The organism is Photobacterium sp. SKA34 (assembly GCF_000153325.1).
Classification (GTDB): Bacteria; Pseudomonadota; Gammaproteobacteria; order Enterobacterales; family Vibrionaceae; genus Photobacterium.
In genome coordinates this window covers 82406-140076 of record NZ_CH724145.1, presented here as the reverse complement: position 1 = coordinate 140076, position 57671 = coordinate 82406, and the positions used below count along the sequence as shown (strand labels likewise).

The window sequence follows — 57671 nt, the reverse complement described above, 5'->3', positions numbered from 1 at the left end:
ACCATGCAGTTGATGGTTTTAAATTTGAGCCAGCGCGTAAGAACGTTACGTGGATTGTTTGTGACATGATTGAAAAGCCAGCGCGAGTTGCTCACTTAATGGGTGAGTGGTTAATTAAAGCGTGGGCAAAAGAAGCGATCTTTAACTTAAAATTACCGATGAAAGGTCGTTATGATGAAGTGCTTCAAGATATTGAAAATCTGAAAGTTTTCCTTATTCAGAATGGTGTAAAGTTTAAGCTTCAAGCGAAGCATTTATACCATGATCGCGAAGAAATTACGGTTCACATTCAGCGTCTAGATACACGCTCTCCACACTAAGTGAAAGAGATAACCGAGATAGGTTAATTAAAAAATGCCACTGTATTGCAGTGGCATTTTTGTATCGAGAATCTCTTAGGCTTTTGGCGTGATGTAACGAATATCTTGCAGGTTAAAACCTAGCTCTAAATCGGTTTTTAAACTTGAAACGGCTTTGCTAGCTAATGCTACCTCATGATGACCTGTGATTTTCTTTTGCCATTTAGCAGGCAGATCATCTGCAGCCAAAATAGTTTCTAACGTTGGGTATTGGCTGAGTAACTCTACAGCGGCTTTAGGGCCGATACCTGCAATACCAGGAATCTTACTCGAACTTATCCCAGCAAGCCCCCAATAATCCGTTAGCTTATCTGGTGCTACGCCATATTCCTTTTCAATAAAAGCACTATCGAGCCAGCGCTCTTGGAAGTAATCACGAATGCGCAGTGTCGGTTGTAACAACTGGCAGTAACCTTTATCCGTTGAAATGATGGTTACTTGCTCACCACGAGAGGCGACTTTAAGCGCAAGGGTAGCGACGAGATCATCGGCTTCATCACCGTCAGAGAGCAGTGAGTCAATGCCTATCTCCATAAAGGCATCTTGAATAATATCCATCCCCGTCATGAGCTCATCAGGCATGGGTTTTCTTCCTTCTTTGTAGTGAGGAAGAAGCTCTGCTCGCCAGCCTCGATCATCACCATTATGATCGAATACAGCTACAATATGGGTTGGTTGGCTGATCTTAATGATTTTTTTCAGTGCTCGACAACAGGTATCTGCTGTCGCTTTTACATCAGGTTCACCAGGACGAGCCGCATGAACACGACGAATGAGATTAAGAGCGTCAATAACAACAAGGTGGATAGCCATAAACAAGTTCTTTGTAAATAAAAAGGAGCACTAAAGCCCCTTATTGTACGCAATTATAATCACCGATGTTGTGATTATTTTGTTGCTTTATCTGCTGTTATAATTTCATAGCAGGGTTCATATTTGCTGCCAGGTAACTTCATTCGTTGCTGTTTAACAAAATCTTGTAACAGCTTATCCATATGATCCATTAAATATTTATCACCATCGATTTTGAAGCGGCCATGGCGTTCAATTTCATGAATACCTTCTTCTTTGACATTACCTGCGACAATTCCAGAGAAAGCACGACGAAGGTTGGCTGCAAGTTTATCTTCGGGCTGATCCATATGCAGATCCAAATTTGCCATTGCTTCATGAGTGGGTGCAAAGGGCATCTGAAATTCTTCAGGGATCTTAAGTGACCAATTAAAGCAGTAGGCATCACCGATTTCTCGACGATGCTCTTTAACCTTGGCCATGGCTGTTTTCATGACTTGTGCGACTTGTTCAGGATCGTCAATGATGATCTGATAATGCTTGGTCGCTTCTTCACCTAAAGTGTGCTGAATAAAATTATCAAGCGTACGGAAGTAATCTTCACTTTCTTTCGGTCCTGTTAAGACTACCGGCATCGGTTGTTCGGCATTTTCAGGCTGCATCAGCACCCCTAGGATATAGAGCAATTCTTCCGCAGTACCTGCACCGCCTGGGAAAATAATAATACCGTGTCCAACGCGAACAAAAGCTTCTAAACGTTTTTCAATATCAGGCAGAATGACTAATTCATTAACGATTGGATTTGGTGGCTCTGCGGCAATAATTGAAGGTTCAGTTAACCCTATAAAACGGCTACTGCCATAGCGTTGCTTCGCATGACCGATAGCTGCCCCTTTCATTGGCCCTTCCATTGCGCCAGGTCCACACCCCGTACAGACATTGAGTTCACGAAGACCTAGTTCATTGCCCACTTCACGGGTGTATTGGTATTCAGTAGGGTTGATAGAGTGGCCGCCCCAACAAACAACAATATTTGGATCTTCGCCTGCATGAAGAGTGCGAGCATTACGTAGTAAGCTAAATACAAAATCAGTGATGTGTGGTGCGCTACTAAGATCTATGTCGTTACGGCGAGCAACATGCATATCGACATAAATAATATCGCGCAATACTGAGAACATATGCTCTTGAATACCCGTAATGATCTTACCATCTACAAATGCATGCTCAGGTGGGTTGACCAATTCTAACTTGATACCACGTTCGCGACGTTTAAGGTTGATATCAAAATCTTTATTTTTTTCTAAAAGTTCTTTTGAGTTATCGGTATGGCTACCGGAATTAAGTACAGCCAGTGAACAGTTACGATATAGGCGGTATAAATCACTGGAAGCGGTTGCTTTTAAGCTATCAACTTCTATTTGGGAAAGCAGGGACATAGCCCCAACAGGACTGATATGTGTGATCATAGTAACCTCCCTGGAAACAATGAAAGCTCAGTTTGGTTCTTGCGATATGCGAAAATCAAGCAGAGTATGTTGATGATTTGAGGTTATTCCCCCATCAGGTATTTACTATAGAAGGTGTAGGAGGAAGCATTAAAATAGTGTTTATTTTTATTACCATACACAGTGAATAGGCGTTTGACTAGATGTTAATAATAAAAATCAGGCGTCTATTTTCACTATCATATTAAGTTATAAGAAAGGTATTTAAGAAAAAGTGCTTGCTTGGCGTTTTAAAAGATCCAAATTAAGCGATTGGTTCCAGCACTTTTTGCGCTTGCTAATGCTTTTACTGTTCGCTCGATGACTACATGATGGTCATCACTCCCTTCAAATAAGGTTGCGCCGATAGAGACCGAAATAGACAGGTTTTGATCTTTAAATCGGAAGGGGAGTTGGCTGATAGCCTCTCGAATATTAGCAAGCTTTGTATTGCGATTTTGTTCATCACAATCTGGCATGATAAGCATAAATTCATCACTGCTAAAACGTGCTAAATAATCAGTATCAGATAAACATTGTTGAATGTTTTTAGCGATAATTTTTAATGCTTTATCACCCGCAAGGTGACCGAATTTATTGTTTATCTCACCGAAACTATCAACATCAATAAGCGCAACAGGTAGTGCGTATTCATAACGTTTCCAGTTGTGATACTCATGTTCAATACGATCCATAAAGGCATTACGGTTATAGGCTAGAGTTAATGTGTCTCGCAGCATGCTTTGTTCTTGATCATGCAGACGTTGACGATAACTATGGGTTTGTTGGATCAACTGTTGAATTTGTTTTTCGTTATGTTGCTGTTGCTCAATAAGTGCTTGTTCACGTTCTTGAAGTGCCAAATTTCTTTCTACAATATTACCTATCTCGTTCACGACAGCATCAAGCGTTGGACGTTTATTTTCTAGGTTCGTGCTATCAGATAAGCTTATTTTTAGTTGTTGGGTAGCGTGTGATAATTCGTTATCCAATTCGCTTCTGTGTTGATGTAATGTGTACGATTTGTCTGCTGTTTGATGGGTATCTTTATGCAGCTCGGCTAAGTCACTATTAATGTTATTAAGAAAACGTTGTGAAGCTTGGCGTTCATACAAAGTGGCATCTAAGATCAAACGTAAAACTTGAAACTGAATTTTTGTCAGTTGTTGAGTATCAAGTTCGTTGTTGAGTTGAGATTTGATCTCAATTAGCTGATTCCCATGTTCACCGTTAAAATCTATTTCAGTAATAAGATGTTGTAACTCGGCAATTAGCTCAAGATGATGTGTGGATTTTTCTACAACGTCTGCTGTATGGGTAATTTTGGTCGCTGAACCTAGTTTTACCGTTCGTTCATAAAGTTCTAACAAACGAAAAATACGGCGATGGTTGTCGAGTAGCACGCCAGAATCATGGTTCAGTACAGCGCGTAGATCACGTCGTAACTGGACGGGTAAACCACGATGGCGAGAAAGCGTTTCTCCCGCTTGATGAATCTTTTGATTTAAGCGTAGATTCTGTTTATGAACAATATCAGCTTGTTGATTAACTAAACGTTCAATGACAGCTAAGCGAGGGATAAGTTTACTGATATCTGTCGGTTGTTCTAACTCGTGACGAATACTTTCTAAACGCTCATCGAGTTCAGAATTTATTCCTCTACAAGCGATGACTAATCGTGTGATAAGGCGTTTTAAAATCACGATTTCACGTCGTGACTTTAAAGAGGCATCACGATAAGAAAGTTGAGCTTGATCTAAGCGTTGCTTCAAGTTACTCACTTCAGAAACAACCGAATTAATATCTATCACAGGATTACGTATTCATCATTAGCATTAATATCTATCTTCTTCATTGATCGTTGTTCTGCCTCAAACCCTTAAACTTACACGTATATCAACTATTTTCGACATCGAAAAAAAAAGCTTGAGTAACTTAACTTACATTTATGTCAGTACTGTGATCATTATTCCAGATAATCTCTGATTTGGATGAACTTCGTACTTTCACGAGCCCTTTATCGATGCCTTCAATGCAAGACCGACGAATATCGCCACAGACAAAACTGGCTGCTGGTGCTGCATCTATAGCGCATAAGTGCACCCAATGGCTACCTGGTTCACTGTCATTCATTTTCATTCCCGCATTGACTGCCATTAATAAGATATCAATGAGCTCTTGGTCATTAATCGCCGTATAAGCGCGGGGTAAGAATGGGTACTCTGCCATACCTATTTGAATATCATTATTGAGGTTGTTTTTAAGCGCATAGTTATCAACAAGTTGCTGTAATGAATCAGCTAATTGTTTAGGATCGCAACTTAACCGTGCGTTCGGCTCTATATATAAGAACATGGCATCGGAGAAGTGATAGATCCTCGCAGGCTCTAAAACTTGTTCTTGTAAATACAAGCCAAAGGCCTTTTCGGCATCTAGGCCTTGCTTATAGCCTTGCTCTAAGTAAATTCGCTTTAAGCAAGAGACTTCAAATAGCGCAAAGCGTAATCGATCACTTAGCGGTTCATTGATTATTTCGCCTAAGTGCCACTGTTCAAAGTTTGCACTACTTTGCTGAAGTGAATTTGCTAAGCGCGCATTGAGCATTCGTAAATTACGTAGACCACTACGGGGATGGGTATAATAGTCGGTACGCAGTTGCGCTAGTTGTTGCTTAAGTTGTTTATTCAGATGTTGGCGACGGAGTAATAGCAAAAGCATAAAGGCTAAAACACCAATTAAAATCATGGTGATTTTTTGCTGTTTATATAATGCTTTTTCACTTTCAAATTGCTCACGTTCCATCTCTTCTAGCTTAAGTGAGCGCTCCATCATTTTTTGTTGTTGTTTAAAGACTTCAACATTACTTCTTGCAATACTTTCTTGTTGGCCTGCATATAACTGTTCATAGCGACGCTGACTTAATAACGCGTTGTAGTAATCATTTTGCTTTTCAAAGGCTTCAGAAAGGATGGACTCACCTAAGAGTTGTAATTTGACTGCACCGATACGACTGGCTGAAATTAAACCGGCTTGAAGAGAGGTTACCGCATCATCTAGCTTGTTTTCAGCAAGCTCTAATTGGCCTTGCAATATTTGGCTTTCTGCCACAATGTTTTCATTACCCGTTTGTAGGGCTAAGTTACGTGCTTGTACGATATAAACTTCTGCTTTGGTGTAGTTGTATAAATGCAAATACACACGAGCAATATTTAGACGTAGCCGTGCTGAGAGAACATCGTGTTTAAGTTGGTTTTCTTGATCTAGTGCGTTGAAATAGTGAACCAGCGCTAAGTTATAACGCCCCTGTTGTTCATAAATAGAAGCAATTAATGTTAATGTCTTAGCTAGTTGCTGACTGCGCTTATAACGTTCGAAAAACTCACCCGCTTGGGTAGCATGATCGAGTGCTTTATCAAATACTTTTCGCTCATCAAATAACTCAGCTAAATAATAGTTAGCTTGGGCAATTTGCCCTTGATCATCCGTTTCAACCGCTAGCCAATAACCACTAAGTAGACGATCGAGTGCCATATCATAGTGGTGATGCTTTAAATAATGTTGACCCAGTTTTAATTGGTAATTAATGAGCTCGTCTTGATCATCTAACGCCACTAAATAACCTTTGGCTTTGATATACAGCTTTTCTGCTTTTTCATCAGCACCAATACTTGATTCAATGTTGGCACGTAACATTAGTGAACGATATTTAAGAACTTGTAGTTGTTTTGTTAGCTTGAGTGAGGGAGCTTTACGACTTTCAACATCAATATTATCGAGCATTTTTAATGCAGTAGTGCTATTGCGAAGGTTTTCCCAATAGAATGTAGCTAGTAATAACTGGCTTTCATATAAAGGGTAAATAAGGTTATGTTCAGTAGCGACGTTTTCAGCTTTTTTGATAACACCAATGGCTTGTTCAGAACGCTGCAAAATTGATAGCGCTTTAGCTTGAATCTGCAGTGCATTTACCGTATTTAATGGTGTTCGGATGGTATGATCACTTTCTTCATTTATATGTACTCTAGCTGGGTCTTGAGGTTTACTTAAGCGACGCTGGCTAAGGTATTTTTGGGTGATAGAAAGTGCTCGCTCAGGCTGACTAAGTAGCAAGCTGTTAGCTTCAGAAAGCATAGGGACAGTGTAGGTTTTTGCTTGCAGGCTGAAAGATATTGAGAACAAAACGATAGCAGTGCAAAACAAACGGCGAAAAAACATATCATCCCAAGACAACAAAAAACGAATAGTGTTGATTTTACTGGCTTAAGGCATCAAGTCCAGCAAAGACAGGTTTTTTGCTGGACTTAATGTTTATTTCGCTAACAGAGTCTAATTACTGGCGAGCGAGACGGAAATTATCGCTAGGTGATTTACCCATATTGGTACGATAAGGGTTAATATCTAAGCCACCACGGCGTGTATAACGTGCATATACCGTTAATAACTCGGGTTTACAGTATTTCATGATATCACTGAAAATTCGCTCAACACATTGCTCATGGAATTCATTATGATTGCGGAACGAAACGATATATCGTAGCAACTTTTCACGATTAATACGTTTGCCTTTATAAGCAATACGCACACTGCCCCAATCCGGTTGGCTGGTGATCAGGCAATTTGATTTTAATAAATGGCTATGTAGAATTTCTTCTACTTCTTCCTCATCCACACCATTTTCAAGAAGTGCAGGGTTGAAGCCATAATCCTCAATTTCGATATCTTGATCATCAATACAAGTACCAAAGAAGTTCACGATGGGTTGTTCGCTAAAATCTTCTAATGGTTGAATCGTGACGTCAACATCAGCACCTGCGCAACGTGACAGATCAATCTGCAGTGTGTCTGCAATACCTTGCCAACTTTCAAATCGTGTTTGGTTAAAGCTATTCAGGTAAAGCTTGAAAGATTTAGATTCAATCAAGTTTGGACTTGAAGCTGGTAGACGAACTTCACCAATGGCAACTTGTGGAAGACCTTTACTGTTTAGCCATGACAATTCGTACAACGTCCAAATATCATAGCCAGTGAAAGGGAGTGCATCATCACTAATATTGAGATCGGTACGGTTTAGGCTTCTCGGTACTGCTTGTAGTAGCGATGGGTCGTACTGATCTTTATACTCTGTGGTTTTACCAAGGGTTAAACCAGCTAATTCTTTAGCGTCTTTATATTTACTCATACTGTCTATGACACTCTTGGATTAGAATTGATAGTCCGTAAAAACGGTTTTCAAGTCTAAAGTTTACTGAATCTTTAATGAGGTTGCGAATGAATCATCCAGTTACCTGTGCTTTATCTGATTTTTCTTCACGTTATTTGCAAGAATGGTGTGATGTAGATCGCGGTTTTCCAGAAAGTCAGGATCTTGTTGGCTTAGATTCCCCCTGTGTTATCCATGATTCTGGCGATATGGTGACATGGAAGCCAATGCCACGAAATCCTATTGGAACGTTATCAGGGGTTGAAAAAGGGATTGAACTTGCACTACATCAAGATGTTCATGACTTTTATTGCTCACAATTTAGTGGTGATATGCGAGCGAAATTTGGTGATATTGAGTTGGATTTACTACAAGCTTTTAATGAAGATGATATTGATCGCTTACAACAAAATATTTTAGGTCATTTAGTGACACAGCGTCGCTTAAAGCTAAAGCCAACTGTCTTTATTGCAGCACTAGACGCCGAGTTTGAAGTGATCTCTATCTGTAATTTAACGGGTAATGTCTTACGAGAAACGCTAGGTAAAGATATTCGTGAAGTCTTAGCGGTTAATGTTGAAGAGTTCTTAACTCAATTAACCCCCGTAATAACAGAGGAATAAATAGTGTACGTTGTAGAGTTACAGTTTGAGTGTTTTGATAATACAACGCTATCACGTGTGGATCGTGCCATTAATGGATTAATGGATGATTTACGTTATAACGGTCAAGTGCTAGGACGTGAGTTTCCTATTACGATTGATGATGGGATTTTTCGTGTACGCGCTGTATGCCCTGAAAAAGACAGCCTGCATCCTAAATACAATAGTGAACAAGTGACGCGTTGTATTGAAAAGTTGAGTGATGCTTGTTTACTGACACCAAAAATAAAAGTGTTAGGGATTGATTTAAACTCAGAAGCGGCAGCTGAGCAGAGTAAGCCTTCATGGCAAGTACTATATACAACCTACGTGCATACATGTTCGCCGTTACGTAGTGGTGATTCATTATTGCCGATCCCACTCTATCAGACAGGTGCCCATCTTGATGGTGATTATAAAGCACTGGTTAAATGGCAAACAGAATGGCAAGCCTTTGATGAAATTCAGATGGCAAATAAGAGCCAACCTGCAATAAAAATGGCACTAGATGAAATTGGTGAGGTTGATAGTGAACTATTTTCTCGTGGTGAGAAATTACGTGCTCAGATCGAATCAGCAACCCAGATCCCTACTTATTACTACCTCTATCGTGTTGGTGGAGAAAATCTCAAGAGTGAAATAAACCGAACATGTCCCAAATGTGGTGATAATTGGCGTGTAGAGGAACCTTTACATGGTTTATTTCATTTCAAGTGCGATAAATGCCGATTAGTTTCAAACCTATCGTGGAACTATCAATAATATAAAAGGCTCCTGATATCATACAAAGGAGCCTTTTTACTATTGCTGCGCTTCTAATTTAGCTAAGCGAGTTGAAAGTGTGATGATATGTTGTTCGAGTTGAGTGATACGTTCATCAGCGGTGAGCTCTTTGGCTTGCTTTTCAATCGTTGGCATTTTGGCATTTTTTTTCCATGCTTGAAGCGCTTTGATAATAACAGGGATCGGCAGAGGAGTCGCTAATCGTGACTTTATTAAGGCAACAGAAGGTTCTTTTCCTTCTGAGGTTAAAGAACTAATTGCGTTCTCTAATTCTTGGGTAATTGTCGACATTGTTTTTAGTATCCTACATATAACAATGCATTTACTTTCTTAGTAAAGCATCAAGTTGATCAATCACTTCACACCAGTCTGCATCTTGCTCTTGGCATTCCTTTATAAATCGTCGCTGTATAGTAGAGAAAAAAGGTGCTTCAGCAATATTTTGATGTTGGGCTAACTGATGTTGGATGATGAATGATTGTATGAACTCATCTGAATTATTAAGTCCTAATTGGCTGAATAAATGAGATAAATTGTGCTGAAATTGTTCCATCATCGTTTCCTTATAATCATGACCGAGATATTAAGCAAAGTATAGTGTATTAAAACTGTCTTTTTTACTATTACTAGTGTGAGAGATCTCTTACAAGTGCGTGAGAAAATAATCTTACAAACATACTATATATCGTCATTATTTACATTATGGTATTGATCTTAAAGATTTTTTTGTAGTTATGTTTATTTTATCAAAAAATGTTTTATAAATTATTAATTGGGCATTATTGTTTTAAATAGCTAATCGCGTAATCTTATTGGTGTCGGAAGGAGCTGACAGAACGGAACAGGAATATACTACAGGATGTAGTGCTCTCAGGATGAGAGGTTGATAGGCTAGGATGGTCTATCAAACAAGGACTGTTAAGGGAACACTCTAGGATAGAGTTCGGTAAGCAGGATGTTTACTAGTCAGGATGACAAAAGGAACACTTCAGGACGAAGTAAAGGACACCTCCAGGAAGGAGAAGAGAGTCATAACAGGATGTGGTGACGGGTTAGGATAGCCAAAGGAACAACTTCAGGACGAAGCGCAAGGACAATGCTGAAGGAATCGGCAGTCAAAGGAATGAGGCAGGGAGCACTATAGTAGCGGGAATGCTGCAAGTAAGACCTAAGGGTGCGACGCAAGTCGCGCCCTCTCTTTTTGTTTAAAGGAAAATATCTTTATTCCTTTCCTTCTTTTTATACCCAAAGTTATTTTTACAGCGTGACGTATATGTCGATTTATACGTAAAAAGATTAAATATAAAAAAATATTTCAGTTTTTATATCGTTAATCTCTTATCTTCTTGTGAGAGATCTCTTACATAAGCGTGGGATATCTGTCTTTTTAGTAACATAAAATGTCTTTTTTATATTGTTAAACTACTGATTTTAAAGCTTTTTTGGCTATTAAAGTGTTTGTGTTATTTTTTAATAGAAAATAAATGTATTTTGGCATCTGTGTTTATTAAGGTGATTGGCGTAATATTATTGGCGTCGGAAGGAGCTGACAAAACGGAACAGGAATGTACTACAGGAAGTAGTGGTCTCAGGATGAGAGGTTGATAAGCTAGGATGGTTTATCAAACAAGGACTGTGAAGGGAACACTCTAGGATGGAGTTCGGTAAGCAGGATGTTTACCAGTCAGGATGACATAAGGAACACTTCAGGACGAAGTAAAGGACACCTCCAGGAAGGAGAAGAGAGTCATAACAGGATGTGGTGACGGGTTAGGATAGCCAAAGGAACAACTTCAGGACGAAGCGCAAGGACAATGCTGAAGTAATCGGCAGTCAAAGGAATGAGGCAGGGAGCACTATAGTAGCGGGAATGCTGCAAGTAAGACCTAAGGGCGCGACGCAAGTCGCGCCCGCTCTTTTTTTATGTCTTTCTGATTTTTTCATATCTCTTTTCTCTACTTCTTTTCATACGTTAATGTAACATTCAAAACCTTTCTTCCCTCTATTTTGTCTTTATTTTTATGCTATATCACTTTTTATCTCTTTATTTTGTAAGAGATCTCTTACATTACTGTGGGATTAATTCTTTTTTTTAATCGTAAAAATAGTAATTAAAAATAAATAATTATTTAATATCAGATGGTTAAATTATCAATTGGTGATTTAATAAAGAGTCTTTATTTTTCATAATCTATATATGTGTTGTTCATTATTACTAATCTAGTAGTATCTACCTTGTCGAAAGGGAACGACATTAGGATCGGAACAGCTAAGGATTAGTGTAGTGGCATAGTGAATTTGGTCACTTAGTTAGAGGTGATATCATCACTTCATACGTTAACAGGTGACACTATGACAAATCGTACAAGACGACTATTCAGCGCAGAATTCAAGCTCGAGGCTTCACAGTTAGTGATTGATCAAAATTACTCAGTGGCAGAAGCCGCCCAAGCCATGAATGTGGGTAAATCCACGATGGATAAATGGGTTCGTCAGCTTAAACAAGAACGACAAGGCAAAACGCCAAAAGCTTCGCCTATGACCCCTGAGCAAATAGAAATTCGGGAATTAAAAAAGAAGTTAGCTCGTCTTGAAGAGCATAATGAAATATTAAAAAAAGCCACGGCTCTGTTGATGTCGGACTCACTGAACAATTCTTGATGATCAAGAAACTCAAGCAGAGCTATAGCGTAAAAACATTATGCGAAGTCTTCAATGTTCATCGAAGTAGTTATAACTATTGGCTAAAGCGTCCAACAGCGATTAGGGCGGAAACAGTCAAACTTCGCAGCTTAGTTAGTGAGGCCCACGCAGCAAGCAACGCCTCTGCGGGAGCGAGGACTATTGCAGATATAGTCACAAATCAGGGTTTAAAACTGAGCCGATACCGAGCAACAAAACTCATGAGAGAGCTTGGTTTAGTCAGTTGCCAACAGCCAAAGCATCGATACAGAAAGGCTTCTCAAGAACATGTTGAGGTTCCAAATCACTTGGGCCGACAGTTTGCTGTTACCGCCCCAAATGAAGTTTGGGTTGGTGATGTTACGTATATTTGGACAGGAAATCGCTGGATGTATTTAGCGGTTGTTATTGATCTTTTTGCCCGCAAAGTGATTGGTTGGTCGATGTCTTTATCACCTGATTCCAGTCTGACAGGCAAAGCTCTTTCAATGGCTTATGAGTCGCGTGGTAAGCCGAAAGGCGTCATGTTCCACAGCGATCAAGGTAGCCACTATACAAGTCGAAAGTACCGTCAATTACTGTGGCGTTTTAAGATAAAACAGAGTTTATCTCGCCGAGGAAATTGCTGGGATAATGCACCAATGGAGCGTTTCTTTAGAAGCTTAAAGACCGAATGGGTGCCAACAGTGGGTTATCGTAGTTTTGCTGAAGCTCAACAAGAGATCATCCGCTACATTATCGGGTATTACTGTCAACTCAGGCCGCATCAATATAATGGCGGCCTAACTCCCAACGAATCAGAACGATTATATTGGGAAAACTCTAAAACCGTGGCCAATTTTAGTTGACCACTACATAGCTACCTCAGGATGAGGATAGACAGCGGAGCTGTCTAACAAGGATTGTGCAGGGAAAACTACAGGATGTAGTGAGGTAAATAGGATATTTACTGGTCTGGATGACATGGAACACTCTAGGATTGAGTAGGGATTAATCTTCATTGATGAAGTCAGGAACAGCTTTAGGATGAAGTAAAGGACACCTCCAGGACGGAAGAGAGAGTCAATATTGGAATATTGATGGGTCAAGGAACTACCGAAGAGCAACTCTAGGATAGAGTTTGGAGCTATATTGGGGACTTTAGTATATCAAGGACTGATGGCAGGGAGCACCATAGTAGCGGGAATGCTGCATGTGAAGCCATAGGGCGCAACGAAAGTTGCGCCCGTTCTTTTTTATCACTATAAAAATTAATACTCTTCACCCTCAGGAATACGATGTGGTGGAAGGTAAAAGTGGCTTGCTCGAAGCCGTTTCATTTCTAAATAACCTTGATAGGCATCATGCCCGTCGGCAGAAAACTCAAAGACAAAGATAGTACGCCATCCCCATTCTCCACGATGATCTTTGATTTTTTGCTTTCCTCTCGCAAAGCTCAGTAATTGTAGCCCCATATTTTTACAGCGTTGCTCTATAAAATATTGTGCTAACTCTGTTTGTCGTCTTTGCTGCCAAAATAAAAAACCGATGATCGCGATAAGCAGTATTCCGAATAAATTGTCCAAACTTTTATTCCTATTTTCTTATTGCCCACGAGCATGTTGCTGTAATTTCTCAATCGCGGCGACTAAAGCAGGTTCAGCTTGACCATGTAATACTTGAAGCATGGTGCCGCGTAATACAGGAAGCATGACTAAATCTGCAAATAATTGATTAAACAGTGCTTGATCGTTTGTTTCAGCAAGGCGTAATAAAAATCTTGCAGCGTTGTCTGTTGTTAATAGCCCTGACCAGCATCTACCTGCAATAGCGATTAACACTTCGCGGTGACACAATTCAGGTTGGGCTAAAATACTTTCAAGAGCTGGGGTTAATATTTTGCTATCACTGCCAGATATTGCACGGATCAACGCTGAAACTAAAAATAGATCCGGATCTTGGCTATTGATTTCAGCACTTAAATGTTCACTGATACGAGTACTTAAAGGATCAGGTAATGTACAGTGCTCTAAGCAGCCAAGTAGGGCATAAAGTGGCGTCATAGGAAGGTTTACAATTGCTTTACGAATAAAGGTAGCATTATTTTCTTGCTTCATTCGCGCACAAATATCGGCAATACCTTGTAAACCAACACCTTGCCACTGTTGCCAATCTAATTTACCGGATAAATATTGCTGAGCATGTTCGTAAAATTGGCTTGCTGGTAAATCCAATTGATGACGGATCTGGGCGTGAAAAATAGCCATCTTGTCATCAGTGGGTTTAAACGTATAAGGATTAGCAGCTAGCTTTTCTTGCTCTTCTTCAGTCGGCTCGCTATTAAGCGTTGCGCCCATCGCTTCAATCACATACTTAATGAAATCACCAACAGCCGCCTGTTTTAGTAAACCACGCTCGTCGAGTGGTAATCGAAGAAACCAGATCCACGGTGTATGTTGCGGTTGCCAAAAAGAAATGGCTATATGCGCATGTTGCTGTAATGGCCATGGATAAGGCTGGCGATTATCTTCGACTGCTTTAAATTGTGAAACATCAATTTCATTCACACGGCGGCCGAGATCAAAAATGTTGTATTGGCAGCCTGCATTATCAAGTAATTGGGTCAGGGTATGAAATTTATCCATGGTCATATCTGTGCTCCTAAGTCAGGAAGTCAGTATAACTTTTGCGGTGAGCCAAGCATACCTATTAACCAAAGGATTTATATTGGGTAGGCTAAAGGTATCAGAATCTCGATACTAAGACGCTCGAATCACTTGGGTCATCTCGTTTCAAGTGCTATTCTGCGCGGCTTACTATCAGGGGGAAAGATGGATAAATATCATCATAGTCAACGTTTACTTGAAGAATTAGAGTTGGTACTACGTCAACATTCTCATTGGCAATTAACGCCTCCTGATGAGCAGTTACTTACAAGCACCGAACCATTTGCCATTGATACATTAGATTGCCACCAATGGTTACAATGGATTTTTATTCCCAAATTCGGACAACTGATTGCTTTACAATTACCGTTGCCAACACAGTTTGAGATTAGTCCTTATATTGAAGAAGCAATGAAAGAAAAAGTAGGTGTTAACGATATTTTATCGGTCACACGTCAGCTAGATTTACTATTTAAACAACACTGAGTGAATGTAATGGAACTTGAAATTTTATATCGCGATGACTATTTGATTGCGGTTAACAAGCCTGCCGGTATGTTGGTTCACCGTTCATGGCTAGATAGTCATGAGACTGTTTTTGTGATGCAAACATTGCGAGATCAAATTGGCCAGCATGTCTTCCCATTACATCGTTTAGATCGCCCAACATCGGGTGTTTTGTTGTTTGGATTATCCAGTGAGATTGCATCACAAATGATGCCACTTTTCGCTGGGCGCGATATGCACAAAACGTATCATGCTGTTGTGCGTGGTTGGATAAAAGAAGCGGCAGTGCTCGACTATCCGTTGAAGGTTGAGCTTGATAAGATCGCTGATAAAAATGCATCAGAAGAGAAAGAAGCACAACCTGCTGTAACGGCTTACGAGCCATTAGCGACGGTTGAAACAGATATTGCAGTAGGACGTTACTCAACCAGTCGTTACTGTTTAGTTGAAATGAAACCAGAAACTGGGCGGAAGCACCAGCTACGTCGACATATGCACCATTTAAGTCATCATATTATTGGTGATGTAAATCATGGTGATGGGCGCCATAACCGCATGTTCCGTGAACATTATGATTGTCACCGTTTAATGCTGCATGCCTCGAGATTACAATTTGATCACCCGATCACAGGTGATTCTATTGATATTTGTGCAGATATTGATGAGACGTGGCATAAAGTCATGACTGCGTTTAATTGGTCCCTCAATCTATTAGTGCGAGACTAATTGAAGTTTAATTATATCTGATCATAGTGCTTGATTTTTAAGCTTATCATTGCCACATTGATGATAATTAATAGTGGCAATGGAGGGCATTATGGCTCGATTAGGTATTTTTATCGGATCTGTTTATGGTGGTGCAGAAGATCTGGCAGAAGCATTAGCAGAGAGTGCGGAGTCGATTGATACGCAGATCTATTTTGAACCTACGTTAGATGATTTTCTTGATTACAAAGATGATAATGTACTTATTATTTCATCAACAACTGGACAAGGTGAGATCCCTGAAAACTTGTTGCCGCTTTATGTTGCACTGCAAGATCAATTTCCGCTCTTACCTCAACAGCAATTTGGCGTGATAGCGTTAGGAGATTCTAGTTATGGTGAAGATCGCTTTTGCGGTGCCGGGCGTCAATTTGATGCATTATTAGCAGAGTTAGGCGCTAAACCTGTACAAGATCGCCTTGATATTGATGCGGGTATCCATTTTGAGCCTTTAGATGTCGCGAAAGGTTGGTTTGACACCTTTATTGCACAGATATAACAGAGAAAGCCTGCAGTAATTGCAGGCTTTGTTATTTTTACCCTAATACGTTATCGATTATGCGTGTTTATTGATTGTGCGTATTAGCGACGCTTCTAATACTTCTTGCTGCTCAACGCTAAGATTACAACCTTGATCATTAACCAGAATAAAGAAGTCCTCAGCGCGCTCACCAATCGTGGTGATTTTCGCTGCTTGCAAGCTAATATTGTGTTCGGCAAACACCGCTCCCACTTTGGCTAATAATCCTGGCATGTCTAACGCAACTAATTCCATCATCGTTTTCTTGCCCGTTTTGGTCGGCAGAAAGCTGACTTTAGTTTTTACATTAAAGTGTAATAGCTTACGTGGTGCTCGACGGATTTTCCGTTCAGATTTCATCACTGTTAACGCTTTGGTTAATGTGCGTCGAATGGTGGTATGACGGTTTTCATTGATCGCTTTGCCGTTAGGATCTAACACCATAAAGGTATCAAGCGTGTAACCATCTTTACTATTCATTATTTGAGCGTCATGGACACTTAAGTTCTTCTTATCTAGCTCTGAAACGACGATAGCAAAAAGCTTTATTTTATCTTTGCTATACACGAACACCTCAGTACCGCCACGGGTTGCTTTTTTACTGAGTAAGATGAGCGGTTTGTCATGATCGTGCGTGAGTAAGGCTTCAGCATGCCACGCCAGTTGTTTGTGGGTATGACGAAGAAAGTAATCAGCTTTAAAGCGTTGCCATAACACTTCAATTTCGCGAGGCTGAAAACCTTTACTACGCAACATGGCAGAAGCTAATTGTTGATTGTGACGAATACGGTCACGCACATCGGGCGTATTTTCTAAACCGCGACGTAATGCTTTTTGGGTTGAATAGTAAAGCTCGGAGAGGAGAGTACGTTTCCAACTGTTCCATAAGTCTTGATTAGTGGCACAGATATCTGCAACGGTTAGGCAGACTAAATAGTCCAGACGCTCTTCATCTCGTACTTCTTTAGCAAATTCAGTGACGACTTCGGGGTCGTAAATATCGCGACGTTGTGCGGTTACTGACATGAGAAGGTGCTTTTTAACTAGCCATGAAACAATATTTGCTTCTGGTCGTGATAGCCCATGTTGGATACAAAATTCATAGGCATCGACAGCACCTAGTTCAGAGTGATCGCCTTTTCGACCTTTGGCGATATCGTGAAAAATAGCCGCCAGAATTAATAACTCTTTCTTAACTATACGGGGATAGATCTCACAGCAAATCGGGTGACGTTGTTGATTTTCTGGATCGCTAAATTTATTCAGGTTTTTGATCACACGAATACTGTGTTCATCGACGGTATAAACGTGAAATAAATCAAATTGCATTTGGCCAACAATGTGGCTCCATTGCGGTAGATAAGCGGATAATACGCCGTGACGATGCATCAAGCGAAAGGCTTTTTGTAAGGCGTTTGGTTGTCGGACCAACTCCATGAACTTTTCACGAGCAGTTGGGATTTCAATTAAGAAGAGATTCAACCGCCGACGAGCGATACGTAATTGGCGTAATGTGGGGGCTCCAATACCTTCAATCTCAGAGTTTTTTGCGACATGAAGAAACATGTCTAAAATAGTTTCAGGGCGCGCTTGGAATAGAGCAGGCTTGGTGGCTTCAATTAAATGCCCCCGAATTTGAAAGTCCTCATCAAGTACTGTGGGCGCGGTATCTTTTTGTTGGGTAATAATCGCTTGTTCGAATAGCTGTAGCAGCATTTTATTAAGTTCGGCGACTCGACGAAGCGTGCGGTAGAACTCTTTCATCATCATTTCAACATGGCGATTACCTTCACCTTGATAACCTAAGTTGTGAGCCACTGATGCCTGATGATCAAAGGTAAGGCGATTATCATAACGACGAAGTTCGATATGTAATGCAAAGCGAATTCGCCACAGCTCATTTTGACATTCAACCAGTTCACGATATTCAGCATCAGTTAAAAAACCATGGCGACTCATTTCAAATAAGCTGGTGGCGCCAAAATGTCTGCGTGCAACCCAACTTAAGGTATGAATATCTCGCAGTCCGCCAGGGCTTGATTTTATATCAGGTTCTAAATTGTAGGTGGTATCGTGATAACGAGCGTGACGTTTTTTTTGTTCTTCTAACTTGGCTTTATAAAACGTATGACTTGGCCAGAAAGCTCCATCATTAATGGATTCAATAAGGTGATTATAGGTGCCTTTATTTCCGCATAAATAACGGGCTTCGGTTAAGTTTGTTGCAACGGTTAGGTCATCTTTGCCAACATCAACGCATTCAGCAACAGTACGGACACTTTGTCCCACTTCTAATCGTAGATCCCACAGTAGTGTAATAAACTCACTGACTTTTGCGCCAATCTCATCGCTAATAGGTTGCTCACTTAAGATTAAAATATCGACATCCGAAAGGGGATGAAGCTCACCACGCCCATAACCACCTACGGCAACAAAAGCTAAGTCTGATTGCTGTGAAAATCCGTAAAAATGCCATAAACGTTGTAGAAGTTGATCTATATAGTTACTGCGGGCTGAAACTAGATCGGCAATAGGGACATGCTGAAAAAAACATTCTTTTTGTTGTTCTGCAAAGGTGGTTAATACATTACGTAAATTATCGAGCGTGATGTCTTGATCAAGGTAGCTATCAAGTTTAAGAGAGAGGGTATCCGTCATGGCAGTCCGTGCTATTGCTAAATCTTATCTTTACTATAACGACTACCAATGAGGAACAACATGTATAGGGGGAAAAAAACCGACACAGAAGGTCGGTTTTTATAATCTTGTTAACGAAGTCGTTATGTTATGCGTTATGCATAAGGCGTTGAAGTGTTTCTTCTGGACGAAGGGTTAAAATTTCACAACCATCTTTTGTCACTAGCAGGGTATGTTCCCATTGCGCTGATTTCTTACCATCGACTGTGTAAACCGTCCAACCGTCTTGGTCATCAGATTCACAACCGAATTTACCGGCGTTGATCATTGGCTCGATAGTGAAGCACATGCCTTCTTTTAGCACGGTACGGTCGTTGTTTTTGTAGTGAACTATTTGCGGTTCTTCGTGGAACTCATTACCGATACCGTGACCACAATAATCTTTAACAATAGAGAAACGGCTATTACCAGATTTGATAAATTTCTGAATAGCGGTACCAATATCACCTACGCGTGCACCTGGTTTTACTTTTTTAATGGCTAAGTAAAGGCTTTCTTGTGCCACACGACATAGACGCTTGTCTTCAAGAGAGACTTCACCGACTTCAAACATTTTTGATGTATCGCCGTGGTAACCATCTTTAATAACGGTTACGTCGATATTAATAATATCACCATCTTTTAGTACTGCAGGCTTAATGTATTTACCATTTGCTTCTGGTACTTCTTCATCAGCTTGTGCTGGAATGCCGTGACATACTACGTGGTTAATTGAAGTACATACTGATTTTGGAAAACCATGGTAATTCAGTGGTGCTGGAATCGCTTGCTGATCTTTAGTGATGTAGTCATGACAAATACGGTCAAGCTCTTCGGTAGTCACACCAGCTTTAACGTGGGGTTCGATCATTTCTAGCACTTCAGCAGCCAAACGGCCCGCAACGCGCATTTTTTCAATTTCTTCAGCCGTTTTGATCTTAATGCTCATATAATCGTCTCTATTTGTATGTTTTGCTATAGCACTATATTACCAGTCGCTTAGGGTTAATGGAAAGATAAGATTCATTCTCATAACCAGATTTGACTAGATTTAGCGCCTAAATCTGTGGTATAAAGCGCGCCGTGATCGGTAATTTTGTTTCTTTCGATAACATATATTTTTACGTAAGTACTAATATTAGGTACGAAGGTGCGACTTGATTGAGTCACACACACTTATTTTATTATTCACACATATCGACACATCTGCCGGGGTGCTCGGTTACCTTATGAGGTAACAATAGCTTTAATAGTTATTATCGGGTCGGTTTTAAGATGGGATATGTGGACGCCTAACCCCATAGAGGATTATTCAATGGCAACTGTATCAATGCGCGACATGCTTCAGGCTGGTGTACACTTTGGTCACCAAACTCGTTACTGGAATCCAAAAATGAAGCCATTCATTTTCGGTGCTCGTAACCGTGTACATATCATCAACCTAGAAAAAACTGTACCAATGTTCAATGCAGCACTAGCTGAAATTGAAAAAATTGCAGCTCGTAAGGGTAAAGTTCTTTTCGTTGGTACTAAGCGCGCAGCTAGCGAATCAATCAAAGAAGCAGCAATCAGCTGTGACCAGTACTACGTAAACAACCGTTGGTTGGGTGGTATGTTGACTAACTGGAAAACTGTTCGTCAATCAATCAAGCGTCTTAAAGATCTTGAAGCTCAATCTACTGATGGTACTTTCGAGAAGCTAACCAAGAAAGAAGCGCTAATGCGTACTCGTGAAATGGAAAAGCTTGAGAAATCACTAGGTGGTATTAAGAACATGGGCGGCCTACCAGACGCAATGTTCGTAATCGGCGCTGACTGTGAGCACATCGCAATCAAAGAAGCTAATAACCTAGGTATCCCAGTATTTGCTGTTGTTGATACTAACTCTGATCCAGACGGCGTTGATTTCGTTATCCCAGGTAACGATGACGCAATCCGTGCGATCCAGCTTTACACTGGTGCTGTAGCTCAAACTGTTAAAGAAGCTCGTAACCAAGATATCGCTGTTCAAGCTGAAGAAGACGGTTTCGTAGCTGAAGCTTAATAAGTACTTGTTACTTACCGAGCATCTTAAGTTACCTTGTGTAAACTAAGAATGGTTACCAGGGGCCGATAGGGCCCCTGATTTTTACTCGAAGAATTAAATCTGAGGATTATGACAATGGCAACAGTTACAGCTGCCCTAGTTAAAGAACTGCGTGAGCGTACTGGCGCAGGTATGATGGATTGTAAAAAAGCGCTTGTAGAAGCTAACGCTGATATCGAGCTTGCAATCGAAAATATGCGTAAGAGCGGTGCTGCTAAAGCTGCTAAGAAAGCGGGTAACGTAGCAGCTGAAGGTACTATCATCATCAAAGAAGCTGCTGGTAAAGCTGCTCTTGTTGAAGTTAACTGCCAAACTGACTTCGTAGCTAAAGATGGTAGCTTCCTAGCATTCGCTAACGAAGTTGCTGATGCAGCACTTGCTGGTCACAAATCAGTTGAAGAACTTCAAGCACAATTCGAAGAAACACGTATCGCACTAGTTGCTAAAATTGGTGAGAACATCTCTATCCGTCGTGTAGATTTCATCGAAGGCGAGAATGTTGCTGCATACACTCACGGCGCTCGTATCGCTGTAGTTGTTGCTGGTAACGGTGACGCAGAAACTCTTAAGCACATTGCAATGCACGTTGCTGCATCTAAGCCTGAGTACGTGAACCCATCTGACGTTCCTGCTGAAGTTGTTGCTAAAGAGCGTGAAGTTCAAGTTGAAATCGCTATGAACGAAGGCAAGCCACAAGCTATCGCTGAGAAGATGGTTGAAGGCCGCATGAAGAAGTTCACTGGCGAAGTTTCTCTAACTGGTCAAGCTTTCATCATGGAACCAAAGAAAACTGTTGGTGAAGTACTAAAAGAAACTGGTGCTACAGTAACTAACTTCATTCGTCTAGAAGTTGGTGAAGGTATCGAGAAAGCTCAAGAAATGAGCTTTGCAGAAGAAGTAGCAGCTGTTCAGAAGGGTTAATCCTTCTTTATAAGAATGCCAAAGACCGTAGCCAAGGCTGCGGTCTTTTTACAACTCCATATCTCAAGTTAGCCTGGAAGGTAAAACACATGACCACAAACCCAAAACCAACTTATCAACGAATTTTGCTTAAGCTAAGTGGTGAAGCACTACAAGGCGAAGAAGGTTTCGGCATTGATGCACAAGTTCTTGACCGTATGGCTCAAGAAATCAAAGAACTCGTTGAACTGGGTGTTCAAGTAGGCCTAGTTATTGGTGGTGGTAACTTATTCCGTGGTGCTGGCCTTGCAGAAGCAGGTATGAACCGAGTTGTGGGCGACCACATGGGTATGCTAGCAACTGTAATGAATGGCTTAGCAATGCGTGATTCTTTGCATCGTGCCTATGTGAACGCTCGAGTGATGTCTGCTATTCCTCTCAATGGTGTTTGTGATAATTACAACTGGGCTGATGCAATTAGCCAGTTACGCCAGGGCCGTGTAGTGATTTTCTCTGCAGGTACTGGTAACCCATTCTTCACAACAGATTCTGCGGCATGTCTGCGCGGTATCGAAATTGAAGCTGATGTTGTGTTAAAAGCGACCAAAGTGGACGGTGTTTACACAGACGATCCAGTTAAGAACCCAGATGCAGTACTTTGTGATAAACTAAGTTACCAAGATGTGCTTGAAAAAGAACTAAAGGTAATGGACTTAGCTGCCTTTACACTTGCTCGTGACCATAATATGCCAATTCGTGTCTTTAACATGAATAAGCCAGGCGCACTTCGTCGCGTCGTGATGGGTGAGCAAGAAGGGACGCTAATCACTAACGCTTAAGTACAAGTGAGCAACTGATTAATTAAGAAAGTAGTTTTACTTTTTTACTGTGACCGAATTATCAAGGGTATTTATTGTGATTAACGAAATCAAACAAGACGCGCAAACGCGCATGGAAAAAAGTGTTGATGCACTACGAAACCAATTAGTAAAAATCCGTACAGGTCGTGCTCACCCAAGCCTACTTGATACGATTCATGTTGAGTACTATGGCGCGAACACACCGTTAAACCAAGTGGCAAACGTTGTTGCTGAAGATTCGCGTACTCTTGCTATCACTGTATTTGACCGTGAATTAGCACCAAAAGTAGAAAAAGCGATCATGATGTCTGATTTGGGTCTAAACCCAATGTCTGCAGGTACTGTGATCCGTGTTCCTCTTCCACCGCTTACAGAAGAGCGTCGTCGCGATCTTGTTAAAATTGTACGTGCAGAAGCAGAGCAAGGTCGTGTTGCTGTTCGTAACATTCGCCGTGATGCAAATGCAACGGTTAAAGGTCTATTAAAAGACAAAGAAATTTCTGAAGATGATGATCGTCGTGCGCAAGATGAAATCCAGAAATTAACAGACGATGCTATTAAGAATATCGATGCAGTTCTTGAAGTAAAAGAAAAAGAGTTAATGGAAGTTTAAAACTTTATTCGTTAAGTTTTAAATGGCTAGAGGCGCTGTGCGTGCAGCACGGCGCTTTTTTTTGAGGGATAGAGATGGCAGAGCATTCAATCGAGGCTGGGCTTTCGGCAGATTGTCTTCCTAACCACATTGCTGTGATTATGGATGGCAATGGTCGTTGGGCAAAAGCCAAAGGCAAAGCTCGGGTGTTTGGTCACAAGGCTGGCGTAGAAGCCGTGCGAAAAACAGTCTCTACTGCTAATCGTCTTGGTATAAAAGCATTAACACTATTTGCTTTTAGTAGTGAAAACTGGCGTCGTCCCGAAGCTGAGGTTTCACTATTGATGGAGCTCTTCATGACGGTATTAAGTCGTGAAGTAAAAAGGCTACATAAGAATAATATTCAATTACGTATTATTGGTGATAAGCGTCGTTTTAGTCAGCGCTTACAAGATAAAATTTCAGCGGCAGAGAAATTAACTGCTGATAATACAGGCATGGTATTGAACATTGCAGCAAATTACGGCGGGCAATGGGATATTTTAGAAGCGGCTAAAAAGCTAGCTCAGCATGCGATTGATAATGAGCTTGATCTCGCAACCGTAACGGAACAAGATTTAGAGTCAGGGCTCTCAACGTATGGGTTACCAGAGGTTGATCTCTTGATCCGTACTAGTGGTGAGTGCCGAATTAGTAACTTTATGCTTTGGCAGACAGCTTATGCTGAGTTATTTTTTACAGAAGAACACTGGCCTGATTTTGATGAATCAAGTTTTTTGAATGCAGTTGCTTGGTTCGTGACTCGTGAGCGCCGTTTTGGCTGTACTGGCGAACAAATACAAGCATTGTTAAAATAAGAGTTATTATTTTTCGCCAATGCACAGTGATGTGTGTTGGCGTTATTATTTACAGTGAATATGGCCTTTGCCTATACAATAATTATATAGAGGACGCAGTTTGCTAAAGCAACGAATTATTACCGCATTAATCCTCGCACCACTGGTTATAGCGGGGATCTTTTTCTTACCATTTCCAGCCTTTGTTGCAGCCATTGCGGCAATAACATTAGTGGGCTTTTGGGAATGGACACAGTTTGTTAATACATCATCTCGCATTAGTGCAATGATTCTACCTGTGATTGCATTAGGAGCTAGCCTAGTGTTATTACCAGTAGATACAGCGTCTCTTTCGGCGATGAGTAATGGGTTACATGGCGTGTTATTAGTCGGCGGAATATGGTGGCTAATGGCATCTATATTAGCGATTACATATCCTAAAACTGATAAATTATGGGCATCTAATTCTTTTGTTAAACAGATTTTTGGCTTGTTAACACTACTCCCGTTTTTTTGGAGTATTTTAATGTTACGTGCTGTAGATTACAGCATCGATTCGTATCATGGTGCTAAACTTGTACTACTGGTTTGTTTCTTAGTTTGGTCTGCAGATACTGGCGCATATTTTTCAGGTAAGCGTTTTGGTAAGCATAAAATGGCGCCAGCCGTTAGCCCAAATAAAACGATTGAAGGTTTAGTGGGTGGGGTGATTTTAGCTGTAATTATTACTTGGCTAGGTGCAAAACTTCTTTCTATCCCGTTTATCTCAATTTCAAGCTTGTTATCGATAGCTATTATTACTGTTGTTATCTCTGTACTTGGTGATTTAGTTGAAAGCATGTTTAAACGTGCTTCTGGCGTTAAAGATAGCGGTAACATATTGCCCGGACATGGTGGCATTTTAGATCGTATTGATAGCCTAACCGCAGCAATACCTGTTTTTGCCTTACTTTATCTCTGGTTAATGTAAGCCACCTCTTTTCTAAGGCAGCCATTACGCTGCCTTTTTTGTAAATGTAAGTGATTTTATGCGTAAGTTAACGATCCTAGGAGCTACGGGCTCAATAGGTAGCAGTACTTTAAATGTCGTTGCTAAAAACCCTGAGCGATTTGAAGTAGTAGCACTTGCTGCAGGTTCAAATGTTGAAAAAATGTTTGCGCTTTGTCAGCAATGGCGACCGAAATTTGCTGCGATGTTTGATACTCAAGCTGCAGCAGAATTGATGACGTTGTTAAAGCGGCAGGAAATTGCTACAACAGTGCTTGCTGGCGAGCAGGGTGTTTGTGAAGTAGCAGCACTTGATGATGTAGACACTGTTATGGCGGCGATTGTTGGCGCAGCAGGCTTATTACCAACTATGGCAGCAGTGAAAAAAGGCAAACGTATTTTACTTGCTAATAAAGAAGCGCTGGTAATGACAGGACAAATGTTCATTGATGCTTGTGAACAGTATGGCGCTGAATTATTACCAGTTGATAGTGAGCATAATGCAATTTTTCAATCATTGCCGACAAATATTCAGCAGCGTATGGGACGTTGTGATTTATCAGCATCGGGCGTGAGCAAAGTGTTATTGACAGGCTCCGGTGGTCCGTTTCGATACACTAATATTGTAGAGTTAGATGATGTGACACCAGCAATGGCAATTGCTCATCCTAATTGGTCAATGGGGCCAAAAATCTCTGTGGATTCAGCCACAATGATGAATAAAGGTCTAGAGTATATTGAAGCACGCTGGTTATTTAATGCCAGCCGCGAGCAAATGGATGTCATTATACACCCGCAGTCTGTTATTCACTCAATGGTGCAATATAAAGATGGTTCTGTTATTGCGCAAATGGGATTACCCGATATGCGTACGCCGATCGCTTGTGCAATGGCATACCCTGAACGTGTCGATGCAGGTGTAGCTCCGCTTGATTTTAGTCAAATTGGTGAATTTACTTTTATGAAACCAGACTTTGATCGTTATCCATGTTTAAAGCTTGCCATTGATGCGTGCTATCAAGGGCAAGCGGCAACAACGACGTTGAATGCTGCTAATGAAATGGCTGTTGCTGCATTTTTAGCGAGTGAAATTTGTTTTACAGATATTGCTAAAGTGAACCAAAAAGTGCTAGAAATAGCCGTGCTTGTTGAACCTCACAATATTGCTGAGGTAATGGAAATAGATAAACAAGCGCGTCAACTTGCTTCAGATGTCATCACCAAGGAATTTGCATGATTGAATTTATCCGCAATTTAAGTGCTTTTTTAGTTGCTCTAGGAATATTAATTGCAGTCCATGAGTTTGGTCATTTTTGGGTTGCTCGCCGTTGCGGTGTATACGTTGAACGCTTTTCTATTGGTTTCGGTAAGGCACTTTTCCGTCGTAAAGGAAAAGACGGAACAGAATATACATTGGCAATGATCCCATTGGGCGGCTATGTAAAAATGCTTGATGAGCGGGTAGAAGAAGTTCCCCTTGAAAAGCGTCATATGGCGTTTAATAACAAAAAACTTTGGCAACGAAGTGCAATTGTTGCTGCAGGTCCTTTAGCTAATTTTATTTTTGCCATTTTTGCATATTGGGTTGTGTATCTAATCGGGGTCCCTGCGCTAAAGCCATATATTGGTGAAGTGGCTCCACAATCTATCGCGGCACAAGCAGGAATTACACCTGGAATGGAACTTAAATCTATTTCAGGAATCGAAACATCAGATTGGGAATCAGCCAATATGGCAATGATTTCTCATATTGGTGATAAGAGTATGGTGATCACAGCGACAGAGCCTGACAGTAATGTCATCGTGACGCGCACTTTAGATCTATCTCATTGGTCTTATGATCCTGAGTCTGAGAAAGTACTAAAAACATTAGGTATTACGCCTTATCGACCTAAAATTACGTTAAATGTTGCGCAATTGGTTGATAATAGTGCTGCAGTAGATGCAGGATTTAAATTAAATGATAAGATTGTAGCAATTGATAAAAAGCCTGTAACTGAATGGCAGCAGTTTGTTGATGCGGTGCGTATGCACCCTGAGCAACCGCTTTCAGTTGAAGTGTTGCGAGATGATGAACCTGTGATGTTATCATTAGTTCCTCGTAGTAAGGTTGAACCAGATGGTAATCAAGTTGGCTATGTAGGATTAGCGCCTGAGATTGAACCGTGGCCTGAGTCTTATAAAGTAAACTTGCAGTTTGGTCCAATTGAAGCTGCGGTTAAAGCAACAGAAAAAACTAAACAATTAGTGACGTTGACTTTTGATATGGTCACTAAACTATTTACAGGTGATGTTGCAATTAAAAACCTCAGTGGACCGATATCCATTGCAAAAGGTGCAGGAATGACCGCCGACTTTGGTCTGGTCTATTTTCTCGGATTTTTAGCACTGATAAGTGTCAATTTAGGTATAGTTAATTTGTTACCGCTTCCTATATTGGATGGAGGACATTTAATGTTTTTCGCCATTGAAGCTGTAACCCGTCGTCCTGTATCAGAACGAATTCAGGATATTGGCTATAGAGTGGGATCAGCCGTTTTGGTTGCGTTAATGGCCGTTGCGCTATTCAATGATTTTACCCGTCTTTAATAATGCGTTTTTAGCAAGGAATAATCAGAACAGTAATGGCGATTAAAAAACTGTTGGTCGCATCGCTGCTTTTAACCAGTAGCGTTGCGCATAGTGCGGAAGATAAATTTGTAGTTGATAACATTCGTTTTGAAGGACTTCAGCGTGTCACGTTAGGTGCTGCATTGTTAAAAATGCCAGTCCGCGTTGGAGATACTGTTGATCAACAGGATATTTCAGAACTGATAAAATCACTTTACTCTTCTGGCAACTTTGAAAATATTAGAGTATATCGTGACGGCAATACGCTTCAGATCGATGTAACAGAGCGTCCTACAATTGCTGATATTACTTTTGCAGGTAACAAAGCAATCAAAGCTGAGCAGCTAAAAGAAAATTTAGATGCATCAGGTTTGCGTGTGGGTGAAGCGCTTGATCGTACAACGTTACGAAAAATTGAAAAAGGGCTAGAGGATTTCTATTACAGTGTTGGTAAATACAACGCAACGGTAGAAGCTGTTGTTACGCCTCTGCCTCGTAATCGTGCTGATATTAAATTTGTTTTCACTGAAGGTGTGTCTGCAAAAATTAAGCAGATTAACATTTTAGGTAACCATGTTTTCAGTGATGATGAATTACGCAGCAAGTTTACACTTAAGGACGACGTGCCTTGGTGGAACTTCATGGCGAATGAAAAATATCAAAAACAAGTATTACAAGGCGATTTAGAAGCGCTACGTTCTCAATATTTGAATAATGGTTATTTGAAATATCGACTCGATGATACACAAGTGTCTATTTCACCGGATAAAAAAGGCGTGTATATCACTCTTAAAATCCATGAAGGCCATCAGTATAAAGTTAAGAACGTACAGTTCCGTGGTGATGTTTCAGGTCGTGCTGCTGAGTTCGATAAGCTGGTAACATTTAAGACTGGCTCTGTTTATAACGGCGCTGCTGTTACATCGCTAGAAGAAGCGGTTAAAAGTAAACTTGGTGAAGCAGGTTACGCTTACCCGAAAGTGACAACATATCCAGAGTTTGATGATAAGACCAATGAAGTATCATTGGTTGTAAATGTTGAGCAAGGTAAACGTATGTACGTTCGTAATATCGAGTTCCGTGGTAATACTAATACTAAAGATGAAGTTTTACGCCGTGAAATGCGTCAAATGGAAGGTACTTGGTTAAATGCGAAGAAGATTGATACAGGTAAAAAACGTTTAAACCGTACCGGTTTCTTTGAAAATGTCGATGTACAAACCGTACGAGTACCTGGTTCTGATGATCAGGTTGACATTAAGTACAACGTGAAAGAGGCCAATTCTGGTAGTGTTAATTTCGGTGTTGGTTTCGGTACTGAATCAGGTATTAGTTTCCAAGCTGGTTTGACCCAAGATAATTTCTTAGGTACGGGTAATCGTTTTGGTATCAATGCTATGACGAATGATTACTCTAAAAACATTAGCCTTGAGTACAACGATCCTTATTTCACGATTAATAATGTCAGTCTTGGTGGTAAGATCTATTATAACGAGTTTAAGGCATCTGATGCCAATATCTCGGATTATACCAACCAAAGCTACGGTACTAGCTTAACGTGGGGCTTCCCATTTAATGAGTTAAACTACTTTAACTTTAGTTTGGGTTACGATCATAATAAGATCTCTGATGTGGCTGATTCCTACCAAGTTAGTCAATTTAAGCGCGCGCATGGATTTAATTTAGATCCAGATAGTACGATTGAATTGGATGATTTTAGTTGGACTATTGGTTGGACGCGTAACAACTTAAATCGAGGGTATTTTCCAACCTCAGGTAATCGCCAAGATTTATCATTTAAGATGACAATCCCTGGTTCTGATTCACAGTACTTTAAAGCGCAGTACAATGTGCGTCAGTATATTCCTTTAACGGAAAAACAAGATTTCAGCTTATTACTACGTGGTAAATTAGGTTACGGTAACGGCTACGGCACAACGGATAATGGTAGTGATCAGCTAATGCCATTCTACGAAAACTTCTATGCGGGTGGTTTTAGTACCATTCGTGGTTTCCGTTCAAATACTGTCGGTCCTAAAGCAATATATCGTTCAGGTAGTCAGGGTAACAACCCTAGTTGGGTTAATAGTGATGATGCAGATGGTGGTAACGCGATTGCGCTTGCAAGTATGGAGCTGATTGTTCCAACGCCATTTGCTTCTGATGAGCTGAAAAATCAAATACGTACTAGCTTCTTTGTTGATGCAGGTAGTGTTTGGAATACAGAGTATCACCCAGCAGGTACTACAAATAATATACCTGATTACTCTGATCCAGGTATGATCCGAGCTTCTGCCGGTGCAGCTTTACAGTGGATGTCACCAATGGGTCCACTTGTATTCTCGGTTGCGAAACCAATCAAGAAATATGAAGGGGATGATGAGGAATTCTTCACATTCACAATTGGTCAGACATTCTAATTTTGAGGAGAGAACTTTTGAAACAATGGATTAAAGCAGCAAGTCTTGGCTTGGTAATTCTATCTTCGTCTATGTACGCAAATGCAGCGGAAGCTGCTCAAAAAATTGGTTACGTATCTACTGGTCAAGCAATGTCTGAGTTAGCTCAGCGTTACAAGGTTCAAGATAAGTTAAAGAAAGAATTCAGTGGTCGTGTTGCGGCACTACGTTCTATCGAAACTAAGATGAAGGGCAAGATTGATAAATTGAAGCGTGATGGTGAACTAATGAGTTCAGATCAACGTCAAAAGCTTCAACGAGAACTTGCTCAACTTGATTCTGATTATAAACTAAAAGCACAAGCACTTGCGGAAGATCAACGTCGTCGTGGTATGGAAGAAGAGCAGAAGCTTGTTAAGAAAATCCGTACAGCGATTGATACAGTTGCAGCGAAAAATGGTTATAACATCGTGTTAGACGCACAAGCTGTTTTATTCGCGAATAAGAAAGATGATCTTTCTTCTAAAGTGATTGCTGCGGTAAAGTAATCAGTAATATGAAGCAATAATGATTGGTATATCACTATTTTTGCGATATACCAGTTTTTAGCGTACTAACAGCCACTTTTGTGGCTGTTGTTACAATAGGTATAAGGTAAATATGGCTGCAATTTCACTTGCTAAACTAGCTGAAAAATTAGGTGCAGAGCTTCAAGGCGACGACTCTGTGGAAATCCATTCTATTGCTGGAATGAGCAAGGCTGTGGAAGGTCAAATAACGTTCCTTTCTGATAGCAAATACCGTAAGCAACTTGCTGATTGCAAGGCTGATGCAGTAATGCTACGAGAAGCGGATGTCGAATTCTTCCAAGGTAATGCATTAGTTGTTAAAGATCCTTACTTAAGCTACGCATTAGTTGCACAACTATTAGATACAACGCCAGCAGCAGCAACCGAGATAGCCGCATCTGCATTTATAGATCCAACGTCTACACTTGGTAATAACGTTGCTATTGGTCATAACGCAGTGATTGAAGCTGGTGTTACTTTAGGTAATAACGTGCAAATTGGTGCGGGTTGTTTTATCGGTAAAAATGCGGTTATTGGTGATAACACTAAATTATGGGCGAATGTCACTATCTATCACAATGTTGAGTTAGGTAGCGATTGTTTAGTGCAGTCAAGCACGGTTATTGGTGCAGATGGCTTCGGTTATGCTAATGAGAAAGGTGAGTGGGTAAAAATCCCTCAACTGGGCTCTGTGCGGATTGGTAATCGTGTTGAAATTGGTTCATGTACGACGATTGACCGTGGTGCACTCGATGACACCATTATCGAAGACAATGTGATCATTGATAACCAAATGCAAATCGCCCATAACGTGCAGATCGGATATGGTACAGCGATGGCAGGTGGTACAATTGTCGCTGGCAGCACCAAAATTGGTAAATATTGTATTATTGGTGGTGCATCAGTATTAAATGGCCATATCAACATTGCTGATGGTGTAACCGTCACAGGTATGGGTATGGTAATGCGAAGTATTGAAGAAAAAGGTATGTATTCTTCAGGTATTCCATTACAAACAAACCGCGAATGGCGTAAAACTGCAACGCGTGTTCATCGTATTGATGATATGAACAAACGTTTAAAAGCTGTTGAAAGAGAACTCGCAGCGAAAGAGAAGTAAGTTTTTACGTTTAATTGATGTGCCTACCTTGTGTAGGCCGTTTTGCATTTATATTGAATATTATTTTATTCTCTCTAAGACAGGTATTTAGTTTTGACCAGCGAAAATAAGACGCTAAACATCACAGAAATTCAGGAACTGCTTCCTCATCGTTATCCTTTCTTAATGATTGACCGTGTTACTAATTATGATGAAGGCAAAACGTTAACAGCAATCAAAAATGTTTCTGTCAATGAGCCTCAATTTACTGGTCATTTCCCTAATATGCCGGTGTTTCCAGGTGTAATGATTTTAGAAGCGATGGCACAAGCAACAGGTCTACTTGCATTTAAAACCTTTGGTGCACCTGCTGAAAATGAACTGTACTACTTTGCAAGTATCGATAAAGCAAAGTTTCGTAAGCCTGTAGGCCCTGGCGATCAGCTTATTTTGAATGTTGAATTTATCAAGGAGCGTCGCGGTATTGCGCTATTTAATGGCGTAGCAACAGTTGACGGTGAAGTGGTATGTTCAGCTGAACTTAAATGTGCACGACGAGTATTCTCATGATCCATGAAACCGCACAAATACATCCGTCAGCAGTGATTGAAGACGGTGTAAAGATTGGCGCCAATGTTAAAGTTGGCCCATTCACTTATATTGCCACTGATGTTGAAATTAGTGATGGTACTGAAGTGATGTCACACGTTGTGATTAAAGGTCCAACGGTGATCGGTAAAGATAATCGTATATTCCCATTCGCCGTGATCGGTGAAGAGTGCCAAGATAAGAAATATCAAGGCGAAGCAACACGTCTTGTGATTGGTGATCGTAACGTGATCCGTGAAAGTGTACAGATTCATCGTGGTACGACCCAAGATAAAGGCGTTACTGTTGTTGGTAACGACAATTTACTGTGTGTGAATGCCCATATTGCCCACGATGTGGTTGTTGGCAATCATACTCATATTGGTAACAATTCTATTTTAGGTGGCCATGTCACTGTTGGTGATTATGCTGGCGTAATGGCGTTATCTGCTATTCATCCATTCTGTACTGTTGGTGCATATAGCTATATTGGCGGTTGTTCTGCGGTAGTACAAGATGTACCACCATATGTGTTAGCACAAGGTAACCACGCCAAGCCATTTGGACTAAATATTGTTGGTTTACAGCGTAATGGGTTTGAAAAACCAGAGTTACATGCTATTCGTCGTGCCTACAAAGAAATTTATCGCTCAGGAAAAACATTGGCTGAAGTGAAGCTTGTACTTGCTGAAATGGCGAAAGATTGGCCATCAGTAGCACGTTTCTCTGAAGTGCTTGATAACTCAGAACGCGGTATTATTCGCTAATGACGAAGCCACTTCGAATAGGAATTGTCGCCGGAGAAATCTCCGGCGATATTTTAGGTGCAGGTTTTATTAAAGCGGTTAAAGCCAAACACCCAGATGCTGAATTTGTTGGTGTTGCAGGTCCTCGTATGAAAGCAGAAGGCTGTGAAGCGCTGTTTGATATGGAAGAGCTTGCGGTGATGGGGATTGTTGAAGTATTAGGTCGCTTACCTCGCTTATTTAAGGTCAAAGCAGAGCTTGTTAAATATTTTAGCGATAACCCGCCAGACGTTTTTGTTGGTATCGATGCCCCTGATTTTAACTTACGCCTAGAAAAAGATTTAAAAGAAAGCGGCATTAAAACCGTGCATTATGTCAGTCCATCGGTGTGGGCATGGCGCCAAAAGCGTATTTTCAAAATCGAAGCTGCCACTAATCTTGTGCTTGCTTTCTTGCCATTCGAAAAAGCGTTTTACGATAAGTTTAATGTTCCTTGTGAGTTCGTCGGACACACAATGGCGGACGCTATTCCATTGCAAACCGACCAATGTGCTGCGCAAACATTATTAGGCTTAGATCCTGATAAACGATGGCTTGCGGTGTTACCCGGTAGCCGAGGTAGCGAAATGGAAATGCTCGCGCCACCGTTTATCGAAACGTGTAAAAAGCTTAAGACTAAACATCCTGATTTAGGTTTTGTAGTTGCACTGGTTAATCAAAAACGTCGAGCACAATTTGAGCAAGCGTGGCAACAAACGGCACCGGATCTCGATTTCGTACTGGTGGATGATACTGCTCGTAATGTAATGATTGCTTCAGATGCTGTATTGCTCGCATCGGGTACCGTTGCATTAGAATGCATGTTAGTGAAGCGTCCGATGGTGGTGGGCTATAAAGTGAAACCATTAACGGCGTGGCTGTTTAAGAAAATGCGTAAAACTAAGTATGTATCATTACCAAATATCCTCGCAGATGAAGAGCTGGTCACCGAGCTTTTGCAAGAAGATTGCACGCCAGAGAAGCTCTATCATGAAGTGGATAAAATGCTATATGGTGACACTTCTGAGCTGATGTTGAAATTTGAGCAGATGCATAAAACCATTCGTTGTAATGCTGATGAACAAGCAGCAAATGCCGTCCTTGCCTTGATTGATAGAGCGTAAAATGGCTGATAAAAAAGAGTTTGAACCTTTTGTTTACCCGCAAGCAACTTGTATTGCTGGGGTTGATGAAGTCGGTCGTGGGCCATTAGTTGGCGCAGTGGTGACTGCGGCTGTGATTTTAGATCCGAATAATCCCATTGAAGGCTTAACAGATTCTAAAAAGTTGACCGAGAAAAAACGCAATTTGTTGTTTGATGAAATCAAAGAAAAAGCTTTGTCTTGGTCATTAGGTCGTTGTGAAGCAGACGAAATTGATAAGTTGAATATCTTGCAAGCAACGATGGTTGCGATGCAGCGCGCAGTAGCAGGCTTAAGTCTACAGCCAGATTACGTACTTATTGATGGTAACAAAGTACCTGAATTACCGATGGCGGCACAGGCTGTGGTGAAAGGGGATTTACGCGTTGCAGAAATCAGCGCCGCGTCCATTATTGCTAAAGTGACCCGTGATCGTGAAATGGAAATATTAGGTGCTGAGTTTCCGCAGTACGGTTTTGCTAAACATAAAGGTTATCCAACCAAAGCACACTTTGAAGCATTAGAGCAATACGGTGCAATAGAGCAGCATCGTAAGAGCTTTAAACCCGTAAAGCGAGTGTTGGGGTTAGACTAAACGATTTTTCTTTATACAGACTAATGGCATAGCTATTCGCTATGCCATTTTTTTGTTTGCTCAATACCTCTCATACCTTGTTTCAGGTATAATTTTCATAATTAAGTTACGTAATAAATTAGGTTGTCATGGCAGAACCACGTTTTATCCACCTTCGTGTTCATAGTGATTATTCGATGATTGACGGTTTGGCGAAAGTAAAGCCGATCGTTAAAAAGGCATCAGAACTTGGTATGCCTGCACTCGCAATGACAGACTTTACTAACCTATGTGGTTTAGTGAAGTTTTACTTTGCTGCTCATGACGCCGGAATAAAGCCAATTATCGGTGCTGATTTCAAAGTACAGTCAGCTGAGATGGGCGATGAACTATTTGAACTCACCCTTCTTGCTGCAAATAATGAAGGTTATAAAAATCTTACTTTATTGATTTCTGAAGCCTACCAACGTGGTCATGTACAGCACCAGCCTGTTATTGATAAAGAGTGGCTCGTGAATCACCGTGAAGGGCTTATTATCCTATCCGGTGGTAAAAATGGTGACGTGGGTAAAGCTTTATTAAAAGGCAACCAAAAAATGGTTGATAGCTTAGTTGCTTTTTATCAAACCCATTTCCCTGATAGTTACTATTTGGAATTAGTACGTACAGGGCGTGTAGATGAAGAAGCATACCTTCACTTTGCGATTGAGCTGGCAGAAAAAGCCGATTTACCCGTTGTTGCCACCAATGATGTTCGTTTATTAACTGCTGATCAGTTTGACGCACATGAAATTCGCGTTGCTATTCATGATGGCTATACCCTTGTTGATCCCAACCGTCCTAAACTTTATAGCGCACAGCAGTACCTTCGTAGTGAAGAAGAAATGTGCGAGTTATTTGCTGATATCCCAGAAGCACTACAAAACTCAGTTGAAATCGCAAAGCGTTGTAACGTAACCGTTCGATTAGGTGAGTATTTCTTACCTAATTTCCCAACGGGTGATATGACAATTGAGGACTTCTTGATTACTAAATCCAGAGAAGGACTCGAAGAACGTTTAGAATTTTTATTTCCCGATCCAGAAGTGCGTGCTGCTCGTCGTCCTGAATATGATGAACGTCTAGATATCGAATTAAAAGTTGTTAACCAAATTGGATTCCCTGGTTACTTTTTGATCGTAATGGAATTCATTCAGTGGTCGAAAGATAACGATGTGCCTGTAGGCCCTGGCCGTGGTTCAGGTGCGGGTTCATTGGTTGCTTACGCGCTGAAAATCACCGATCTAGATCCTCTGGAGTTTGACTTACTTTTCGAGCGATTCTTGAATCCTGAGCGTGTTTCCATGCCCGATTTCGATATCGATTTCTGTATGGATAAGCGTGATTTGGTTATCGATCACGTGGCTGAAATGTATGGTCGTGATGCGGTATCGCAGATCATTACGTTCGGTACCATGGCAGCCAAAGCGGTTATTCGAGATGTTGGTCGTGTGCTAGGTCACCCGTATGGCTTTGTTGATCGCATTTCAAAGTTAGTGCCAGCAGAGCCTGGGATGACACTCGCGAAAGCGTTTGATGCCGAACCTCAATTAGGTCAAGCCTATGATGCGGATGAAGAAGTCCGCGACTTAATTGATATGTGTCGCATTCTTGAAGGGGTAACGCGTAACGCAGGTAAACACGCTGGTGGTGTGGTTATATCGCCAACAACCATCACCGACTTTGCTCCCTTATATTGTGATGCTGAGGGTAATAACCCCGTTACTCAATTTGATAAAAATGATGTTGAAACTGCGGGCTTGGTTAAGTTTGACTTCTTAGGTTTACGTACATTAACTATTATTGACTGGGCATTAGCGCTAATTAACCCACGTTTGGTTGAACAAGGTAAAGATCCTATCAATATCGCAGCGATTCCAATGGATGATCAAAAATCCTTTGCGATGTTGCAGCGTTCAGAATCAACTGCGGTATTTCAGCTTGAATCTCGTGGTATGAAAGATCTGATCAAACGTCTTCAACCCGACTGTTTTGAAGATATGATCGCTCTGGTGGCACTATTCCGTCCCGGCCCTTTGCAATCAGGCATGGTAGATAACTTTATTGACCGTAAACATGCTCGAGAAGCGGTTTCTTATCCTGATGAAAAATGGCAACACGAGTCATTAAAAGAAATTCTTGATCCGACTTACGGCATTATCTTGTATCAAGAACAGGTAATGCAGATCGCGCAGGTGCTGGCGGGTTATACCCTTGGCGGCGCGGATATGCTTCGTCGTGCGATGGGTAAGAAAAAGCCTGAAGAAATGGCGAAACAGCGAGCTGTGTTCGAAGAAGGCTCGATAAAAAATGGCGTTGATGGCGAGCTATCAATGAAAATCTTTGACTTGGTAGAGAAATTTGCCGGTTACGGATTTAACAAATCGCACTCAGCCGCCTATGCATTAGTGTCTTATCAAACCTTATGGTTAAAAGCGCATTACCCTGCCGAATTTATGGCAGCGGTAATGACAGCCGACATGGATAATACGGACAAGATCATTAGCTTGGTTGACGAATGTCACCGTATGAAGCTAAAGCTGCTGCCGCCGGATGTTAATAAAGGTCTATATCGTTTTAATGTTGATGAAGACGGTGCCGTTGTTTACGGTATCGGTGCGGTAAAAGGCGTCGGTGAAGGCCCGATTGAAAATATTATCAGTGCTCGTGAAAAAGGCGGTCACTTTAAAGATTTATTTGATTTCTGTGCTCGTATTGATACCAAAAAAGTCAATAAACGCGTCTTGGAGAAACTGATTAAGTCGGGTGCGATGGATCGCTTAGGGCCTAATCGTGCCGCGATGCTGGCAACCTTGGATGATGCTATAAAAGCGGCGAGTCAGCACCACCAAGCCGAAGCCTTCGGTCAAGCCGACATGTTTGGTGTTTTAACAGCGGCACCAGAAGAAGTTGAGAATAAGTATGCTAATATTCCTGAAGCACCAGATAAAGTCTGGTTGGAAGGCGAGCGTGAAACATTAGGCTTATACCTAACAGGTCACCCCATTAATGCGTATATATCAGAATTAAAACATTACACAACATGGCGTTTAAAAGATGCGCAGCAAACAGGACGTGATAAGGTAGCTACTGTTGCTGGGCTTGTTATTGCCGCCCGTGTAATGACAACCAAACGTGGTACCAGAATTGGCTTAATGACACTTGATGATCGTTCAGGTCGAATGGAAGTCATGCTATTCTCTGATGCCTTAGATCGCTATGTTGATCTGCTTGAAAAAGATAAAATTGTAGTGGTATCAGGACAGGTCAGCTTTGATGATTTCAATGGTGGCCTTAGAATGTCTGCACGTGAAGTGCTCGATATATCAGAAGCGAGAGAAAAACATCTCCGTGGTCTTGCTATATCTGTAACAGAACAGCAGATTGATGAGCAATTTTTTGCCCGTTTCAGCCAAGTGTTGGAACCACACAGAGCAGGAACTGTACCTGTTAATGTGTACTATCAGCGCTCGAATGTCCGTGCCAAACTCACTTTAGGAACAGAATGGCGTATAACGCCAGCCGATCAATTAATATCGGATTTAAAAACACTCCTAGGTGATAAGCAGGTCGAGCTTGAGTTTAATTAAATGCGCTTAATGTTTATGATAGGGTAGTTAAGTCCCTATCATCATCATAAGCAAAAGGATTTTAAGTGGTATGAGCCTGAACTTCCTCGAGTTTGAACAACCGATTGCAGAGCTAGAAGCAAAAATTGAAGCATTACGTGATGTATCTCGTCGTGATGAGTCTAATTCGGTTGATCTAGAAAAAGAAATTGAGCAACTAGAAAAGAAAAGCCTAGAGCTTACCAAGAAAATCTTTGGTGATCTTGGTGCATGGCAGGTTGCGCAACTCGCACGCCATCCTCAGCGCCCATATACTTTTGATTATGTCGAGCACATGTTCGAAGAGTTTGATGAATTGGCAGGCGATCGCGCGTTTGCTGATGATAAAGCGTTAGTCGGTGGTATTGCTCGCATTGATGGTCGTCCTGTTATGGTGATTGGTCACCAAAAAGGCCGCGGCACGACTGAAAAAGTGAAGCGCAACTTTGGTATGCCAAAGCCTGAAGGTTACCGTAAAGCGTTACGTTTAATGAAAATGGCAGAGCGTTTTAATATGCCTGTGATCACTTTCATTGATACTGCAGGTGCGTACCCTGGTGTAGGTGCTGAAGAGCGTGGTCAATCAGAAGCTATCGCAATGAACCTAAAAGTAATGTCAGGTCTTAAAGTTCCTGTTATTTGTAACGTGGTTGGCGAAGGCGGTTCTGGTGGTGCACTGGCTATTGGTGTGGGTGATTGCGTTAATATGCTGCAATACTCAACGTATTCTGTGATTTCACCTGAAGGTTGTGCATCAATCTTATGGCGTGATTCAGATAAAGCACCGCAAGCGGCTGAAGCAATGGGTATGACAGCTCCTCGCTTAAAAGAGTTGGAGCTGATTGATAACATTATTGAAGAGCCACTGGGTGGCGCTCACCGTAATGTGTTACTAATGGCAAATACATTAAAAGCACAACTTAAGGCAACATTGGCTGAACTTGATGAATTAGATACTGAGACGTTACTTGAACGTCGTTATCAGCGCCTGATGAGTTATGGTTACTGCTAAAAGTTGGTTTAACGTTTAGTAAAAGGTCAGCAATTAAGCTGGCCTTTTTTGTTTTTCCCATTTAGTGCTTTGATAGGCTGCGATAGACTATAGTTTTCTCTTAATGTTGAAAGATATCATGTTGTATTCTGCTTTTTGCCGTCAATTATTGACTCATCGACCAGCAAGTAAACGGTTTGTTCTTGCCTTTAGTGGTGGGCTCGATTCTCGTGTACTACTTGATTTAATGGCGCGATTTATTACACAAAATCCAGAATATAGCTGTCATGCCGTTTATGTACATCATGGATTAAGTACTAATGCTGATATATGGGCTGATAAGTGTGTTTTTTGGGCTAAAAGTGCAGGTATTTGCTGTGATATTGAACGTGTAAAAGTGCTAACAGGAAACCGAATTAGTCTTGAGCAAGCAGCGCGAGAAGCGCGGTATAACATTTTAGCGCAACACGTCAACAAGGGTGATATGCTACTAACCGCTCAGCACAGTGACGATCAGATTGAAACTTTTCTATTGGCATTAAAGCGCGGGAGTGGCCCTGCTGGATTAGCAGCTATGCCAACGATACTCCCTTTTGCTAAAGGGATGCATTTAAGACCATTACTCAATATTAAACGTTCTGATATTGAGCAATACGGATTGGATCACAAACTCTCTTGGGTTGAAGATGAAAGCAACCAAGATGAGCGTTATGATCGCAATTTTATTCGTCATCAAATAACGCCTCGTCTCGTTGAACGTTGGCCAAGTATTCATAAATCAGTCGCACGAAGTAGCGCGTTGTGCGGTGAGCAAGAAGCATTATTAGCTGAGTTATTAGCAACACAACTTGCTCAAGCGATCCAACCTGATGGTAGCTTACTGCTTGCTTCAGATGTGAGCCAACGTGTCGGTATGGCGTTAATTCGTCAGTGGTTAAAAAAACAATCAGTCCTAATGCCATCATTAGCACAGCTTGAGCAGATTTGGTTTAACGTAGTACAGGCAAAAGAGGATGCGAATCCCAAACTATGTTGGGCAAATGTTGAAGTGCGTCGCTATCAAAAGAAGTTATATTTACTGCTGCAATGGGATGATATTAGCCAGTGGCAAGACAATATTGATTTAGATTCTCCTTGCTTGTTACCACAAAATTTAGGGACGTTGGTTTTAAACCAAGAGGGTGATTATCCTTTATTAAGACAGCCAGAACCTGATGAAACTATAACCTTGCGTTTTCACTATCAAGGTGATGCTATTAAGCCTGAAGGACGATGTGGAAGCAGAAAATTAAAAAAACTTTATCAAGAATATAAGGTGCCAAGTTGGTTACGTAGCCGTACGCCACTCATCTTTTATGGTGATAAGCTTGCTGCTGTAGTGGGGTATTTTGTCGTCTCTGAGTTTTCTGGTCATGATATTACGATTGATCTTAATGCTTAAAAAAGACAAATAGGGCATTATTTTACTAGCAAGTTCGAACAACCTATCTTTCACCGTAATATATCATTTGTTACGGTGTTTTTTATGCTTTTAAATTATGTTTTTTGTAGAAGGATATGTACCTAATTTCAATTTTGTTGTTTTTTTTGCCTGCTTAGTAACTTTTTATTGCGATAAAATACAAAAGGTATTAGTGTACTAGTCTACTGATACGATAGTTAAAAGGGAAAGAAATGAGCAAACCATCGACACTTGGCGGAGCGTGTATTATTGCAAGCGTTTGTGTAGGCGCGGGCATGTTAGGTTTACCGAGTGCAGGGGCGGGCGCATGGACATTCTGGAGCGTTATCGCAATATCTTTAACCATGGTTATGATGACATTATCAGGTTGGTTATTATTAGAAGCGCTTAAGCATTATGATTTTAAAGTGTCTTTTAATACCATCACAAAAGATGTACTTAATACTAAAATTAATATTATCAATAACCTGTCATTATACTTTGTTGGCGGTATTTTGCTTTATGCCTATATTTCATCATCAGGTATGATTTTTAGTAATATATTAGGTATTGACAGTAAGTTAGCTTCTATTTTATTTGTCGCAATCAGTTCGACCTTTGTTCTTCACTCAACGCGTGCGGTCGATCGTATTTCTATTTTACTGATTGTTTTTATGTTGGTAAGTTTCTTAATTGGAATTTCAGGACTAGCGACACATATCAAAGTTCCAGTTTTACTTGATACAACCCAATTACATGTTAGCTATTCTCCTTATGCGTTAGCACTATTACCCGTAGCATTAACTTCTTTTGGTTACCACCATTCGGTTAGCACAATGCGCGACTATTACCGCAATGAATACCAAGCTAAAAATGCGATTTTAGGTGGTACATTAATCGCGCTAGGTTTCTATTTAGTGTGGGTGGTTTGTATTTTCGGCAACGTACCTCGTGACGCATTTGGTCCTGTGGTTTCGGCTGGTGGCGGTATTGATGCTTTAGCGCAAGCACTTGATAGTGTGGTTGACTCAAATAGTATTAAACAAGCAATCCGTATTTTTTCAATTGCCGCTGTTGTTTCTTCGTTTATCGGTGTTGGCCTAGGTGTATTTGATTACTTAGCTGATTTATGTGGCTTTGAAGACACAAAACAAGGACGCTTGAAGACGTGGGCTATTACTTTCTTACCACCGTTGATCTTTTCATTATTTGCACCACTGGGGTTCTTATCTGCGATTGGTTTAGCTGGTGCTGCTGCAACGATTTGGGCGTGTATTATTCCGGCATTATTGGCTAAAAAGACTCGCCAATGCAAAGAAAAGAAAGATGGGTTTGTTGTGCCTGGCGGTAATGTGACGGTATACGTTGTGATTGGCTTTGGTGTGGTGACCGCAATATTCCATATTATGGCGATGGCAAATTTACTGCCGATCTTTAAAGGCTAATATAGGTTTAACCCATAAATAAAAACGGAAGCTTTAAGCTTCCGTTTTTTTATCGAAATTGTTTTGCTTCTGGTAAGTATTCAAACCCAGCACTCGCAAGTTTATCGATCAGCTTTTGGCGATCAATATCATAGAATTTAACGAGTTCATCGAGATCTTGGAAATCATCACGGATCTTCATGTTTACAATACTCATTAACATGATGGGATCCATGCTTTCAAATTTAGATAAATCCATTATTTGTCCTCATGATCACTGATTAATAAGTTCGCAGCAGCAAAGGCTGCACGCTCACGGACTTCAAGCGGTAAATTAGTATCTTCGGCAATATCATTGAAGGTTTTAATTGCACAGGTAATAGCCGCAGGAATATAACCTTGATCGCCACTTCCAATTTGTGCATAGGTCGCACGGATAAGCTCACCACATTGATAAACTTGCATAATTAGCCCTTTGTAGAAAATATTCAAAGAGATAACAATATCTATTTGAATACTCTCAAATGTCATAGGCATCATAGCGTTAAACAATGTAAAAACGTAGTAGTTATGCTTTTAGAACAACGGAATGATTATTTATTGCGCTTGTGTTGATAGAGTTTACGATCAGCGCGTTCAATCAAAGACAGCATAGAGTCACCTTGATTAAAGATCGCTGTGCCATAGGAAAATCCAATATTTAAAATACCTAAGATTGGGCTTTGTTGAATATATTGGTTGATCCGTGATGCTACTTTTATTTCAGAGCGATCACTAGCAGGTTGAAGCAAGATAATAAACTCATCACCTCCTATGCGATAACAACGATCTGAGGTGCGGGTTGCAAACTTCAATGCATTAGCAAAATCTTTAATAACTTTGTCGCCATCAAGATGACCAAAGTTATCATTCACTTGTTTAAAATTATCTAAGTCACAAATAAACAGTACCAACTCCACATCTCGTTTTTCGCTCATCGCAATAGCATGATGAATATCTTGCTCAAAACACATTCGATTACATAGACCTGAAAGTTTATCTTTCAGTGCCATATGTTTTACTTTTTGATATTCAATCGCATTAAATAGAGGGCCTGCAAATAAACGGTGGTAGGTATGTAATAAGCTTATTTCGTCATTATCTAATGGATAAAGAGTGGAATAATGCAGTGAACCTAAAGAGTTATCACCAAAGCGTAAAGCAAAGCTGTTTTGATGAGGGGTCGATTGTCCTTGGCGGATCAATGTTGTGGTTTCATCAAGGGTCCAGACTAAACGAGCGATATCAATTTGTTTATCTAGCTCCCTACAGAGAGGTTGAAATAACGCTTGGATCTCCAGTTTCCCTTGAAGTTTTTGCAGGATCAACAGACGTTGATCTGCAGCTAAAGGTTTTTGCTTTAGCTTAGGGGAAGATGAGGAATGAGATCGGTTAAATAAAGCGTGTTCCATTACGACAAGATCAATAACTATTTGATTTGTCACTATAGGGCATATTTTGAGCAGATCAATGATAACGGCAAGATTGCAACAGATATTTACTGTTACATAAAAAAATGGGAGTGAGTAAAATGTTTTTTTTAATAAGGAATAGAAAAAAAGCTGCCATAATGACAGCTTTTTCAATGTGTTATTAACTTTTTACTTAAGCCATTTTTTGCTTAAGAAACGTAACAACATCATTTACAGCAACGGCTTCTTTGATACCTGTGCGACGGTTTTTATATTCCATCTCACCGTTTTCAAGGCTACGGTTTCCAATAACGATAGTATGTGGAATACCCAGTAGTTCGTGATCTGCAAACATTACACCTGGGCGCTCTTTACGATCATCAAACAGTACTTCAATACCTGCAGCAGTTAGATCGGCATATAGCTTTTCTGCCGCTTCTTTTACTTCTTCTGATTTCGCCATGTTCATAGGAACAATAGAAACGTGGAATGGTGCAAGAGCATCAGGCCAGATAATACCGTTTTCGTCATGGTTTTGTTCGATAGCTGATGCCACAACACGTGATACACCAATACCGTAACAACCCATTTCTAGAATTGCGTTTTTACCGTTAGCATCTAGCACACCACAGTTCATCTTCTCAGAATAAGCATTACCCAATTGGAAGATGTGACCTACTTCAATGCCACGCTTAAGTTGCAGTGTACCTTTACCACATGGGCTAAGATCACCTTCAACAACGTTACGTAGATCTTCAACGCGACCTAGTTCAACGTCGCGACCCCAGTTGATACCAACATGGTGTTTACCATCGATGTTTGCACCTGCGGCAAAGTCACTCATTACAGCGACAGTTCGGTCAACAATAACAGGTAGCTCTAACCCAACAGGACCTAGTGAACCAGGACCAGCATTAACGAACTGACGAATTTCTTCTTCTGTTGCCATTTCCAGTGGAGAAGTAATCCAGTCTAGGTTTTCTGCTTTAATTTCGTTTAATTCGTGATCACCACGAACTAACAGAGCCACGATAGGCGCATCGATCTCATCAGAAGCTTTAACAAATAGCGTCTTGATCGTTTTCTCGATAGCAATACCGTGTTGCTCAACTAACTCATCGATAGTTTTCGCATTTGGTGTATCGATAACAGACAGTTCAACTGTTGGTTCAGCATTATTGTGAGCAGGAGCTAATGCTTCTGCTTTTTCGATATTAGCTGCATAATCAGACTCTGTAGAGAATGCGATTAAATCTTCACCACTTTCAGCTAGTACGTGGAACTCTTGAGAGCCACTACCACCGATAGCGCCAGAATCTGCTAATACTGGGCGGTACTCAAGACCCATGCGATCGAACGCTTTACAGTATGCATCGTGCATTGCATCGTAAGACTTTTGTAAGCCTTCTTTGTCGATGTCAAAGCTGTAAGCATCCATCATGCAAAACTCACGGGCACGCATTACGCCAAAACGAGGGCGGCGCTCATCACGGAATTTTGTTTGAATTTGGTACAAGTTCAACGGAAGTTGCTTGTAAGAGTTTACTTCGTTACGTACCAAGCTAGTGAAAACTTCTTCAGCTGTTGGACTAAGTACAAACGGACGCGCGTGACGGTCAGTAAAGCGAAGTAGTTCAGGGCCCATTTTTTCTGAGCGACCTGTTTCTTCCCATAGTTCGAACGGCTGAACAACGGGCATCAAGGTTTCGATTGCGCCTGCATTGTCGATTTCTTGGCGAACGATGTTTTCGACCTTACGCAGAACACGCAGACCTGTAGGTAGCCAGGCATATAGACCTGAAGCCAGCTTACGGATCATACCTGCACGAAGCATCAACTGGTGGCTGATGATTTCTGCGTCGTTTGGAGTCTCCTTCAGAGTAGAAAGAAGATAGTTACTGGTACGCATTGATGGTATCCGTTGATTAATTAAATTAAAAAAGAAGGAATAAATCCCGCCCGTCAGTGATCTGACGATAGCCGAATATATTACCAGCCTACACGTTATTCGCCAAAGAGAACTGTATAAGATCTGCTATTGATTAACTTTCTCGATCTGATTAACGGTTATTTGTTGTTCAGTTATTGAGAAGTGAACATTAAAATCAAACAAATGTACTGCATATTGTTTAGGATCGGGTTTACCTTTCCTATAAGCAGGGCGAGGATCTTGAGATAATACTTCGCTGATCACTGTTTGGTAATAGGCTTTGTTTTTTGATGGTAGTTGGTTGAGCGCTGTTTCGCTAAAACACACTGGCATTAGATCCGGTGTGCTTGAAGCAAAGCCGCCTTGTGCTTGGGATAAACTATCGGAATAAGGGATATAAGGCTTTATATCAACAATTGGGGTGCCATTAACTAAATCGACACCACCAAGTTCAATGATCACATTGCCGTTTTCATGACGAACCCCTTTTAATTCGACCGCTGACATACCAATCCCATTTGGGCGGAATGTGGCACGGCTGGCAAACACACCAATACGTTCATTTCCACCCAATCGAGGCGGTCTAACGGTTGAGCGCCATCCGGCTTCTAAATTCTGATCAAATAAAAATAATAACCACAAATGACTAAATTGCTCTAAGCCTCTTACCGCTTCCATTGAATTTGCAGCACCTTGCAAAACAATTTCAGAACGCGCACTCGGCACCAATCCTGGCTGCCGAGGAACAGCAAACTTTTCTTTATAAGGGGAGTGGATAATGCCGATAGGTTCGATGTTATAAGACATGGAATGAAGCCAACTAAGAAGTCAAAAGAGTTCAGAATATAACATAAAAAAGGGTAGGTGCTGAGACCTACCCGATAAGTACATGGTTAGTAGAAAGTAGCGGTTACCAACCTTTTACAACACCACCATTAAAGATGTTTTTCGCAGAGTTATATACATCTTCAGATTGGTACGCTTGAACAAATTTCTTCACATTCTCTGCATCAACATTGTCTGTACGAGAGACGATAAGGTTCACATATGGTGATTCTTTATCTTCTACAAACACACCGTCGCGCTCAGGCGTTAAGTTGATGCTACTTGCGTAAGTTGTGTTAATAACAGCCAGTGCCACATCATCTAAAGAGCGTGGTAATTGTGCCGCTTCTAGCTCAACAATCTTCAGGTTTTTCGGGTTTTCAACAATGTCTAATACTGTTGCAGTTAAACCTGAACCATCTTTTAGTTTAATTAGGCCTTGCTGTTGAAGTAGTAATAATGAACGACCAAGGTTGGTTGGATCGTTTGGTACCGCAACTTTATCGCCGTCTTTTAGCTCATCAACAGATTTAATTGAGTTTGAGTAACCTGCGATTGGGTAAACAAAAGTATTCCCAGCTACCGCAAACTTATAACCGCGATCCTTAATTTGCTGATCAAGATATGGCTTATGTTGGAAAGCATTAGCATCAATAGAACCTTCTTCTAACGCAGCATTCGGTGATACGTAATCGGTAAATGAGACCAACTCGACATCTAAGCCGTATTTCTCTTTAGCCTGCTTAGCGGCAACTTCTGCCACTTGCTCTTCGGCTCCTGCCATGACGCCAATTTTTACTTTATTGTTATCAACGACAGCTTCTTTTTCACCACAGCCTGTCAGTGATAGTGCTGCAGCAACACCTGCAAGAGCAAAAACATGTTTTAGATTAAACGCCATACAATTCTCCTTAAAATGGGGTTTTCCTTAAAGTGTGTGATTATCGATGATCAACACGTTTTACGAGATGATCACCAACAGATTGAATAATTTGTACCAGTACTATTAGAACGACTACGGTGATAGCCATAACGGTGCCATCGAAACGTTGGTAACCGTAACGAATACCCACATCACCTAAACCGCCCCCACCAACAGTCCCCGCCATCGCGGAATAACTGACTAGAGTAACAAGGGTGATCGTTACCGCATTGATGATGCCGGGTAGTGCTTCAGGCAATAATACTTTTTTAATAATTTGGAGTGGGGTAGCTCCCATAGATTGCGCTGCTTCAACTAAGCCTGATGGGATTTCTAATAGTGCCCCTTCAACTAAACGAGCAATAAAAGGGATAGCACCAACAGCAAGAGGAACTATTGCCGCAGCTGTACCAATTGAGCTACCAACAACAAATCGGGTAAATGGAATAATCGCAACCAGTAGAATAATAAAAGGAATAGAGCGTCCAATATTAACGATGATGCCAAGGATATTATTAACGGTAGTATTCTCTAACAGGCCATTTTTCTTCGTTAAATGAAGGGTGACACCCAAAGGAATACCAATAACAAAACCAATCAGCCCTGACACAAACACCATGGTTAATGTCTGTCCTAATGCTTCAATTAGTAAATCAATCAGGCGGGTATTTTGTTGCCACCATAGTGTTAAATTATTAAGCGACATAGCCAAGCACCTCAACATTCACTTTATTTTGACGTAGAAAATGGACAGCATTTTCAACAGAATCTTGATCACCAAAAAATTCTGCTAACATCAGTCCAAATTTTACTCCTCCCGCATAATCCATATCCGAACTAAGAATACTTATATCTAAACCAAACTTACGTGTGACTTGGCTGATCAGTGGCGCATCAACAGAAGCACCAGTGAACTCTAAACGAATGAGAGGGAATGAGTTTTCAACTTGTGTTAGCGTCATACGAGCTTGGTAATCAGCTGGAATCGACAAATCCAATGTTGAACGAATAAAGTCTTTGGCTAATTCGGTTTTTGGGTGTGAGAAAATATCACCGACCGATCCTTGCTCAACTAATTTACCGTCACCAATAATCGCCACCTCACTACAGATACGTTTCACTACATCCATTTCATGGGTAATAAGCAAAATAGTTAGGTTTAGCTTTCGGTTAATTTCTTGCAGTAGCTCAAGAATAGAATGTGTGGTGGCAGGATCTAATGCGCTGGTAGCTTCATCACACAGAAGTACTTTTGGATCAGAAGCTAACGCACGTGCTATCGCAACACGCTGTTTTTGACCGCCACTTAAATTTGCTGGGTAGCTTTGGTGTTTATCCTCAAGACCGACTAAAGCCAGTAACTCTGTCACTTTTGTTTTTATTGTCGCTTTATTGGTATTGGCTAACTCAAGAGGCAAAGCAACATTATCAAAAACTGTGCGAGATGAAAGTAGATTAAAATGTTGGAAAATCATGCCGATTTTGCGACGAGCCAAAGTGAGCTTTTGGTTCGACAGAGTAGTAAGATCGATACCATCGACAATCACTTGACCATTAGAAGGGCGTTCTAACAAATTAACGCAGCGAATGAGGGTACTTTTCCCTGCACCGGATGAGCCAATAACACCAAAGATAGTACCTTGCTTAATAGTTAGGTTTATATCGCTTAATGCGTTTATAGCCTTATCACCTTGATAGAAGACTTTATTGAGTTGCTTTATTTCTATCATTGAACGTCCTGCTCCTAGATAAAACTATTGTATGATCTTGAAAAACCATTGTATAAATTTATGGTTATTTGTTTTATTAGGGTTAAATAAGTAATCAACCTGAAATGATGATGCTATGTTCTATTATAAAAACTGTCAATAGCTATTTTTACTTCTAGACGTCCAAATGGCTATCTTGTAAGCATTAATCAATAACGAGTACTTTTCATAATTAACTCGTGCCATAATCTAAAAAATTTATGATTTAAGAGGGCTACCCTTTTGGCCAAACCAGCAGTCTTTATTGACCGTGATGGCGTGATTAATGTTGATCACGGCTATGTACATACCGTTGATGATTTCGAATACATTGAAGGTGTATTTGAAGCATGTAAAAAATTCAAAGAAATGGGTTATCTACTCGTATTGGTGACTAACCAATCTGGTATCGCTCGCGGTATGTTTAGTGAAGATGAATTTACTTCATTAACAGAGTGGATGGACTGGAATTTTGTTGATAATGGCGTTGAATTTGATGGTATTTATTACTGCCCACACCATGCATCAAAAGGGCAAGGTGATTACTTGCAAGATTGTGATTGCCGTAAACCAAAACCAGGTATGTTTATTTCAGCACGCGACTTTTTGAAAATCGATATGTCACAGTCTGTGATGATTGGTGATAAAGCGGATGACATGAAAGCAGCTATTGCTGCTGACGTTGCTTTAAAAGTACTTGTAAGGACAGGTAAGCCAGTCACTGATGAAGGTGAAGCGTTAGCAAACGTGGTGTTAGACAGTATTGCTGATGTTCCAGAATGGTTAATGACTCAATAGAAATGAGTGCTTACATAAAGGTCGTTATTAAACGGCCTTTTTTGTTTCTATAAGTGGTAGTTTTAACGAAATGTTAACTATTTAGCTTAGTAAATAGACTAACTAAGCCCGTTTTTTGGATAAATATCAGAAATAATCACATTATTAAGATTGGTACAATTTCTGCAGATAATAGAATGGATAGATTTATCAATACTTTTTAGAGGGATTTATTCATGATATGGCGTGTACTTATCAATGCTATAAAAACGGTTGTAATTTCAATAAGTGTTGTGAGCTCGTTTAGTACTAGTGCGAATGAACAAAATGAGAGTGGTGATTGGTATATTGCTCAATTTCATCAAATTGCAGATCAGCAAGTAAATGTAGCCACTTTAATTGATCAGGAATATGCCGCTGAGTTGAGTCTATCCTTAAGTAATTGCATCTAAGTTGAATATTTATATTGAGATATGCTGTTTGGTGAGTGGTGTTGCTTGTTCAGGATGAACCAGCGCATTAAATGTGAAGTTACTAAGTTACTAAGTTACTAAGTTACTAAGTTACTAAGTTACTAAAATGTAAATTAGTATCGTTGGGTATATTATCACCAGTATGAATTAACAGGGAGTCAGTTAAGACATTTTTTCGTATTTTTTACGCCGAATGGCGCTTGTGATCCCTACTTTTCTTGGTATTACGGTTTTAATTTTTGCTATTACTCGCTTTGTGCCTGGTGGCTCTGTTGAGCGTATGTTAGCAAATATGCAAGCACAAGGTGATGGTGGCGCAACTATATCTTCTGCTGGCGGAAACTCTGCTTTATCGGAAGAGCAAATGGCTGAGCTTAATGCGTTTTATGGGCTCGATAAGCCAGTGATGGAAGCATATACAGAATGGTTATTTCGTCTCGTGCAGTTAGACTTAGGTGAGTCTACTCGTTATTACGAACCTGTTTCTGAGATGATTGCAGAGCGTTTACCTGTTTCATTATTTTATGGTGGTATGACGTTCTTTATTAGTTACTTTATTTCTATTCCTCTAGGCTACTACAAAGCATTGAAACATGGCTCGTTGTTTGATTCCTCCTCTTCTATTCTCATCTTCGTCGGCTATGCCTTACCCGGTTATGTTGTTGGTGTACTCCTTATTACTTTATTTAGTTATCACCTGGAATGGACACCAATGGGGGGCTTTGCCAGTGATGACTATGAAGATTATGAAAACTTTTTCGAGCGCTTTAAAGACATCATGTGGCACGCGATACTACCGTTAATTTGTTACTTGATTGGTGATTTTGCAACGTTAACGATGACGATGAAAAATAATCTCATGGAGAATTTGTCGTCAGATTATATCCGAACAGCGATCGCGAAAGGATTACCTTTTAAGCGTGCGGTAAGAAAGCATGCTTTACGAAATAGTTTAATCCCGATTGCGAGTCATTTTGGTAATTCCTTATTATTCTTTATGACTGGATCGTTTCTAATTGAAGTTATTTTCAATATTGATGGGATTGGTTTATTAGGCTATGAGTCGATCATGGAGCGTGATTACCCCGTCGTTATGGGGATTGTCGCAATTAATGCTGCAATGTTATTGGTTGGCAATATCGTGTCAGATATTTGTGTTGCTTTGGTCGACCCTCGCGTGAAATTTGGAGCCTAATGTGTTGAAAATTAACCCATTAACACAAAAGAAGATCAAACGTTTCAAAGAGATTAAGCGTGGCTATTGGTCATTCATTATCTTAGCGGCATTACTCTCGCTTTCATTATTTGCTGAGCTACTCATTAACAATAAAGCGCTGGTCGTGAAATACAATGGGAATTATAGTTTTCCTGTGTTTTCCGATGTTCGACTGGGTCAGGACTTTGGTCAAGGTACAGCAAGTGAGGCTGATTACCGTCTGCTTCAAAAAACATTTGAAGAAGAGGGCGGAGACAATTTCGTTATTATGCCTTTAGTGCCATGGAATGCCTATGAGCAAGACTTTTCAGGCGATTACCCGCCAAATCCACCAAGCTTCGACAATAAACATTATTTAGGTACTGACATTATTGGGCGAGATATCTTAGCGCGTTTGGCATACGGCTTTCGTATCGCAATGGGATTTGCACTATTAACCATGGCTATTTCTTACGCGATTGGAACAGCAGTAGGATGCGCAATGGGTTTTTTTGGGGGAAAGTTTGATTTATTCGTCCAACGTTTAATTGAAATCTGGTCAATGGTTCCTTTTCTTTATGTCATTATGATTTTAGTTTCCATCACTCAACCAACCTTTACCTTGTTTGTTGCTATCAACGTTTTATTTGGTTGGATGGGCATGACTTGGTATATGCGTACCATGACTTATAAAGAGTCTGCGCGTGAATATGTTATGGCAGCTAAAGCATTAGGTGCTTCAACGGGTAGGATTCTATTTAACCATATATTACCCAATACGATGGTGATGATAGTGACATTAGCGCCCTTTACTATTGCTGCAAATATCACCGCATTAACGGCATTAGATTATTTAGGATTAGGTTTAATGCCACCAACCCCAAGTTGGGGGGAGCTTTTACAGCAAGGTAAATCTAACCTGGATTCACCATGGATTGTGACCTCAGTTGTAACATCAATCGTGCTGGTGTTAGTGATGGTTACTTTCATTGGCGAAGCCATTCGTGCTGCTTTTGATCCAAAAAGATTTACTCGTTACGTTTAGTCGCATAGCGAAACAAGGATGTTATATGAAAAATAATAAATACAGCGCGCTTACTTTTATAGCGCTTTCAATGGTGGCAATCAGTCCCAATACATTTGCAGTTCAGCTACCGTCAGACATTGCATGGGTAACAAATCTTGATGAGCCTTTATTTGCTTCTCCAGATGCTAAGCGTGGTGGAACATATCGTACGTTTATGCGTAGCTTCCCTCAAACGTTACGAAGTGTTGGGCCTGATGCTAACTCAGGACTTCGTCAATATTTTATGGATGAAGCACCTAAGTTAGTTCAACTTCACCCGACCACTGGTGAGTGGATTCCGCAATTAGCGACTGAATGGGCATTTGGTGATGATCATAAATAGGTATATTTCAAATTAGATCCGAATGCGCGTTGGAGTGACGGAAAAAAAGTAACAGCAGAGGATTACCTCTTCATGCTTAAGTACTACCGTTCTAAAGATATTATTGACCCTTGGTATAATGACTTTTTTATCAATCATATAGAAAGTGTTGAAAAAATTGATGATTACACCATTGTTATTACCTCAAAAGTTGCGAAGAGTGATGATGAATTACTTTACATGATGTCTCTTCCAAGTAATGGTGTACAGCCCCGTCCAGTACATTATTTTGCTTCAGTAAAAGATGAAAACAATGATGGTATGGACGATAACTTTGTTCGTAAATACAACTTTAAAACAGAGCCAACAACAGGGCCTTATTACGTAGATAAAGTTAAAAAAGGGAAAAGCATTACCTTTAAACATGTCGGTGATGAGTGGTGGGGATACAACAATCGCTATTATAAAAATCGTTATAACGTCGATAAGATCCGTATTAAAGTGATCCGCGATCAAGATATTGCTAAAAAGCACTTCGAGAAAGGGGATTTAGACTCATTCATTCTTGCTCAGCCTGAATTATGGCATGAAAAGTCTAATACGAAAGCTTATCAAAATGGGTACATCCATAAGTTATGGGGTTACAACGAAGCGGTTCAGGGCGCTGGTGGGTTGTGGATGAATACAGCTAAACCTTTACTGGATGATTTGAATATTCGTAAGGGAATTACCTATGCAACCGATTATGATGGTTTGATCAAAAATGTATTACGTGGTGATTATCTTCGTAAACCGCATGGTCTTGGTACGGGGCATGGTGGTTTCGACAGTCCGACCCGAATTCCACCAACGTTTGAGCCAGAAAAAGCTATTACTTACTTTGAAAAGGCAGGCTTTTCAAAAGTAGGTGCTGATGGCATTCGAATTAATGATGAAGGTCAACGCTTGTCGTTTGCTGTTACTTATAGTCGCCCAGCACGAACGCCTCGTCTCGCATATCTAAAAGAGCAGGCAAAACAGGCAGGGTTAGAGTTAACACTGAATCTAATTGATGGCTCGTCTGCGTTCAAATATATCTTAGAAAAGAAACATGAATTAGCTTATCTTACGATGGGGGGCGGTAAAATTCCTGCTTATTGGGAATATTTACACTCGGTAAACGCAAAGTCTCAAACCAATAACCACACTAATTATCGTTCTCCAGAAATGGATAAAAAGATCGCTGCCTATATTTCCGAATTTGATACTAAGAAAAAACAAAGTATTTCCCATGATATTCAGAAAATGGTTTCAGATGCCTATGTAATAGTACCGGGCTACATGGCTCCTTTCACACGTGAAGCTTATTGGCGCTGGATGCAATTTCCTTCGCCAGTCATGACGAAAGATACGGATTTTCTTTTCTCTAATGGCGGGTATTTAACATTGGGAACATTCTGGATTAATTCAAATTTGAAAAAAGAAACCAAAACAGCAATGAAAAAGGGTGAATCTTTTGATCCTGTAGTCATTATCGATGATAGCTATAAGCCATAACGTAGGGGTGAATGATGCAGGATGAGATCATTTTAAGCGTACGTGATTTAGAGACTGAATTCTCGACAGATGATGGCGTGGTAAAAATTCTTTATGGTGTGAATTTTGATGTTTACAAAGGAAGAACGCTTGGGTTAGTTGGAGAATCTGGCTGCGGTAAAAGCGTTACTTCGATGTCTATAATGGGTTTATTACCCAAACCGTATGGACAAATAACCAAAGGTCAGATTTTGTACCGCGGCACAGATTTGGTTACCTTGCCTGCAGAAGAAATGTATGCCATGCGTGGCAATAAAATCTCGATCATCTTTCAGGATCCAATGACGGCATTAAACCCCGTTCATACCATTGGGCGACAGCTCAATGAAGTGTTGGAACTGCATCGTCCTGATCTCGATAAATCGCAGCGGACTGCCTATTCTGTTGAAATGTTAGATAAGGTAAAGATCCCTTATCCAGAAAAACGCTTTAACGAGTATCCACATAATTTATCTGGAGGGATGCGCCAACGAGTCATGATTGCCATGGCGCTGGCCTGTAAACCTGACATACTTATATGTGATGAGCCGACAACCGCACTCGATGTAACGGTACAAGCGTCTATTCTTGAGTTAATGAATGAACTTCAAGAAGAAACCGGTATGGCCATGATTTTTATTACGCATGACTTAGGTGTTGTGGCAGAAATTTGTGATGAAGTTGCTGTGATGTATGGGGGAAAGGTTGTCGAATATGCCGAGATATTTGATCTATTTGATAACCCTCAACATCCTTATACCGAACGCTTAATGGGATTGATGCCTAGTCTTGATAGTGAGCCTAAACAACCGATAGAAATCAAACCGATTGATATCACCTTGTTTCCAGAGTTTAAGGGTTAGGGTGCGTTCATAATCTAATATAAAGGTGATGTTATGTCAGAGATTTTAAGGATTGAAAACCTCAAGCAGCACTTTGTTTCAGGTAAAGGAATTTTCAAAAAAGGCTACACTATAAAAGCGGTAGATGGTGTTTCCTTTTCAGTTTCACGGGGAGAAACACTCGGCCTTGTAGGGGAGTCAGGTTGTGGGAAAAGCACATTAGGTCGAACTATTCTCAAATTGTTTGAACCGACAGAAGGAAGAATCTTTTTTGAAGGCAAAGACATTACTGATTTATCAACCAAGGCAATGAGACCACTTCGAAAATACATGCAAATTGTCTTTCAAGATCCAATGGAGTCACTAAACCAGCGTCATACCATTGGCATGATCTTAGAAGAGCCTTTTGTTATCCATAAAATAGGTACGCCTGAAGAACGAAAAACGTGGGTTAAGGAATTACTGGTTAAAGTGGGGTTACCGGAATCTTCAGTCAATCGTTATCCTCATGAGTTTTCTGGTGGTCAACGTCAACGCATTGGCATTGCAAGAGCGATTGCACTCAAACCTAAATTACTTATTTGTGACGAGTCCGTATCTGCTCTTGATGTATCAGTACAAGCGCAGATTTTAAATTTATTGCTGCAGTTACAAAAAGAGATGAATCTAGCCATTATCTTTATCTCTCACGATCTATCCGTTGTTAAACATATTTCAGATAACCTTGTCGTGATGTATTTCGGTAAAGTTGTAGAAATGGGGAAAGCAAAAGATATTTATGCGAACCCACAGGCCGAGTACACCAAAACGTTACTATCAGCGATTCCAATCACACACCCCAAATATAGAAAGAGAAAAAGGCATAACGAAAAAAAAGCTGGCGTCGCTTAATCGTTATGATGTCGAATAAAGTGTGATTGAAAGCAATGCTCAAGGATGAACGATGATTAGACAGATTTTAACGGCTACAGCAGTCTTATTACCTACTTTATCGTGGGCGGAGTTACCTGCAAAAGTTGAGTGGATTACGAATAATAATGAGCCTCTTTTTGCGTCACCTGATGCCATATTTGGAGGAACGTTGCGAACCCATATTTCTAGTTTTCCGCAAACATTTCGAACCGTTGGGCCTGATGGTAACGGCGAGTTTCGTGTTTGGTTATTAGATGGGCAACCGCAATTACTGCAACGCCACCCTGGCACACAAAAATATATTCCTGATCTTGCAACGCACTGTGCCTTTGGTGAAGACAAAAAGACTATTTATGTAAAGTTAAACCCAGATGCCAAATGGTCAGATGGAAAGCCTCTCAAAGCATCTGATTATATTTACATGCTTAAGTTTTATCTTTCAAAGGATATTGTCGATCCTTGGTACAACACATTTTATTCTGAATATTTTGAACGTATCACTGCGCTTGATGAGCATACTTTGGAGATTGTTTTTGCCACTGAGAAAGATCAAGCAGATCTGCTGTATGGTATTCATGGCTTAAAGCCTCGACCTGAGCATTTTTATACACCGACCAAAGATGAAAATAACGATGGTGTTGATGATGACTTCGTTCGTCGTTTCAACTTTAAAGCAGAACCTACACTGGGTGCATATCATGTAGGTAAGATCAAAAAAGGTAAATCCATTACCATGGAGCATGTTGGTGAAGACTGGTGGGGATACGGTAATCGCTATTATAAAGGGCGATATAATGTAGAAAAAATTAGGATCAAAGTTATTCGTGATAGCGATATAGCCTTTAAGCACTTTCAAAAAGGTGACCTAGATATATTTTATTTAGGGCGTCGTCCCGAGCTGTGGCATGAAAAGTCAGATAGCAAGCCTTTTAAAAATGGTTATATTCACAAATTTTGGGGATACAGCGAGCCTGAACTTGGGGCTGGAAGTTTTTGGTTAAATACCGATAAACCCTTGCTTGATAATATCCACATTCGAACTGGTATTGCATATGCTTTAGATATT

Annotated in this window: 52 protein-coding genes and 1 pseudogene (1 of these 53 cut by a window edge); 34 read left to right on the top strand and 19 right to left on the bottom strand. The window is 40.6% G+C overall.

What is annotated here, in order from left to right:
- Positions 1 to 320, top strand: the 3' portion of a protein-coding gene (gene rlmM / locus SKA34_RS19095) for a 23S rRNA (cytidine(2498)-2'-O)-methyltransferase RlmM (RefSeq protein ID WP_006647154.1). The gene continues 766 nt to the left of window position 1, outside the view; only the last 320 of its 1086 coding nucleotides appear in the window; its start codon lies beyond the left edge, outside the window; it ends in the stop codon at positions 318 to 320.
- A 75-nt stretch (positions 321 to 395) separates the two neighbouring features.
- On the opposite strand, the gene xni is transcribed toward rlmM, so the two are convergent.
- The 5 genes from xni to queF all read right to left on the bottom strand — a co-directional run bounded on the left by xni (position 396) and on the right by queF (position 7817).
- Positions 396 to 1172: a flap endonuclease Xni gene (gene xni / locus SKA34_RS19090; RefSeq protein ID WP_006647153.1), complete on the bottom strand. Its 777-nt coding sequence runs from the start codon at positions 1170 to 1172 to the stop codon at positions 396 to 398.
- A 74-nt stretch (positions 1173 to 1246) separates the two neighbouring features.
- The gene (ppnN, locus tag SKA34_RS19085) at positions 1247 to 2620 is read right to left on the bottom strand and encodes a nucleotide 5'-monophosphate nucleosidase PpnN (protein WP_006647152.1); all 1374 of its coding nucleotides are present in this window, start codon (positions 2618 to 2620) and stop codon (positions 1247 to 1249) included.
- Positions 2621 to 2889: 269 nt separating this feature from the next.
- Complete coding sequence (locus SKA34_RS19080; protein ID WP_006647151.1) at positions 2890 to 4449, bottom strand: diguanylate cyclase; 1560 nt, start codon at positions 4447 to 4449, stop codon at positions 2890 to 2892.
- Between the two features lie 124 nt (positions 4450 to 4573).
- Positions 4574 to 6853 (bottom strand): tetratricopeptide repeat protein, encoded by a 2280-nt coding sequence (locus SKA34_RS19075; RefSeq protein WP_006647150.1) that lies wholly within the window; start codon positions 6851 to 6853, stop codon positions 4574 to 4576.
- 115 nt (positions 6854 to 6968) lie between these two features.
- Complete coding sequence (queF, locus tag SKA34_RS19070; protein ID WP_006647149.1) at positions 6969 to 7817, bottom strand: NADPH-dependent 7-cyano-7-deazaguanine reductase QueF; 849 nt, start codon at positions 7815 to 7817, stop codon at positions 6969 to 6971.
- 89 nt (positions 7818 to 7906) lie between these two features.
- On the opposite strand from queF, the gene syd reads away from it, so the two are divergent.
- Positions 7907 to 8461, top strand: a complete 555-nt coding sequence (gene syd, locus SKA34_RS19065; RefSeq protein WP_006647148.1) for a SecY-interacting protein — start codon at positions 7907 to 7909, stop codon at positions 8459 to 8461.
- A 3-nt stretch (positions 8462 to 8464) separates the two neighbouring features.
- Positions 8465 to 9241 (top strand): Zn-ribbon-containing protein, encoded by a 777-nt coding sequence (locus SKA34_RS19060; protein WP_006647147.1) that lies wholly within the window; start codon positions 8465 to 8467, stop codon positions 9239 to 9241.
- A 39-nt stretch (positions 9242 to 9280) separates the two neighbouring features.
- Here the strand turns inward: SKA34_RS19060 and SKA34_RS19055 are convergent, their stop codons facing one another.
- Complete coding sequence (locus SKA34_RS19055; protein ID WP_006647146.1) at positions 9281 to 9553, bottom strand: hypothetical protein; 273 nt, start codon at positions 9551 to 9553, stop codon at positions 9281 to 9283.
- Between the two features lie 31 nt (positions 9554 to 9584).
- Positions 9585 to 9818, bottom strand: coding sequence for a DUF2789 domain-containing protein (locus SKA34_RS19050; RefSeq protein ID WP_369750687.1), 234 nt, complete (start codon positions 9816 to 9818; stop codon positions 9585 to 9587).
- Between the two features lie 1796 nt (positions 9819 to 11614).
- Here SKA34_RS19050 and SKA34_RS19040 point away from each other — a divergent pair.
- Positions 11615 to 12792, top strand: a protein-coding gene (locus SKA34_RS19040) for an IS3 family transposase (protein WP_086004105.1) whose coding sequence is annotated in 2 segments (ribosomal slippage) — positions 11615 to 11873 and positions 11873 to 12792 — 1179 coding nt in all. Because the reading frame shifts where the segments join, the coding sequence is not laid out codon by codon here.
- Positions 12793 to 13194: 402 nt separating this feature from the next.
- On the opposite strand, the gene SKA34_RS19035 is transcribed toward SKA34_RS19040, so the two are convergent.
- Together SKA34_RS19035 and SKA34_RS19030 are read right to left on the bottom strand one after the other, a co-directional pair.
- Entirely contained in the window at positions 13195 to 13509 is a 315-nt protein-coding gene (locus SKA34_RS19035) for a DUF3301 domain-containing protein (RefSeq protein WP_006647144.1), read from the bottom strand.
- A gap of 18 nt (positions 13510 to 13527) precedes the next feature.
- Complete coding sequence (locus SKA34_RS19030; protein WP_039861006.1) at positions 13528 to 14568, bottom strand: DUF3549 family protein; 1041 nt, start codon at positions 14566 to 14568, stop codon at positions 13528 to 13530.
- 186 nt (positions 14569 to 14754) lie between these two features.
- Here SKA34_RS19030 and SKA34_RS19025 point away from each other — a divergent pair, with 186 nt between their 5' ends.
- The 3 genes from SKA34_RS19025 (at position 14755) to SKA34_RS19015 (ending at position 16360) form a co-directional block, all read left to right on the top strand.
- Positions 14755 to 15075 (top strand): YqcC family protein, encoded by a 321-nt coding sequence (locus tag SKA34_RS19025; RefSeq protein WP_006647142.1) that lies wholly within the window; start codon positions 14755 to 14757, stop codon positions 15073 to 15075.
- Positions 15076 to 15084: 9 nt separating this feature from the next.
- A complete protein-coding gene (gene truC / locus SKA34_RS19020) occupies positions 15085 to 15822 on the top strand; it encodes a tRNA pseudouridine(65) synthase TruC (protein ID WP_006647141.1) in 738 nt (245 codons plus the stop codon).
- Positions 15823 to 15913: 91 nt separating this feature from the next.
- Positions 15914 to 16360 carry a flavodoxin gene (locus SKA34_RS19015; RefSeq protein ID WP_006647140.1) on the top strand — a complete coding sequence of 149 codons (447 nt, stop codon included), beginning with the start codon at positions 15914 to 15916 and terminating at the stop codon, positions 16358 to 16360.
- 57 nt (positions 16361 to 16417) lie between these two features.
- Here the strand turns inward: SKA34_RS19015 and glnD are convergent, their stop codons facing one another.
- Together glnD and map are read right to left on the bottom strand one after the other, a co-directional pair.
- Positions 16418 to 19039 carry a bifunctional uridylyltransferase/uridylyl-removing protein GlnD gene (gene glnD / locus SKA34_RS19010; protein WP_006647139.1) on the bottom strand — a complete coding sequence of 874 codons (2622 nt, stop codon included), beginning with the start codon at positions 19037 to 19039 and terminating at the stop codon, positions 16418 to 16420.
- A 127-nt stretch (positions 19040 to 19166) separates the two neighbouring features.
- Complete coding sequence (gene map / locus SKA34_RS19005; RefSeq protein ID WP_006647138.1) at positions 19167 to 20006, bottom strand: type I methionyl aminopeptidase; 840 nt, start codon at positions 20004 to 20006, stop codon at positions 19167 to 19169.
- 366 nt (positions 20007 to 20372) lie between these two features.
- Between map and rpsB the strand changes: the two genes are divergently transcribed.
- From rpsB to SKA34_RS18910, 19 genes are all read left to right on the top strand, one after another.
- Complete coding sequence (gene rpsB, locus SKA34_RS19000) at positions 20373 to 21101, top strand: 30S ribosomal protein S2 (protein ID WP_006647137.1); 729 nt, start codon at positions 20373 to 20375, stop codon at positions 21099 to 21101.
- Between the two features lie 117 nt (positions 21102 to 21218).
- Positions 21219 to 22064, top strand: a complete 846-nt coding sequence (tsf, locus tag SKA34_RS18995) for a translation elongation factor Ts (protein WP_006647136.1) — start codon at positions 21219 to 21221, stop codon at positions 22062 to 22064.
- 89 nt (positions 22065 to 22153) lie between these two features.
- A complete protein-coding gene (pyrH, locus tag SKA34_RS18990; RefSeq protein ID WP_004998455.1) occupies positions 22154 to 22882 on the top strand; it encodes a UMP kinase in 729 nt (242 codons plus the stop codon).
- 76 nt (positions 22883 to 22958) lie between these two features.
- Entirely contained in the window at positions 22959 to 23516 is a 558-nt protein-coding gene (gene frr, locus SKA34_RS18985; protein WP_006647135.1) for a ribosome recycling factor, read from the top strand.
- Between the two features lie 74 nt (positions 23517 to 23590).
- On the top strand, positions 23591 to 24352 hold the full coding sequence (locus tag SKA34_RS18980) for an isoprenyl transferase (RefSeq protein WP_006647134.1): 762 nt from the start codon (positions 23591 to 23593) through the stop codon (positions 24350 to 24352).
- A gap of 100 nt (positions 24353 to 24452) precedes the next feature.
- The gene (locus tag SKA34_RS18975) at positions 24453 to 25301 is read left to right on the top strand and encodes a phosphatidate cytidylyltransferase (RefSeq protein WP_006647133.1); all 849 of its coding nucleotides are present in this window, start codon (positions 24453 to 24455) and stop codon (positions 25299 to 25301) included.
- A gap of 58 nt (positions 25302 to 25359) precedes the next feature.
- On the top strand, positions 25360 to 26556 hold the full coding sequence (gene ispC / locus SKA34_RS18970) for a 1-deoxy-D-xylulose-5-phosphate reductoisomerase (protein ID WP_006647132.1): 1197 nt from the start codon (positions 25360 to 25362) through the stop codon (positions 26554 to 26556).
- On the top strand, positions 26553 to 27908 hold the full coding sequence (gene rseP, locus SKA34_RS18965; RefSeq protein ID WP_006647131.1) for a sigma E protease regulator RseP: 1356 nt from the start codon (positions 26553 to 26555) through the stop codon (positions 27906 to 27908). Before ispC ends, rseP begins: the two co-directional genes overlap by 4 nt.
- Positions 27909 to 27943: 35 nt before the next feature.
- The gene (bamA, locus tag SKA34_RS18960) at positions 27944 to 30349 is read left to right on the top strand and encodes an outer membrane protein assembly factor BamA (RefSeq protein ID WP_006647130.1); all 2406 of its coding nucleotides are present in this window, start codon (positions 27944 to 27946) and stop codon (positions 30347 to 30349) included.
- 17 nt (positions 30350 to 30366) lie between these two features.
- Positions 30367 to 30876, top strand: coding sequence for an OmpH family outer membrane protein (locus SKA34_RS18955; RefSeq protein WP_006647129.1), 510 nt, complete (start codon positions 30367 to 30369; stop codon positions 30874 to 30876).
- 112 nt (positions 30877 to 30988) lie between these two features.
- On the top strand, positions 30989 to 32017 hold the full coding sequence (gene lpxD / locus SKA34_RS18950; RefSeq protein WP_006647128.1) for a UDP-3-O-(3-hydroxymyristoyl)glucosamine N-acyltransferase: 1029 nt from the start codon (positions 30989 to 30991) through the stop codon (positions 32015 to 32017).
- A 93-nt stretch (positions 32018 to 32110) separates the two neighbouring features.
- On the top strand, positions 32111 to 32566 hold the full coding sequence (gene fabZ, locus SKA34_RS18945; RefSeq protein ID WP_006647127.1) for a 3-hydroxyacyl-ACP dehydratase FabZ: 456 nt from the start codon (positions 32111 to 32113) through the stop codon (positions 32564 to 32566).
- Positions 32563 to 33351: an acyl-ACP--UDP-N-acetylglucosamine O-acyltransferase gene (gene lpxA, locus SKA34_RS18940; protein WP_006647126.1), complete on the top strand. Its 789-nt coding sequence runs from the start codon at positions 32563 to 32565 to the stop codon at positions 33349 to 33351. The genes fabZ and lpxA overlap by 4 nt, the downstream gene beginning before the upstream one ends.
- Positions 33351 to 34493 carry a lipid-A-disaccharide synthase gene (gene lpxB, locus SKA34_RS18935; RefSeq protein ID WP_006647125.1) on the top strand — a complete coding sequence of 381 codons (1143 nt, stop codon included), beginning with the start codon at positions 33351 to 33353 and terminating at the stop codon, positions 34491 to 34493. Before lpxA ends, lpxB begins: the two co-directional genes overlap by 1 nt.
- Position 34494: 1 nt before the next feature.
- Positions 34495 to 35106 (top strand): ribonuclease HII, encoded by a 612-nt coding sequence (rnhB, locus tag SKA34_RS18930; RefSeq protein WP_006647124.1) that lies wholly within the window; start codon positions 34495 to 34497, stop codon positions 35104 to 35106.
- Positions 35107 to 35234: 128 nt separating this feature from the next.
- On the top strand, positions 35235 to 38714 hold the full coding sequence (gene dnaE / locus SKA34_RS18925; protein WP_006647123.1) for a DNA polymerase III subunit alpha: 3480 nt from the start codon (positions 35235 to 35237) through the stop codon (positions 38712 to 38714).
- 70 nt (positions 38715 to 38784) lie between these two features.
- Complete coding sequence (gene accA, locus SKA34_RS18920) at positions 38785 to 39744, top strand: acetyl-CoA carboxylase carboxyl transferase subunit alpha (protein ID WP_006647122.1); 960 nt, start codon at positions 38785 to 38787, stop codon at positions 39742 to 39744.
- Positions 39745 to 39847: 103 nt separating this feature from the next.
- Positions 39848 to 41164, top strand: coding sequence for a tRNA lysidine(34) synthetase TilS (gene tilS, locus SKA34_RS18915; RefSeq protein ID WP_006647121.1), 1317 nt, complete (start codon positions 39848 to 39850; stop codon positions 41162 to 41164).
- Between the two features lie 233 nt (positions 41165 to 41397).
- Positions 41398 to 42609: an aromatic amino acid transport family protein gene (locus SKA34_RS18910; protein WP_006647120.1), complete on the top strand. Its 1212-nt coding sequence runs from the start codon at positions 41398 to 41400 to the stop codon at positions 42607 to 42609.
- A 49-nt stretch (positions 42610 to 42658) separates the two neighbouring features.
- On the opposite strand, the gene SKA34_RS18905 is transcribed toward SKA34_RS18910, so the two are convergent.
- The 8 genes from SKA34_RS18905 to metN all read right to left on the bottom strand — a co-directional run bounded on the left by SKA34_RS18905 (position 42659) and on the right by metN (position 49446).
- Positions 42659 to 42847 (bottom strand): DUF4250 domain-containing protein, encoded by a 189-nt coding sequence (locus SKA34_RS18905; RefSeq protein ID WP_006647119.1) that lies wholly within the window; start codon positions 42845 to 42847, stop codon positions 42659 to 42661.
- Positions 42847 to 43053 (bottom strand): YaeP family protein, encoded by a 207-nt coding sequence (locus SKA34_RS18900; RefSeq protein ID WP_006647118.1) that lies wholly within the window; start codon positions 43051 to 43053, stop codon positions 42847 to 42849. The genes SKA34_RS18905 and SKA34_RS18900 overlap by 1 nt, the downstream gene beginning before the upstream one ends.
- Before the next feature lie 128 nt (positions 43054 to 43181).
- Positions 43182 to 44039, bottom strand: a complete 858-nt coding sequence (locus SKA34_RS18895) for a GGDEF domain-containing protein (protein WP_006647117.1) — start codon at positions 44037 to 44039, stop codon at positions 43182 to 43184.
- 193 nt (positions 44040 to 44232) lie between these two features.
- Positions 44233 to 45948, bottom strand: a complete 1716-nt coding sequence (locus tag SKA34_RS18890; RefSeq protein WP_006647116.1) for a proline--tRNA ligase — start codon at positions 45946 to 45948, stop codon at positions 44233 to 44235.
- Between the two features lie 126 nt (positions 45949 to 46074).
- On the bottom strand, positions 46075 to 46776 hold the full coding sequence (gene tsaA / locus SKA34_RS18885) for a tRNA (N6-threonylcarbamoyladenosine(37)-N6)-methyltransferase TrmO (protein WP_006647115.1): 702 nt from the start codon (positions 46774 to 46776) through the stop codon (positions 46075 to 46077).
- A gap of 103 nt (positions 46777 to 46879) precedes the next feature.
- Complete coding sequence (locus SKA34_RS18880; RefSeq protein WP_006647114.1) at positions 46880 to 47695, bottom strand: MetQ/NlpA family lipoprotein; 816 nt, start codon at positions 47693 to 47695, stop codon at positions 46880 to 46882.
- Between the two features lie 40 nt (positions 47696 to 47735).
- A complete protein-coding gene (locus SKA34_RS18875) occupies positions 47736 to 48422 on the bottom strand; it encodes a methionine ABC transporter permease (RefSeq protein ID WP_006647113.1) in 687 nt (228 codons plus the stop codon).
- Entirely contained in the window at positions 48412 to 49446 is a 1035-nt protein-coding gene (gene metN, locus SKA34_RS18870; protein ID WP_006647112.1) for a methionine ABC transporter ATP-binding protein MetN, read from the bottom strand. The genes SKA34_RS18875 and metN overlap by 11 nt, the downstream gene beginning before the upstream one ends.
- A 261-nt stretch (positions 49447 to 49707) precedes the next feature.
- Here metN and gmhB point away from each other — a divergent pair, with 261 nt between their 5' ends.
- From gmhB to SKA34_RS18830, 8 genes and pseudogenes are all read left to right on the top strand, one after another.
- The gene (gmhB, locus tag SKA34_RS18865) at positions 49708 to 50262 is read left to right on the top strand and encodes a D-glycero-beta-D-manno-heptose 1,7-bisphosphate 7-phosphatase (protein WP_006647111.1); all 555 of its coding nucleotides are present in this window, start codon (positions 49708 to 49710) and stop codon (positions 50260 to 50262) included.
- A 215-nt stretch (positions 50263 to 50477) separates the two neighbouring features.
- Positions 50478 to 50693, top strand: coding sequence for a hypothetical protein (locus SKA34_RS18860; RefSeq protein ID WP_006647110.1), 216 nt, complete (start codon positions 50478 to 50480; stop codon positions 50691 to 50693).
- A gap of 190 nt (positions 50694 to 50883) precedes the next feature.
- Entirely contained in the window at positions 50884 to 51909 is a 1026-nt protein-coding gene (locus SKA34_RS18855) for an ABC transporter permease subunit (protein WP_039860923.1), read from the top strand.
- 1 nt (position 51910) lies between these two features.
- The gene (locus SKA34_RS18850) at positions 51911 to 52954 is read left to right on the top strand and encodes an ABC transporter permease (protein ID WP_006647108.1); all 1044 of its coding nucleotides are present in this window, start codon (positions 51911 to 51913) and stop codon (positions 52952 to 52954) included.
- A 25-nt stretch (positions 52955 to 52979) separates the two neighbouring features.
- Positions 52980 to 54833 (top strand): annotated as a pseudogene (locus SKA34_RS18845) (extracellular solute-binding protein).
- A gap of 14 nt (positions 54834 to 54847) precedes the next feature.
- On the top strand, positions 54848 to 55714 hold the full coding sequence (locus SKA34_RS18840; RefSeq protein WP_006647105.1) for an ABC transporter ATP-binding protein: 867 nt from the start codon (positions 54848 to 54850) through the stop codon (positions 55712 to 55714).
- Between the two features lie 33 nt (positions 55715 to 55747).
- The gene (locus tag SKA34_RS18835) at positions 55748 to 56584 is read left to right on the top strand and encodes an ABC transporter ATP-binding protein (protein ID WP_006647104.1); all 837 of its coding nucleotides are present in this window, start codon (positions 55748 to 55750) and stop codon (positions 56582 to 56584) included.
- Positions 56585 to 56636: 52 nt separating this feature from the next.
- The coding region (locus SKA34_RS18830) for an ABC transporter substrate-binding protein (RefSeq protein WP_006647103.1) at positions 56637 to 57671 on the top strand (1035 nt) is incomplete at its 3' end.

Coding starts and splice junctions, on each gene's coding strand:
- xni (WP_006647153.1), bottom strand. CDS start 1,172: ATGGCTATCCACCTTGTTGTTATTGACGCTCTTAATCTCATTCGTCGT.
- ppnN (WP_006647152.1), bottom strand. CDS start 2,620: ATGATCACACATATCAGTCCTGTTGGGGCTATGTCCCTGCTTTCCCAA.
- SKA34_RS19075 (WP_006647150.1), bottom strand. CDS start 6,853: ATGTTTTTTCGCCGTTTGTTTTGCACTGCTATCGTTTTGTTCTCAATA.
- queF (WP_006647149.1), bottom strand. CDS start 7,817: ATGAGTAAATATAAAGACGCTAAAGAATTAGCTGGTTTAACCCTTGGT.
- syd (WP_006647148.1), top strand. CDS start 7,907: ATGAATCATCCAGTTACCTGTGCTTTATCTGATTTTTCTTCACGTTAT.
- SKA34_RS19055 (WP_006647146.1), bottom strand. CDS start 9,553: ATGTCGACAATTACCCAAGAATTAGAGAACGCAATTAGTTCTTTAACC.
- SKA34_RS19050 (WP_369750687.1), bottom strand. CDS start 9,818: ATGATGGAACAATTTCAGCACAATTTATCTCATTTATTCAGCCAATTA.
- SKA34_RS19030 (WP_039861006.1), bottom strand. CDS start 14,568: ATGGATAAATTTCATACCCTGACCCAATTACTTGATAATGCAGGCTGC.
- SKA34_RS19025 (WP_006647142.1), top strand. CDS start 14,755: ATGGATAAATATCATCATAGTCAACGTTTACTTGAAGAATTAGAGTTG.
- truC (WP_006647141.1), top strand. CDS start 15,085: ATGGAACTTGAAATTTTATATCGCGATGACTATTTGATTGCGGTTAAC.
- SKA34_RS19015 (WP_006647140.1), top strand. CDS start 15,914: ATGGCTCGATTAGGTATTTTTATCGGATCTGTTTATGGTGGTGCAGAA.
- glnD (WP_006647139.1), bottom strand. CDS start 19,039: ATGACGGATACCCTCTCTCTTAAACTTGATAGCTACCTTGATCAAGAC.
- map (WP_006647138.1), bottom strand. CDS start 20,006: ATGAGCATTAAGATCAAAACGGCTGAAGAAATTGAAAAAATGCGCGTT.
- rpsB (WP_006647137.1), top strand. CDS start 20,373: ATGGCAACTGTATCAATGCGCGACATGCTTCAGGCTGGTGTACACTTT.
- tsf (WP_006647136.1), top strand. CDS start 21,219: ATGGCAACAGTTACAGCTGCCCTAGTTAAAGAACTGCGTGAGCGTACT.
- pyrH (WP_004998455.1), top strand. CDS start 22,154: ATGACCACAAACCCAAAACCAACTTATCAACGAATTTTGCTTAAGCTA.
- SKA34_RS18980 (WP_006647134.1), top strand. CDS start 23,591: ATGGCAGAGCATTCAATCGAGGCTGGGCTTTCGGCAGATTGTCTTCCT.
- ispC (WP_006647132.1), top strand. CDS start 25,360: ATGCGTAAGTTAACGATCCTAGGAGCTACGGGCTCAATAGGTAGCAGT.
- rseP (WP_006647131.1), top strand. CDS start 26,553: ATGATTGAATTTATCCGCAATTTAAGTGCTTTTTTAGTTGCTCTAGGA.
- bamA (WP_006647130.1), top strand. CDS start 27,944: ATGGCGATTAAAAAACTGTTGGTCGCATCGCTGCTTTTAACCAGTAGC.
- lpxD (WP_006647128.1), top strand. CDS start 30,989: ATGGCTGCAATTTCACTTGCTAAACTAGCTGAAAAATTAGGTGCAGAG.
- lpxA (WP_006647126.1), top strand. CDS start 32,563: ATGATCCATGAAACCGCACAAATACATCCGTCAGCAGTGATTGAAGAC.
- lpxB (WP_006647125.1), top strand. CDS start 33,351: ATGACGAAGCCACTTCGAATAGGAATTGTCGCCGGAGAAATCTCCGGC.
- rnhB (WP_006647124.1), top strand. CDS start 34,495: ATGGCTGATAAAAAAGAGTTTGAACCTTTTGTTTACCCGCAAGCAACT.
- dnaE (WP_006647123.1), top strand. CDS start 35,235: ATGGCAGAACCACGTTTTATCCACCTTCGTGTTCATAGTGATTATTCG.
- accA (WP_006647122.1), top strand. CDS start 38,785: ATGAGCCTGAACTTCCTCGAGTTTGAACAACCGATTGCAGAGCTAGAA.
- tilS (WP_006647121.1), top strand. CDS start 39,848: ATGTTGAAAGATATCATGTTGTATTCTGCTTTTTGCCGTCAATTATTG.
- SKA34_RS18910 (WP_006647120.1), top strand. CDS start 41,398: ATGAGCAAACCATCGACACTTGGCGGAGCGTGTATTATTGCAAGCGTT.
- SKA34_RS18905 (WP_006647119.1), bottom strand. CDS start 42,847: ATGGATTTATCTAAATTTGAAAGCATGGATCCCATCATGTTAATGAGT.
- SKA34_RS18900 (WP_006647118.1), bottom strand. CDS start 43,053: ATGCAAGTTTATCAATGTGGTGAGCTTATCCGTGCGACCTATGCACAA.
- SKA34_RS18895 (WP_006647117.1), bottom strand. CDS start 44,039: ATGGAACACGCTTTATTTAACCGATCTCATTCCTCATCTTCCCCTAAG.
- SKA34_RS18890 (WP_006647116.1), bottom strand. CDS start 45,948: ATGCGTACCAGTAACTATCTTCTTTCTACTCTGAAGGAGACTCCAAAC.
- tsaA (WP_006647115.1), bottom strand. CDS start 46,776: ATGTCTTATAACATCGAACCTATCGGCATTATCCACTCCCCTTATAAA.
- SKA34_RS18880 (WP_006647114.1), bottom strand. CDS start 47,695: ATGGCGTTTAATCTAAAACATGTTTTTGCTCTTGCAGGTGTTGCTGCA.
- SKA34_RS18875 (WP_006647113.1), bottom strand. CDS start 48,422: ATGTCGCTTAATAATTTAACACTATGGTGGCAACAAAATACCCGCCTG.
- metN (WP_006647112.1), bottom strand. CDS start 49,446: ATGATAGAAATAAAGCAACTCAATAAAGTCTTCTATCAAGGTGATAAG.
- SKA34_RS18860 (WP_006647110.1), top strand. CDS start 50,478: ATGATATGGCGTGTACTTATCAATGCTATAAAAACGGTTGTAATTTCA.
- SKA34_RS18840 (WP_006647105.1), top strand. CDS start 54,848: ATGCAGGATGAGATCATTTTAAGCGTACGTGATTTAGAGACTGAATTC.
- SKA34_RS18835 (WP_006647104.1), top strand. CDS start 55,748: ATGTCAGAGATTTTAAGGATTGAAAACCTCAAGCAGCACTTTGTTTCA.